General features: G+C 42.0%; 44 protein-coding genes, 1 tRNA gene, 1 other RNA gene and 1 pseudogene. 13 read left to right on the top strand and 34 right to left on the bottom strand.

What is annotated here, in order from left to right; translation table 11 throughout:
- The 16 genes and pseudogenes from ME1_RS08090 to ME1_RS02985 all read right to left on the bottom strand — a co-directional run.
- A pseudogene (locus ME1_RS08090) lies at positions 1–2,009 on the bottom strand (hypothetical protein); the annotation flags it as partial.
- A 335-nt stretch (positions 2,010–2,344) separates the two neighbouring features.
- The gene (locus ME1_RS03055; RefSeq protein ID WP_035009105.1) at positions 2,345–2,590 is read right to left on the bottom strand and encodes a hypothetical protein; all 246 of its coding nucleotides are present in this window, start codon (positions 2,588–2,590) and stop codon (positions 2,345–2,347) included.
- A 106-nt stretch (positions 2,591–2,696) separates the two neighbouring features.
- Positions 2,697–3,041, bottom strand: a complete 345-nt coding sequence (locus ME1_RS07935; RefSeq protein ID WP_126603839.1) for a hypothetical protein — start codon at positions 3,039–3,041, stop codon at positions 2,697–2,699.
- 77 nt (positions 3,042–3,118) lie between these two features.
- Positions 3,119–3,892 carry a DUF4167 domain-containing protein gene (locus ME1_RS03050; RefSeq protein ID WP_004863082.1) on the bottom strand — a complete coding sequence of 258 codons (774 nt, stop codon included), beginning with the start codon at positions 3,890–3,892 and terminating at the stop codon, positions 3,119–3,121.
- Positions 3,893–5,342: 1,450 nt separating this feature from the next.
- Entirely contained in the window at positions 5,343–5,786 is a 444-nt protein-coding gene (locus tag ME1_RS03045) for a hypothetical protein (RefSeq protein WP_004863079.1), read from the bottom strand.
- Positions 5,787–6,439: 653 nt separating this feature from the next.
- Positions 6,440–6,904 (bottom strand): hypothetical protein, encoded by a 465-nt coding sequence (locus tag ME1_RS03040; protein WP_004863076.1) that lies wholly within the window; start codon positions 6,902–6,904, stop codon positions 6,440–6,442.
- Between the two features lie 253 nt (positions 6,905–7,157).
- Positions 7,158–7,907: a phage tail protein gene (locus ME1_RS03035; RefSeq protein ID WP_004863071.1), complete on the bottom strand. Its 750-nt coding sequence runs from the start codon at positions 7,905–7,907 to the stop codon at positions 7,158–7,160.
- Positions 7,904–9,028 carry a tail fiber domain-containing protein gene (locus tag ME1_RS03030; RefSeq protein ID WP_004863069.1) on the bottom strand — a complete coding sequence of 375 codons (1,125 nt, stop codon included), beginning with the start codon at positions 9,026–9,028 and terminating at the stop codon, positions 7,904–7,906. The genes ME1_RS03035 and ME1_RS03030 overlap by 4 nt, the downstream gene beginning before the upstream one ends.
- Positions 9,025–9,483, bottom strand: coding sequence for a hypothetical protein (locus ME1_RS03025; protein ID WP_004863065.1), 459 nt, complete (start codon positions 9,481–9,483; stop codon positions 9,025–9,027). Before ME1_RS03025 ends, ME1_RS03030 begins: the two co-directional genes overlap by 4 nt.
- Positions 9,484–9,813: 330 nt before the next feature.
- Complete coding sequence (locus ME1_RS03020) at positions 9,814–11,280, bottom strand: hypothetical protein (RefSeq protein WP_004863062.1); 1,467 nt, start codon at positions 11,278–11,280, stop codon at positions 9,814–9,816.
- Between the two features lie 300 nt (positions 11,281–11,580).
- A complete protein-coding gene (locus ME1_RS03010) occupies positions 11,581–12,375 on the bottom strand; it encodes a hypothetical protein (protein WP_004863058.1) in 795 nt (264 codons plus the stop codon).
- Positions 12,376–12,499: 124 nt separating this feature from the next.
- Positions 12,500–13,618: a N4-gp56 family major capsid protein gene (locus ME1_RS03005; protein WP_004863055.1), complete on the bottom strand. Its 1,119-nt coding sequence runs from the start codon at positions 13,616–13,618 to the stop codon at positions 12,500–12,502.
- A gap of 258 nt (positions 13,619–13,876) precedes the next feature.
- Complete coding sequence (locus ME1_RS03000; RefSeq protein ID WP_004863049.1) at positions 13,877–14,722, bottom strand: hypothetical protein; 846 nt, start codon at positions 14,720–14,722, stop codon at positions 13,877–13,879.
- 94 nt (positions 14,723–14,816) lie between these two features.
- On the bottom strand, positions 14,817–16,670 hold the full coding sequence (locus ME1_RS02995; RefSeq protein ID WP_004863047.1) for a portal protein: 1,854 nt from the start codon (positions 16,668–16,670) through the stop codon (positions 14,817–14,819).
- Positions 16,670–17,995, bottom strand: a complete 1,326-nt coding sequence (locus ME1_RS02990; RefSeq protein WP_004863045.1) for a PBSX family phage terminase large subunit — start codon at positions 17,993–17,995, stop codon at positions 16,670–16,672. The genes ME1_RS02995 and ME1_RS02990 overlap by 1 nt, the downstream gene beginning before the upstream one ends.
- A 118-nt stretch (positions 17,996–18,113) precedes the next feature.
- Positions 18,114–18,428: a hypothetical protein gene (locus ME1_RS02985; RefSeq protein ID WP_196792799.1), complete on the bottom strand. Its 315-nt coding sequence runs from the start codon at positions 18,426–18,428 to the stop codon at positions 18,114–18,116.
- Positions 18,429–19,217: 789 nt separating this feature from the next.
- Here ME1_RS02985 and ME1_RS02975 point away from each other — a divergent pair.
- Complete coding sequence (locus ME1_RS02975; RefSeq protein WP_004863038.1) at positions 19,218–19,571, top strand: helix-turn-helix domain-containing protein; 354 nt, start codon at positions 19,218–19,220, stop codon at positions 19,569–19,571.
- A 499-nt stretch (positions 19,572–20,070) separates the two neighbouring features.
- Here ME1_RS02975 and clpB read toward each other — a convergent pair whose 3' ends face one another.
- From clpB to ME1_RS07930, 6 genes are all read right to left on the bottom strand, one after another.
- Positions 20,071–22,662, bottom strand: coding sequence for an ATP-dependent chaperone ClpB (gene clpB, locus ME1_RS02970; protein ID WP_004863035.1), 2,592 nt, complete (start codon positions 22,660–22,662; stop codon positions 20,071–20,073).
- A gap of 321 nt (positions 22,663–22,983) precedes the next feature.
- Positions 22,984–23,340 (bottom strand): DNA gyrase inhibitor YacG, encoded by a 357-nt coding sequence (gene yacG, locus ME1_RS02965; protein ID WP_004863032.1) that lies wholly within the window; start codon positions 23,338–23,340, stop codon positions 22,984–22,986.
- 21 nt (positions 23,341–23,361) lie between these two features.
- Positions 23,362–24,060, bottom strand: coding sequence for a Maf family nucleotide pyrophosphatase (locus tag ME1_RS02960; RefSeq protein WP_004863030.1), 699 nt, complete (start codon positions 24,058–24,060; stop codon positions 23,362–23,364).
- A 196-nt stretch (positions 24,061–24,256) separates the two neighbouring features.
- Positions 24,257–24,475 (bottom strand): translation initiation factor IF-1, encoded by a 219-nt coding sequence (gene infA, locus ME1_RS02955; protein ID WP_004857577.1) that lies wholly within the window; start codon positions 24,473–24,475, stop codon positions 24,257–24,259.
- 1,311 nt (positions 24,476–25,786) lie between these two features.
- Positions 25,787–26,368, bottom strand: a complete 582-nt coding sequence (locus tag ME1_RS02945) for a disulfide bond formation protein B (RefSeq protein WP_004863027.1) — start codon at positions 26,366–26,368, stop codon at positions 25,787–25,789.
- A gap of 10 nt (positions 26,369–26,378) precedes the next feature.
- Positions 26,379–26,531 carry a DUF5993 family protein gene (locus ME1_RS07930; protein ID WP_004863025.1) on the bottom strand — a complete coding sequence of 51 codons (153 nt, stop codon included), beginning with the start codon at positions 26,529–26,531 and terminating at the stop codon, positions 26,379–26,381.
- A 727-nt stretch (positions 26,532–27,258) separates the two neighbouring features.
- Here ME1_RS07930 and purE point away from each other — a divergent pair.
- Positions 27,259–27,756, top strand: coding sequence for a 5-(carboxyamino)imidazole ribonucleotide mutase (gene purE, locus ME1_RS02935; protein ID WP_004863023.1), 498 nt, complete (start codon positions 27,259–27,261; stop codon positions 27,754–27,756).
- A gap of 15 nt (positions 27,757–27,771) precedes the next feature.
- On the opposite strand, the gene ME1_RS08230 is transcribed toward purE, so the two are convergent.
- Positions 27,772–28,002 (bottom strand): hypothetical protein, encoded by a 231-nt coding sequence (locus ME1_RS08230; RefSeq protein ID WP_245256299.1) that lies wholly within the window; start codon positions 28,000–28,002, stop codon positions 27,772–27,774.
- Here ME1_RS08230 and ME1_RS02930 point away from each other — a divergent pair.
- The 7 genes from ME1_RS02930 (at position 27,992) to ME1_RS02905 (ending at position 33,279) form a co-directional block, all read left to right on the top strand.
- The gene (locus ME1_RS02930; RefSeq protein ID WP_245256298.1) at positions 27,992–29,056 is read left to right on the top strand and encodes a 5-(carboxyamino)imidazole ribonucleotide synthase; all 1,065 of its coding nucleotides are present in this window, start codon (positions 27,992–27,994) and stop codon (positions 29,054–29,056) included. The genes ME1_RS08230 and ME1_RS02930 overlap by 11 nt on opposite strands.
- An 814-nt stretch (positions 29,057–29,870) precedes the next feature.
- Positions 29,871–29,996: a type B 50S ribosomal protein L36 gene (gene ykgO / locus ME1_RS02925; RefSeq protein WP_004863016.1), complete on the top strand. Its 126-nt coding sequence runs from the start codon at positions 29,871–29,873 to the stop codon at positions 29,994–29,996.
- 88 nt (positions 29,997–30,084) lie between these two features.
- Positions 30,085–30,894 (top strand): tetratricopeptide repeat protein, encoded by an 810-nt coding sequence (locus ME1_RS02920; RefSeq protein WP_004863008.1) that lies wholly within the window; start codon positions 30,085–30,087, stop codon positions 30,892–30,894.
- Positions 30,895–31,069: 175 nt separating this feature from the next.
- A complete protein-coding gene (locus tag ME1_RS02915) occupies positions 31,070–31,225 on the top strand; it encodes a hypothetical protein (RefSeq protein WP_004863005.1) in 156 nt (51 codons plus the stop codon).
- Between the two features lie 120 nt (positions 31,226–31,345).
- Positions 31,346–31,506: non-coding RNA, 6S RNA (gene ssrS, locus ME1_RS07770), on the top strand.
- A gap of 321 nt (positions 31,507–31,827) precedes the next feature.
- On the top strand, positions 31,828–32,424 hold the full coding sequence (locus ME1_RS02910) for a 5-formyltetrahydrofolate cyclo-ligase (RefSeq protein ID WP_004863003.1): 597 nt from the start codon (positions 31,828–31,830) through the stop codon (positions 32,422–32,424).
- 3 nt (positions 32,425–32,427) lie between these two features.
- Positions 32,428–33,279: a TIGR00282 family metallophosphoesterase gene (locus ME1_RS02905; protein ID WP_004862999.1), complete on the top strand. Its 852-nt coding sequence runs from the start codon at positions 32,428–32,430 to the stop codon at positions 33,277–33,279.
- Between the two features lie 95 nt (positions 33,280–33,374).
- On the opposite strand, the gene ME1_RS07925 is transcribed toward ME1_RS02905, so the two are convergent.
- From ME1_RS07925 to ME1_RS08085, 4 genes are all read right to left on the bottom strand, one after another.
- Positions 33,375–33,614, bottom strand: a complete 240-nt coding sequence (locus ME1_RS07925; RefSeq protein ID WP_155815192.1) for a hypothetical protein — start codon at positions 33,612–33,614, stop codon at positions 33,375–33,377.
- 30 nt (positions 33,615–33,644) lie between these two features.
- On the bottom strand, positions 33,645–33,857 hold the full coding sequence (locus ME1_RS02900) for a hypothetical protein (protein ID WP_425338803.1): 213 nt from the start codon (positions 33,855–33,857) through the stop codon (positions 33,645–33,647).
- Between the two features lie 691 nt (positions 33,858–34,548).
- The gene (murA, locus tag ME1_RS02890; protein ID WP_004862996.1) at positions 34,549–35,844 is read right to left on the bottom strand and encodes a UDP-N-acetylglucosamine 1-carboxyvinyltransferase; all 1,296 of its coding nucleotides are present in this window, start codon (positions 35,842–35,844) and stop codon (positions 34,549–34,551) included.
- 160 nt (positions 35,845–36,004) lie between these two features.
- Positions 36,005–36,151, bottom strand: coding sequence for a hypothetical protein (locus ME1_RS08085; protein ID WP_004862994.1), 147 nt, complete (start codon positions 36,149–36,151; stop codon positions 36,005–36,007).
- Positions 36,152–36,316: 165 nt separating this feature from the next.
- Here ME1_RS08085 and ME1_RS02885 point away from each other — a divergent pair.
- Positions 36,317–36,391 (top strand) — tRNA-Thr (locus ME1_RS02885).
- 141 nt (positions 36,392–36,532) lie between these two features.
- Here the strand turns inward: ME1_RS02885 and ME1_RS08315 are convergent.
- From ME1_RS08315 to ME1_RS02870, 5 genes are all read right to left on the bottom strand, one after another.
- Positions 36,533–36,658 carry a hypothetical protein gene (locus tag ME1_RS08315; protein ID WP_280641465.1) on the bottom strand — a complete coding sequence of 42 codons (126 nt, stop codon included), beginning with the start codon at positions 36,656–36,658 and terminating at the stop codon, positions 36,533–36,535.
- Positions 36,659–36,708: 50 nt separating this feature from the next.
- Positions 36,709–37,389, bottom strand: a complete 681-nt coding sequence (locus tag ME1_RS02880; RefSeq protein ID WP_004862992.1) for a lambda exonuclease family protein — start codon at positions 37,387–37,389, stop codon at positions 36,709–36,711.
- A gap of 410 nt (positions 37,390–37,799) precedes the next feature.
- A complete protein-coding gene (locus ME1_RS08225) occupies positions 37,800–37,997 on the bottom strand; it encodes a hypothetical protein (protein WP_081485016.1) in 198 nt (65 codons plus the stop codon).
- A gap of 5 nt (positions 37,998–38,002) precedes the next feature.
- Complete coding sequence (locus ME1_RS02875; protein ID WP_004862991.1) at positions 38,003–38,392, bottom strand: hypothetical protein; 390 nt, start codon at positions 38,390–38,392, stop codon at positions 38,003–38,005.
- Between the two features lie 312 nt (positions 38,393–38,704).
- Positions 38,705–39,022, bottom strand: a complete 318-nt coding sequence (locus ME1_RS02870) for a helix-turn-helix domain-containing protein (protein ID WP_004862987.1) — start codon at positions 39,020–39,022, stop codon at positions 38,705–38,707.
- 480 nt (positions 39,023–39,502) lie between these two features.
- On the opposite strand from ME1_RS02870, the gene ME1_RS02865 reads away from it, so the two are divergent.
- Together ME1_RS02865 and ME1_RS02860 are read left to right on the top strand one after the other, a co-directional pair.
- Entirely contained in the window at positions 39,503–40,720 is a 1,218-nt protein-coding gene (locus tag ME1_RS02865; RefSeq protein WP_004862984.1) for a YdaU family protein, read from the top strand.
- Positions 40,721–41,090: 370 nt separating this feature from the next.
- Positions 41,091–43,151, top strand: a complete 2,061-nt coding sequence (locus ME1_RS02860; protein ID WP_004862979.1) for a bifunctional DNA primase/helicase — start codon at positions 41,091–41,093, stop codon at positions 43,149–43,151.
- A gap of 87 nt (positions 43,152–43,238) precedes the next feature.
- On the opposite strand, the gene ME1_RS08080 is transcribed toward ME1_RS02860, so the two are convergent.
- The gene (locus tag ME1_RS08080; RefSeq protein WP_196793134.1) at positions 43,239–43,511 is read right to left on the bottom strand and encodes a hypothetical protein; all 273 of its coding nucleotides are present in this window, start codon (positions 43,509–43,511) and stop codon (positions 43,239–43,241) included.
- Between the two features lie 239 nt (positions 43,512–43,750).
- The gene (locus ME1_RS02850) at positions 43,751–44,194 is read right to left on the bottom strand and encodes a hypothetical protein (RefSeq protein ID WP_004862974.1); all 444 of its coding nucleotides are present in this window, start codon (positions 44,192–44,194) and stop codon (positions 43,751–43,753) included.
- Between the two features lie 272 nt (positions 44,195–44,466).
- Here ME1_RS02850 and ME1_RS02845 point away from each other — a divergent pair, with 272 nt between their 5' ends.
- On the top strand, positions 44,467–45,105 hold the full coding sequence (locus ME1_RS02845) for a hypothetical protein (protein ID WP_004862973.1): 639 nt from the start codon (positions 44,467–44,469) through the stop codon (positions 45,103–45,105).
- The last annotated feature ends 1,123 nt before the right edge of the window (positions 45,106–46,228 follow it).

Below are 46,228 nucleotides of genomic sequence, written 5' to 3'. Positions count from 1 at the left end.
CCACCAGAACCTGAGCCACCAGAACCTGAGCCACCAGAACCTGAGCCACCAGAACCTGAGCCACCAGAACCTGAGCCACCAGAACCTGAGCCACCGGAGCCAGATTCAAGAAATGCCTTATGCAAACGGAAATCCCAGAAGTTTTTATCTTGTTCATCAAACAGGCTTTGTTCAATATCGGCTTTACCATGGGTTGAGGTTGGACCATAGGCGGTGAGTATGTATTTATAAGGCAGCCCTCCTAATGTGGTATAGCCATTTTCTAATTTGAAGGAATCTTCTCCTGCTTTTCCAGAGACTTGGATAAGGGAAATGCCTCCTGTATTTGAGGGATCAGTATTCGTTCCTTTTTTATCTCCTAAGTCGCTTTTGACATACACTGTTGTTGTGCCTGATACATCACCATGAATGAGCAGCCTGTCGGTTTTTTGATCAGCACTTGCATTGCCATCACTCCATGCCATGTTAAAGCCAATCTTGGCATCACCAGAGGCATTGTAAACCGCTGTGGTCTCAGGTTTACCAGATCCTATGTGCAAGGTATGATAACGTTCTTCTACTGGTCCTTGAAAAACAATGGAGCTGTTGTTGAGATTAAGCACAGAAACATCGGAACGTGATCTTGGAACAATATCAAGCGGATTGCCATCACTATCTTTTTCTTTTGTACTGGTTTTTACGAACCATTTTGTACCATTTTTAAGATCAAGAACGGTTTTTGCATCTCGTGAAACGTCTGCTCTCCCTTCCAGAAGAGAGTGATCCGCAGCCAATGTAAACATGTTAGGTTTTTTATAAACTGCTGAGAGCATTATTCCTTTTAATAAAACATCGGCGTGGATTTCTGAGTTATTGAGGTTAATTTTAGAGCCAACTGACCGATTTATATTAAGACCAATTCCATCTTCAACAAAAAGCTTTGTATTGGTTAAATTGGCACTGCTGTTGCATAATACGTTTTCTCCGAAAAAACAGTCGAGATTTATACCGATTTCTTTTGCTGTTGCAAAAACATCTGTTGCACTAATTATTGAAGATGGGGCTGTCACACTAAAAGCAGTGTTTGCAGTTACTTTCCCTCCTGTCATCTGGACATAATGATCACCGCCGTAAAGCCAAATTCCATCATCAATAGCATTAATTTCAACATACTCAAGAGAAATAGAGCCGCCATAAGCCTTTACTGCCTTTTCACTATCTTTAATTGAGCCACCTATCATTATTACTTGAGATTTTTCTCCGTCCACGTTTATACCGGAGCTCATGCCTTCAATAGTTGTATTCTTTAGAGTAACTCTAGCAGAGAAGACGTCTAATCCATAAGCACTTTTACCATGAGTTTTATCAGAATTTCCATAAATGTGCACGTTTTTCACGTTAATATTATTACCGCCTACGTCGCCTTCTTCATCGCCCTCTACAGTGATAATTGTAGCCACATTACAAACCTCAATGGAACCGCCGTTCATATTGAATGTAGCATCAGAGGATACGTTTATTACGCGCATTATGTCACGAGATCGGAGTGTAGATGCAGTTACAGTTATATCAACATTGTTCAGTTCAAGGGTACTATTGTTATCTACGCGTACTAAATCTATTTCAGCAAACTCATCTTTTTTATTGGATTCTTTATGAATCGATCCATCGGTTATTTTTATCTTTCCACCATTACTTGCCCAAATAAAGGGAATATCTTTCAAAGTAGGGAGAATTTCAGCTGTGTCTTTAATGGTTGTTTTATTCCCTGTTAATTCGATTATGCTGCCAGAGCCATTGCTTACTATTGAAGATTCATTTGCGGCACTTCTTTTCTCTAATGTTACATCCGTGCCATAGATTTTTCCACCATTTAGCGCGTGAAGCTGTTGATAGGTTGTTCCTGAAATTGGGGTTTTTACTTCTCCACGACCCGCTGTGAGGGTTTCAGTTGCTTGTACGTTGAGATGCGTACCAAACAGCACAATTGCTGCAACAGCTGTGCAGGATAAAAGGGTTTTTTTAGACATTATGCTTTCCTAACTTATAGCCCCCCACTGTTTTCCCCGCTTAAATAAATTAGTAGAAGAATAACAATGGATATTTGAAATATTAACTACAATTAATGAATTTATTTTAATTTGTCAAATTGAGTATTAATACTATATTATAAGAGTGGTATTTAATACATAAAATACATTAAGTATAAAATATATTAAATAAATATTATAATTTTATAAATACGTGTTTATAATTTGTTAGCTTTAAAAGGCTTTTTTTGTAATAATGAGAATGCATCTTCAGATAACATGGCATGACATAATACTTAAATTGTATTTAACTTTTCTTGCAATTTGATATTTTATCAAATTGAGGGATAGTGAGGGATAGAGAGTATCTTCAGCACTGTTGCTGGTGTTGTTGCGTTCTTTATCACAAGGTTCTCAAGTCTGTCTGGTTTTGCTCTTTTCAGGTGTTGAGGGGCAATAGAGCGCATCACGCTTGTTCTCCTATCGGTGATCTTTTCAATAGACCAACGTTTCCTCCGTTTTCCATAACTGCCTGTTTTCTGATAAGCGCTTGATATCTTGATGGCATTTGTTTGTTGCATCTAGAGAGAGGATAGGCTTCATAAAGAGGTAGTAGGGTTCATTTCCCTATGAAGAGGAGAGGAGCTCTTTGCAAGATAGGGGGCTTCTGAGGATAGATTGTCGCTTTTAGAGGAAGGCGCTGTTGTGAAAACAATGATCAATAAGATAATCATTCAAATATTTGCAGCTGTTTTTCTCAGGAAAGTGTTTTTGGGAAGAAAAAAAATAGGTTTTATGAATTAAAAGGCAGCGTATGGTGGGGCCAACTTGCACCTTGATAAATGTCAAGATGGTGGTGCTCAATGGCTTTACCGTTATACCATACATAGACGCCATCATTGAAATGTCGACACGATTTCTCTGTATTTCTTCCGTTAAAAGAGGAAAAGAGGCAACTTTTCCTTTCGACGCATCACCATTTTGAGAATTGTCCAGCGCTTCCCAGCAAAGTTTCAAAATCGGCAAGTGCAAGAGAGATTCCGTCTTGAACGACAGAACACCTTAAGGCAATAAGACCTTTCACAAACGCTTAAATAGCGTTCTTCGGTTTAAACATTTTCCTCTGCCGAAGATGCTGCTACCCGACGCCGGCGCGGTTTTCTCTGTATCTCTTCACCCAAGACAGGAAAAGAAACCGTTTTTTCTGTCGACGCATCACCATTTTGCGAAGCTTCCGATGCTGCCTTTGAAATTTCAAAACCAGGAAGTTCGAGAGAAACTTTTTCTTGAACACGCACAGAACGTCGACGTGAAGAGCGACGTGTTTTTTTGACAGGTTCAACACTTTCTTCAGCAGCACATTGCGCTTGATCACTTTCTTCATCTGGCAAAGCATGGGCCTCTAAGGACTCTCCATGCGCACGCCCATTTTTTGTCTTAGTATGTTGACCATGACCATTTTCTTGCACCTGTGTTTGTGATACGTCCGTATCGCAACTGACAGTGTCTTTTCTGTCACCTTCAGTGTTTATTTCACCGTATTCTTGCTCATTGTTTTCATCACGGCTCTCATCACGGCTCTCATCACGTCTGGCAGATTGGGCGTTTTGACCAACCGCTGCGAGAATAATACGCAAGTAATGCTCCGCATGTTGGAGATAATTTTCTGACATAACACGATCACCCGCCCCCTGAGCATCGCGCGCGAGACTTATGTATTTGTCGGCAATTTGCTGAGCATTTCCGCGAATCTTAACATCTGGACCGCTACTTTCGTAATTTCGAGACAACGGGTTAGGCCCACGACGATTATTATTATTATTGTTATTACCATTATTGTTATTATTACGACCGCGTACCCGTCTATTCTGTTGTGGCCTCATCTTTATCCCTTTTTTTGGAGTATGTGTGTCTTAATTGACTCTTCTTCATTGCATTATTTTCCGATAATGCTCGTCACGTTTACAATACGGTTATCAGACCATCCGCGTTTTATTTTACTTAAATGATACCTACTGATATTTGATAAAAACATATATTTTTTGAAATATCACAAAAACAGCAGGGAAGTCGTAAACTTAAGATTCCCTATTTCTCTGTTAACCAGCAAAAACCTAGTGATGTTCATCTAAAATGCCAAGTATTTTTTTTCAAATAGACCATATTTTATTAAAAAAATAACCATCTTGTGGAAAAACAAAAAACAAGAACATGCACATAATACCCCTGGCAAAAAAACAGATTCCATCAGAGAATAAAGAAAAGCTCTCTTTTCGCTCTAAAATGATCGATTGATTCTAAAAACGCCGATATTCCCTGCCCCACATCGCACTTAACTCACAAGCACTTACACCCCCACGAGTCATTGCATGAACGTATTTATTTCTTGAATATAGTCTTTCTTTTGCATTAAAGCAAGAGCTTTGTGAACGATATCCACTCTCTCTTCACAAATCTCTCATTTTTTATAAAGTGTTTAACAAAAAGCACACTGCAAATCTTTTGATTATCAGCAGAACGGTCTCTTGCCAAAGCGAGCCAATTACCCCGACAGCATTTTATTTAAAAGTTGTAAAATATAGAGCATTGCTGACAACGGAAATTATCACACACTCAAATTATCACACACTCAAAGGATGTCTTGGCTAACGACCACATCCCCACCACATTTTTTAGAAAAGGAGCTCCTTTTAAGGACAAAAATTCCAACAGCTCCTGAGCAGGAAGCATCAGATAATCCGCTTAGCTCACAACCAAACAGCTTAATGCCAAAAATCTTTCTAAAAACTCCATTTCCGGTAGCTGCAAAGGAAAGCTACCGGAAAGCCATGGAGTGGTAACATAGGATTAAAAAAAGATGGATTTTATCACAGAGAAATACAAAAAACCTTTGTTACCTAACACGCATCACAAAGCATGTTAGAATGGTCTTATTTATCAATAACAATACGTCTTTTTTATGGTTTATCTTGATAAAATTTCTCATATTAAACATGTACATACTCCATCATACAAAAAATCAATGATTTTTCTGCTTTGCGAAAACCAATGGTAAAAGTATGATTTTTGTCTTTGTTTTCTCTCTCAGACAAGACCTATAAAGACTACAAACAACGCTCAGTGTTTGTCTTTTTATTTTTGTGAACTTTGATAATATCTTCAAATTCTTAAGTAAGAAGAATCTTTTATCAAGCTTTCATTGTCATATCTGCTCTTTTCATAAAGCGTTCTTTTAAAACGGCATAACCATTACAAAATATGCTCTTCTTTGAAGCTTAACCTTTTGTATTTTTTTACAAAAGTTTGTGGAATGTTAAATTTTCTTGTAAAAACTTAAAAGTGATTACGCACTTTACTTTTTTCACGCTCTTTTTCGTTGAGAAGGCAATCCCGTAAGAGAAAATAATTTCCATCCCCCGGCCGCACTATTTTCACACATTGTTTCTTTGCAGTATCAGAAAGTGCATCCCACATTTCACGAATAGTAAAATAGGCTTCACTTTCCAAGTTAAGACAACGCTGATATATTTCCCTCTTCATATCAGGGATCACTGAGGCAGAAATTTCCTTGCAATAGACGCGCAGGTCAAAGACCGGAATAGTTAATGCAACAGGGGCTTGTTGTGTTAATTGTTTTTTAGAAGAAAAAGAACCAATCATTTTAACAACGCCAAAACACAACGCCAAAACACAAAAAAGTAACAGACAAACAAACATGATCTTGCGAGATAATTTTTTGAAATAAGCGTTTTGCCGCGCGCGGATTCTTTTTTCCATAAAGACTGTATCCTTTAGCGTCTCAAAATAAGCTTTTTACAGCAAAAGTGAGAGAAGCATCAATGCACAAAATCATACTCTAGCACCAAACGATCAATTTTTTATATCAAACACTTTTTCTCACCAAGCAATCCCTACCTCAAATGTTCCTTTATAAATTGATACTTTTATAGTGGTTTACGCAAAAAAAACAGAAATAACCGTATTTTTTCCTCTGTATAAATATGACTTATATCACTATCCTTAAGAACAATATATGTCACGACTCCTGTGAATAAAAAGGTATACACTTTGAATAAAGATCAACGCCCCGCTATATAAATTGCAAAAGACTTCTATCCTCGCATGACCGTGAGATTACTAAATTATGGTAAGAAGATACAAAAGCGACGAACTGTTTATTGATTAAAGCCCCGTCCTGCATCTGTTCAATCATTTTCTCAAATTGTGCCAAATTTCTTTATCGAAGGATTTCCACATTACTTTTGGTTCATCCCTTTCTGCATAATTGACATTTTCCTCCTCCACAAAAGAGGTTCCCTTTATGCGCTCGTAACCATAACCAATGACACACACACTAAGGCAATCTTATGAAGCTTGCCAACGAAAACCTTCTCACGAGTAAGCGCAAACTCTTTTAAAAAATCGTATTTTTAAAACTTAATATCCTTTCCAGACACTATAAAATCAGACCCGATGGGCTGCTTAGCAGCAAAACCTACAGATAATCCGGCATGTGAAGCTACAGATAAATTGGCAGATAAATCTAAAGATAATCCTGCAGATGCACTGACATGAGGGCTTTCCATATATCCATCGCTCTCTATTTTGAGATCTTCATGCTCACTGTCATTCTTTTCACCACTTTGTTTGGTATTTTTGTTGAGATTCTCAAGATCTTGCATCACTGTTTTCAATTGTTGTTCTAAAGAATCAATACGCTGCGACAGTTGCGTGATATTTTTGCTTTGTTTTTTATCAAAGCGCTCAATGTCTTGACAGTTTTGTTTCAACAATGCATTCAAAGGAGCATGCCCCATTCGTCCACTGGCATAAAGAACCACACGAATATGTTCAGGATCATCAATGTCAGAGATAGAAAAAGGAAAGAGTGCCATTATATGCCCTCCTATTGGTTACAGAATAAATGATGCATGCTAGCAGGGCATTTGGATGCACTGATACCGGCAGGTTTTATGCCATAGGGCATATTGGTAGATTTTTAAAAGTCTTTCTTGTTGATTATAAAAGAGAGAACAATGAAAGATTTTCTGGGGAAGGTTTTCCAGCAACACACGCAGTATCTTAAAGCATTTGATGAAACAACGCTTGGAGCTTTTTTAAAAAGCTATACAAAATAGAGTGTGTTTGTCATGTTTTCACAGCATAATAAATTGCAGCAATTTGAGGCATAAGAAGCTTAACTCTCGGCGGTTTTGGGTGCAGACTGGAATTAGGGGAATCTTGCAAATCGGGGACATTGAATGTTGTCTTCCCATCTCCCATTCCCCATATCATCCCCCTCTCAAGTGCATCAAAGAGATTTTTATATTTCTCTCGTGAATATTCTTTACCATTACATAAAAGCCAACCTTCAGGTATATTTTGCGTAGCAAAAGAGCCAATAAAACCTGTCGGAAAATTTTTAGAAAAGTTCATAGTAGGATTTGTTAAAAACCAACCATCGGCGTTTTTTCCCGCAACATCACAGGTATAGACCAACTCATAAAGCCCTCCCTTTTGGATCTCTCCCCCTTTTAAAGGGGCTATACCCTCTGAGGTTATCTTATAAACGGGTCGCACAGGTAATTTGTTTAAGGCAACAGTTGTGATTCCTTTATTGACCCCTTGTGCTTTAAAGCGCACAACAATCCCATTCATATAAGACTCAAAAGGAGATTTCGTGGTCAAACGAAGAGAGGTTCTTTTGGTATACTCATCAACGGTAAATTCTGTTTCAATTCCCCCCCCATTATCAAAGAGATATTCTTTGATACGTTGCATCATAGCGCGCGCACTATCATTGACCGAACTTGGAGGTTGTCCTTCTGCCCAGTTTATATCTTCATCGGCGGAAGCATTTTCCAATGCTAACAATGACCAATCATAAATCGAACTCATAGAACATATCCTTTTTGCAAAAAGCGAAGACGAGCAAAAAGCCAAGAAAAGAAAGCAGCGATTTTCTTTTGAGGCGTTGTGATTTTCTCCATATGAAAGCCAATTTTACCATAATCAACATGCAGAAGTTTTGTCTTTGCATTGATAAAAACAGCATCGGGGTTCAAACGCAGTACATCTTGGGCAAGAACGCCCCGATAACGTTGCGGATTTCCTTTATAATTAAAGAGATAAAGCGGATAGCCATTTTTCTCACCCACGGGGGTGATATTTTCTTTAGCTCTCACATCACAAAGCCCTAAGATTCCGCCCACCAATCCCAGCACTTGCTGAGCATCACGTAATGGATCTTTTGTAACGGAAGGCATAGTTGTTGAATTTCCTGATTTTGTTCCGTAATTTCCGGCGGCTTGCGTCCCCACACCCAACAATTGCGCCAACCGGTTCCAACCTTGATTATCTTGTTCGATCCATTTTTGCCGTTCTGCATCCAAAGCATTTTGACGGTTCATATCTTGAACCATTCCGCCCTTCAAAGCATTCGCTTGTGCATTGCTTTGCCCTTGATAGTAGCTGTTAGCGGCATCCACTTGGTCCCGCAAAGAGCGATCAATCATCTGATTGGCATTCATCATATTATTGACATCTTGATTATACTGTTGCGCAGTAGCATTTGTAGCCAAAGCACCGAGTTCATCGGCAAGCACTCCGGTATGTGCCCCAGAGCCATAGCGCCCTGCTCCAGACATCGATTGATTAATAGCATCAGAAGTTTTGCTCAAAGCATTTTGCAAGGCAGCATTAAATTTACTATTGCCTCCAATCCAGTCTCCCTTTGCCATATTGAAGAGATTGGTAGCGCTTTGCGTTGGAGCATTAAACCATTGTGTCAGAGCGGGATTGTTATATTGACGCGCAGCATCCTCTAAACCGGTAAGAGCATTTTTTGTCATATCACCCAAGCCAGCAGTGCGCTCTCCTTGATAGACATTGCTGCCTATGCCTTTATTATAAAGATCGAGCGCTTGCGCACTGGCTTTTTTAAAGATATCTGCTGCCCAAGCGGGTGGTGCATTTGTTTGTGTTGTTGTTTGCACTTGAGGTGTTGTTTTTTTTCTCATGGGACGAGAACCTTTCTATAATGAATAAGATCACGAGAATATCCGTGACGAGCGAGCATTTTAGCCCATCCAGTTCTTCCAAACAGATGCAATTCCTCCGCATGGATTGAGAGCGCCCACTGTTCGATCTTTTCAATCAATGGAACCAATTCCAGCCCTCCCTCTCCGGCAAGATCTGAAAGGACGACGCGTTTTTTACCCCTTTGGGTTTTTTCAATTTTAGTGAGTGCAAAGGCACTAAATTGAGTTTTATTTTTTAAGACAAGCCACAATTGTGCTTGCCCAGTAGCCAATTCTTTAGCAATTGTTGCCAAACAGACATCATCAGGAAAGCGTTGAGCATATTTATTGAGAGCCGCATTGAGTGCCTCTTTGTGAGGCGCTATTTTTTCCCATGACCATTGCTCTGTGAAATGAGCAGAATAAAGATTTTGACCATCCTTTTGCTCTGTCATGATTTTTTCTCCCCTTCTTGAAAAGAGCCCCCAATGATCCATGACCGAGGAAACCTTTTGGCTCACACACTGTTCTTATCATGTCATTTTGGAGTAAGAAGATCGCCTAATGCCAATTATATAATGCCAATTATATAATGTTTGCGGTGCAGCCCTCATATTCTCTCTTTAAAGAGGCATCTCAACAAGTATGCTTTTTCACGACAGATGCCAACACATGCTTCTTGAGCATACGTTCCTACACATTCCTTTATTAGAAGGCATGCTTTACCACATCCTCTTTCACTACAGACATGCGTTACCGCATTGCACCTTTATCATAGGCACGCGTTACCGCATGCCGGCAGGCTTCAATTCCACATCGAATCCTGTCACATGGGACCAATTCATCCCTTCTGGAATACGCAATTTAAAGCGATAAAATCGCGCCCTTGCACGAGAATGAATTTGCCCTGTATTGTGAGAAGGTTTTTTTTCGGGCAACCAAACCGTTTCCTCTTCCAGTGATTGACGCAACCGCATACCCACAGACAAAGAGAACTCAGCGCTATTGACCTGAGGCATAATATTTTTGACGCGTGTAATCATCCCATTTGTTTGCCCCATTTCTTGTGAAGTGACCACACACGCCATAGGGGAACCAGAAAACGAACCAAGCCTGCCCTGATGATCAAAAGCCCCAAGAATAGGCGCTTCATTTTTCCAAGCTTTACTGTCGAGAGAAAAGGATAAATCATCAATATTTTGTGAAATCCGATCCAGTGCTTCCAAAGTAGTTCCAGCGAGGAAAATGGGCAAAACCATTTTGAGGTCTACGGCGGCTTTGGTCCATTTTTGCAAACCCCAATCATAAATAAGCAAGATGTGTTTGTGGACAGTATCATCATCGGTATCGATCATCCAATAGACGCGATTATACACCCCATCGATAGCGGCAGAAAGCGTGTAGAGATTATTACTGCTTGATTTAGCCGTCATAGTTCGATCAACTTTTTCGAAGCCAATGGGTATAATCTGTCCCTCATTGGTCATCTGATAAAAACCGCCCTCATCAGCAAAGAAAGCAAGATCCCCTCGACAAACAATCGATTCAGCATTTTTTGCGCCGCGTTTATCGTGTATTTTTTGGAAACTGAAGATAATTTTAGAACCAGGGATAAAAGAACCAGCATAGATTGCAGAACGCATAAAGATGATGGGATTTGTTGTTTCTGTAGCCCCTTGGACGAATCCGCCATCGGGAAAATCTTGATAATCGCAGCTTTTTTTTCCAACAGTCCAACATTCGGCATCATTCAACCCCGACCAATGCACACGTCTTGGATATTCCGTTAATTTCATCAGACAAACGAAATCCCCCCACACGCGTACGATTCCGGCTCGTGGTGGATTTCCTCCTAAATTTCTAAATTTTTTGTCATGATTAATATCGATCACTTGTGGTTTATCATTGGCATTGACAGCAATGACATAATCACCAAACAAAGCAAAAGACCAAGGCGCGTCAACATTGGCACAATAGGGTTTTCCCTTTCGGCTCATATCTTGCCAGCGCATTGTTGTGTTGTTGAGCAGGTAGATTTTTTGTGCCGTTCCAACAAGAATAGACACCCCATTTTTTGTTTTAACAGCAAGAGCCCCTAAAATTCGATCAGGACAAGGCTCTGAAAGAGGTTGAAAGCTTGGCATAGGGATATAGGAACCATCGGCCGGCAACACATTGACCAGCTCATCCGTAAAGATGCCATTGATATCCGCAACATCAGGCCGATAATCAGCAATTGGAAAAAAAGCCATTTAAAATCTCATGAAAAGAATATTTGCAGAACCTTGGGGTTGATATTTCAAACCGCAAAGGCTTATTTAGTTTTAAGCAAAAGAGCCCCTCAAACGGGAAGCAGACTCTAAAAAAATGCAGAAGGCCCAAGCTTATAGAGAACAGAGAAAAGTACCTTCATTCATGAAGCAAGATTCTCAACTATCACCTTTCAACGCCCCCCAACAACGCCCCCCAACAACGCCCCCCAACAACGCCCCCCACCAACGCCCTCCCACCAACGCTTGTCCCAAATGGAAAATGGAGAAAAAAGAGCTCTTTTAAAATCGCATTGGCAGAATATTTGCCGCCCCTTTGCGTCGCGATGTTTCAAACCGCAAAGCTTGCAGCTGTTCTTGAAAATCACTGAAAGACACAGCAGCATATTCAGGATCTTTAAGGATATTTTTGTAGAGCTCATATTTTGCCCGTGCTTTAATAAGATCAAAGGCATGGGTAAACCAAGGATTATCTTCCTCACGCAGGCATTCCTCCCCAAAGGGGGCAGGCGCGTAAAAAACGCGTACGGTCTCCACCTGTATAGGTGTTGGAAAGAGCCCTATTTTTTGATCATGGTAGGTATAAAAAAGCGGTCTTCCCTGGGATGTTCCTTGGGGTCTTCCCTGTGGTACTCCTTGGGGTGTTTCTTGCGGTATTCTTTGAGGTATTTCCTGTGCAGGCAATTGTAGAAACTGCGCCCCATAGTGTTTTTGCAATACCTCTCTAGGTTTAAAGACCAATTGTGTTACCAAGGTTTTTTCTTGGGGTGTTTCATGGGTTCCTAACAGGACGGCTTCGACATCTCTTTCTGATTCAATAAAAATCCCCTCTTCCTGTCCATACCATGTTTTACCCCGTTGCGTTTTGAATGTGAGTGTTCTTTTTTCATTAAAAAAGAAAGGTTCTCGTTCACACAAACGCAAAGCAGTCAAAATGGAATCTTGAATTTGCGTAGAATATTCAGCCGTTGTATCATCAATTTCATCTTGAATAAGCGCAATCATGCGCAAAAAACTTTGAGAATGGTCCAAGGGTGAGAGATGAAGATCATTGGCATCAGTGGATAAAACTGTCATAAGCAATCATAATCCTTTGAGATGAGCAGCATGTATCCCCCCAACAAAAGAGTTTGTTGGGGGAAGATTTTGCAAATTTTGCATACTTTGCAAATTTTCAAATAAAGTCTTTAAGACCACGCTTTTAAGCGGGTGCTCCATAGGTTGGGATAACGATAGTACCGAAATCCTGCTTCCCTTGGGCGCTTCCTGGTAAATTGTAACAGGTTTTTTTCATTCCTATAATGGTTTTGGCTGCAACACCGAACTCACGTTCATAATCAAACAGCTCTTCAACCAATTTATAGCGTGTAGCACCACGGTCTTTACCAAAAGCAATGACAGCGCTTTGCGCTCCCAAGAGAACAGCGCGTCGTACATTTGGCACAGCTTTGTTTGTCGTACCAGATTCAACACCTTCGGTGACATGTTCGGCTTCACGCAAGACAACGCCATTATACATGCCAAGAGATCCATCATAGAGCGGATTTTTAAGCCGGCTTCCATTATAGATTGCCTTGGTAATATCGAGCCACTGCCCGGCATCTGTATTGGTACGCAATTGTGTTACTTGGGTAGGGTGCAGATAAAGCACATAGACACTTTCTCCATCAATGCGTACTGGTCTAATTTTGGGATTAGCCAGTTTAGCGCGTTCGACCGCTTTATCGATCAACTTGAGATCAAAGACATCATTTTCTTTCAAGTCTTCATCTTTTGTTTTTCCATTGGGGCGCACAATACGTTTATCGGTTGGTGCAGTTGGCGCATTAAACCCATAATGGACAGGTTTAAGAGCAATAGAGCGCCCTTCAAAGTTAATGGATTTTGCGGTATAGCCACACACTTGAATGAAGAACATCATACTGAGCCGATCAGCATACCAATCGACCAAGCCATTTTTGGCTTCGGTACGCAAATCATGGAGAATACGTTGCTGATCAATAGTTCCTTCATTTTTGACACGCACAGCATGAACAAGTTCATTAATAGCCAAACGGTCATTGAGAAATTGAAGCGCTTCTTCATTACCTTCCAGCGCTTGGCCTTCACTCACTCCATCACCAAGCAACTGTACGCGCAAGCCAAAGCTAATGGCATCACCACTTTCCTTATTGGTTTCATCTTTTAATTGCACGATACTGTTGGAATCTTTCCCAATCAATGGTGCAATAGGAATTGCTTTTGAAACTTCTTGGTTTAATAATTTAGACCATGTGCGTACTGCCATTGGGTCATTGATTCCGATATAAGTTACTGTCATTTTGTCCTCTAAAAGTTTATCGACATAAAAAAACCGGCAAAGCGCCGGCTGTTAAAACTCCACATTTCTCACGGTTGAGAGTGGTACATTCGTTGCATGTTTTGTATGATGATATTGCCTAGTAACGTCCCCTCCCCCTAGATCTTCTCCCCATGGGCTTGCGCATTCAAAGAGAACCTCATTCCCCCTTTGCTTATTCCCCCACAAAAGTCCGCTTCAAGAGCCCCCATACGCACCTGAGAAACCCTCTTTGGTTGTTTAAAGGTCTCCCCCACCCATTAAACGGTTAAAAGCGGCTTTGTTTTTGGGGTCAGAAACCCAAGTACTAAATTCTGCCTCTGTCATTTTATCCAGCATCTCCAAAGAGATGGGACCACTTGGAGTCAAACCGTTATAAGCCGCAAGTGTGCGTGCAGAATTTTGCCTTTCCTGTAAGTTCTCCCCCCCGTACTTCATCCCCTCCCTATAGTTTGTCCCCCCCATAGGATTGGAAACATTTGTGTAACCATTTTTTTGCGCAAGAGTGTAGAGCATTTCAGCGGGGTTTTGATTTTTTCGCGCACAATCGCGCAAGATCTGCTTCAACTCATTGCCAATCACTTCATCAATAGCTTTTGGATCAGCCATTTCGGGATAGAGCGAAGCAAAAGCAGCCAATTGTTTTGCCCGCGTCTCATAAATAAAATCGGCCGCCTGATCAAAATCATGATATTTTTGTTTCACGCTGGCAACAGATTGCTGGAAAAAATTCTGTAACTGTTCTGCTTCAGGAATGGTGGCTTGTTTGGCATGCAACAAGCCCTGTTGATGCAGTGTTTTTCCCAACCATTGCATATAGCCCATAAAATCTTTTTGCGGATCTGGAGGAGCATCCCCCTCTTGCGCTATTTGCACCCCCCCCTGCAGTTGTTGTGGTTGTTGTGGTTGCACACCATTTTGCTGTAATGACTGCTGTTGTTGATATTCACGACGCTCTTCAACTTGCCCCACACGGGTTTTGGTATATTCTTCTCCCCCAATTCCACTTTCTTCCTGTTCAGTTCCTGAAAGAAAATCCTGTTTCAATTGGTTTTGTTCTGCGGGCGTTAAGTGTTCTTGATCCATACTGTTAGCCTTCTTTTCGGATAATAATTTTTCGGGCAATAAAATGATGTTTTTTTTCAAATACAGCGGCTTATTCTTGCCTTTATACTTGTATCTATTCTGAGGTCTTTGCCATTTGCAAAAGAGTCTGGACCATGCGTTCTACATCAGCATTTCCACTTATCCCCTCTCCAGCATTCCCACTCAGCAAAGCAGCATCTTGCGCCGCCTCCTGCAGAGCATTTTGCCTTTGCGTTTTGAGTGCAATTTTATGGATAAGCGAAGCAGGCAAAGGTGAATAGCGCAACAGATCGAGCATAATATCTGGTGTTGCGAAATTTTGCATCAAAGGCAGCAATTGCATAATAAGAGCAAAGGTGCGCTCTTTTTCATTAAGGCTAGTAGGTGCATCATCGACGACAATATCATATTCCAAACAGGTGATCATTTCCCGTGTTAAGGGTACATATTGGGCATTTTCGTCACCAGCGATACGCACCAAGCGCCCATCGGAGAGATAATTTTGAATGAGATAGAGAATAATTTTTCCCTGTCGTTGCCGATATCGACGCAAACCATCAAAGAAGGAAGCCAACAGATTAAGTGATGATTGTCTGCGTTGTTCTTCAAGAATCCCCGGTTGGTTGACGGCGCGTGTTCCCACAAATTCAGAGGACAAACCAGTCACTTGTGTAATGGCATTTTTTGCTTCATTAAACAGTTGAAAAAAGCCTTGCGGAAATTGTGCCACGGGTTTTGGTTGGATTCTCCCCCCCGAAACCGCACCACTTTTCAACCACGTAATACTATCGGCTCGCGCCCAGCTTTCCACAGCTTGTCGATCATCATCGAAAGCGTCTCGTTCCGCCATAATCCCGCCTTTTGATTGGCTATTCAGCAAATGCATCACTTGACTAAAATATTTATTTGCCCAGCGTTGTGGATCTTTTGTTGGTTTTACAATACCATAAAATTGGCGGCTCAACTTGTCAAAATATCCGGTAATACATTCCCACCCCAATTGATGAGGTGGCACCAAGGGCTTATCCGGTGCTTCGAGTAATTTTTTCCCTAAAAAAGCACGTTTGACAATTTTTCTGGTTAATCTTGTTGCTTGAAGAGAAGGGAAATCTTTGCACAAAACTTGGAAATCTTGTTCCGAATAATCGGTATATTTACCACTTTGCGGATCAAGAACTTTATAAACGACTTCACGTTCGAACCACCGGCATTCCGCCAAGGTAACCATTTTAGGGCTCTGAAAATTGATCCCATCCTCTCCCTCTCCTTCATAATTTTTCCTGTCATCACTGTTTGTTTGATGCAAAAAGGCAGGCTGTTTCACCCAATCGGCATTCAGATCACTCCAATGGACATTGGGAAACATTTCCCTCGCGACATGCAGAGGTTTTTCATCAATATACCAGACGCGTTGCGCATCAATAAGGTTTGGTTTCACAGCACTTGCATCCCAGACCATTTTCATGGGATCTAAGCGTGCAATGACCGGTTTTCCTTGGGGATCTTCCTCATAATCAAGCCGTGTATCTGTCCATCCCATACCGCAAATGATAGCATCTTGGAAAGCATCGGAATCCTCATATTCACCATCGGCTTCATCACGAAACCATTCGGCTGCTCCGGTAAGGATTTGGTTGGCAAAAGCAGCGCCCTCTTGTCGTGGAATGAATTGCACTTGTCGTTTATTATTGCGCTCTGCACCAATGACAGCATTGACCAAAGGAGCAATACGGTTAAAAGTCATAACTGGTCTGTTTTGTTCGCGCAACACGGCGAGATCTTGTTCATTCCATTGGCGCCCATTATAAAAATCATAGTCTTCTTGGGCATTTTTTCGCCATTGCTCCACATGGGCAATATCATCATGATACCAGCCAACGAGTTTTTTAAAGAGCGCCTGATCTTCAAGCGTCTCTAAGGAATCAAAAGAATTGGTAGAAATATTCATTAAAAAGCCATCCATGAAGTTTGAGAATGGTGAAACGAGCGATAAGCATTTTTTTGCGGTCGATTATGTGGTTGTTCATAAGCCACACACATGAGTCCGAAACTATCGGCGCCATGGCTAGCCCAATCATGTTCAGCGCCCAAACCGATATTGCGCTGCTCATCACGTTTTTCATGATACCAAGCGAGTGCTTTTCGCCCCGCTTTTGTTGTTTCACGGTTAAACCATATGGCAGGAAACAAGCGTCGCACCGCTTCGATACGCATTTTGACAGCCCCCACCCCTTGATTAGGAACAATTTTTGTTTGAAAACCGGCTTGTTGGAGAGCACTTTCAAAACTAACATTATAAACACGGTCTTTTGTAGCGCCATCATGGGGCAAGACCATCAAAGCCTTTTCATATCCGCGTTGAAAGACCCAGCCAATATGCTCTGAAAGGGGCTGTCCTTGTGCTTCATAATAATCGAGCACACGGATTTCACGTCCCACGAATTGCGCCACCCATAAAGAGGTAGCATCCGCCTTTGCCCCTGTTCCTCCGATATCCCAAAAGATCTTAACCTGCATCAGCGGATCACGCGGAACAGTAGTAATACGCCCCTCCTGCTCAGCATCAAGAAGTTCTTTTTGATAATAAGCACCTTGAACAGCTTGGAGATAATCACCTTCCCAAATATGATTATACTGTTCGGGTCGTTGTTCTAAATCGGCTTTTCTATCTCGATTGAGTTTTTCAGGGAATTGAGGATTATCACGCCAATTGATTTCAGCACCTTTGATATTAGGATCATTGACATTTCGGAAACGTTTTTCCACGGGGGCATTTTCACGGCAAGGGTTCCACGTCACCCATAATTCGGCATTCCAATCTTTTCCCTCTTCACGCAGTGTTGGAATAAGAGTTTGCCATGCCGTTTCAGTAACGGGCTCTGCCTCATCAACCCAGCAGAGAAAAACCCTCCCCATGGATTTAATACTCGCGATATTACGATCAAGCCCAGCGAACACATAAACGATACGTCCATCTTTTGACTTAATAAATTTATCGCCGATTTCATAATAATCTTGGAGAAAAGGATATGTTTCAATTGCCCGTTTAATTTCCTCCAACGAGCTTTCATTGAGTGAATTTTGAAATTGTCGTGCACAAAGAATAATACCGCGTTCCCCCGCCTTTCCATGCCGATATCCGATCACAGCAGACATGAGAGCAAAGGAACGCGTTTTTCCAGATCCCCGTCCTCCCCAAGCAGCACGCACATCTGCTTTTCCAGCAAAAACCGGCAAGAGCTTTGGAATGAGAGCAATTTGCGCAGTTGTCATGAATTCTCAAAAACTCCCAGACATCACGTCCTCAAACATCCAGCCCCCAAATAGCATAAACCTCAGGGATCTGCCCTCCAAGTCCCCCACACCCTCACACAACATTCACACAGGCGCACTATGAATCTTCTTCACGCACCACACCTTTTGAAACCACCGGCACAATTTCGACACGTGAAACGGCTTTAACCTCGCCCCCAGCTTCTCCGGTAACTTGCAGAGGCAGAACCTTTGCAAGAAGCGAAAAAAAAGGCACAGGATTATTGAGAGCATGATATTGCAGATAAGAAACCAGCCCATCCTCACCATAGTGATATCCGGCTTGTTCAGCAGCTGTAAGAAGAGCCTCATTGAACCGCCTTGTTGTTTTATTCAAAGCCCCTTTTTTCCGCCCTCTTCGACGTAAGGGAAGACAATGTTCCTCTGCCATCATCATATTCCTTCCAATTAAAGAGAAACCCCAATTAAAGAGAAATCCAAGCCTCAGGCACAAAAAATGACATGAAAATCAGCAAGGAAATTTCGAGAGCAATCAGCCATTTAAAAAAATGGGACATAGCCTAAAAGATAAAAAACACGCACAAAGCACAAATCCTCCGCATTATTTTACAGATCAACGTTTTTACGCTTTTACGCCATTACAGAATAAAGCCAAACGCCCCCCATACCACCACCCCGCGCCGCTCTATCAACACTGGTCTGTCAATAATCATTCCTCTGCTGATTATTTCTACGGCTATCCTACACTTCAACGAATGGTGTTTCATAAAACACGCCAGGTAAGCTCTGATCTACAATTTGACTTCAAAAAGCAAATGTTCCTCTGCAAAATAAAGCTTCCACCCCGCACCGATTTTAAACTATAGTCCAACCTCTTACCCAGTAAATTCCCCTACTAACATCAGATTACCGCCCCTCAAACAACCCTATTTTACGGTATAACAGAGTAAGAAATATTTTAATTTTTCTTGCCAATCTCCTGAAACTACTCTATTGACGGGCTTGTGTTTTTGATCGTCCACGCAACGGTCAAATAGGGAGTTGAAGACCCGAACGCTCAGTACATGAATTTATCCCGCTTTGCGGGTATCCCGGGATTCCGGGAGTTTTTGCACTGTCCAGGTGCTTCTCAGCGCTAAAAGCAAAAAGCTGACTGAGCTCAGTATTTTCAACCTCCCGGAATACCAATGCGAGGGCGCTCGCAACCGGAGGGGGACTTTAAGTGCAAACCAAAAATCCACATTTTATCGATATGTTGATAGGTAAAAGAATCCGCCATAGACGCATTTCAATGGGGCTTTCTCAAAAGGAATTAGGAAGCCATTTGAGTGTCAGTTTCCAACAAATCCAAAAATACGAAAAAGGCTTCAATCGTGTAAGCGCAGGATGTTTACTAGAAATCGCTCAAAAACTAGAAGTTTCCATGAGCTTTTTTTATGCCGATATTGCTACAAAAGAAAATACCTCACACCATAATCAAGAAACCTACAGCGAAAAAGAACAGGCTCTTGTGAAAAACTTTAGAGAGCTCAAAGCGAAAAAACAAAAAGCAGTTCTGTGGTTGATTTCTGATTAGGCAAAAGAGCACTCATCAATATTATTTGCCAATATCTCCCCTCTGCCTAAAGCCTTGCCCGCCTGATACCACCACATCTCAAAAAACAGTTTACGGCACCGGTTTACGACATCATAGGACAACAAACACCAAAACCTTTGGCACCAAAACCTTTGGAAGACATCCCACCACTTTCACAGAATCTTATCAGAAGATCTCATCGGTCCATTTTTTCATCTCCCCCCATCCTTAATTTACAGCAGATGAAAAAAACGCACAATTCCGATTGTATCATTATGATACTCGTTTAGATTTACCTTGTCAACTTTTTCTTTCTACCCTGTCCTTATCCCTGTCTATCTTTATCCTTTTTGTTGCCCGCCCTTTTTCTTGACATTCACCATTCTCTAAAGAGCATCATTGTTTAAAGAGTGCCATTTTTAAAGGACCGCCCTTTTAAAACAGTCTTTGACGCAGCCTTTCCTTTTCATTCTTTACAAGTGCGTTCTTTTCAAGGCGCTTAGGTTTCTTCTTGTTTTCCAGACAAAAAGACCAACTGCTCTCCTTCTTTTGCAATTGTCACAGTTGTTTCATCATGAATTTTTCCAAACAAGATATTTTCTGCGAGGGGATCTTGAATTTCCTTTTGGATAATACGTTTGAGAGGACGCGCTCCATAGAGCGGATCATAGCCTTTATGGGCGAGGAATTCGCGCACTTCTGGTTTGATCTGCAAAGTTATTTTGCGTTCATTGAGCAAATTTTGCAAATGTTGTATCTGAATATCAACGATAGCTTCCATATCCTTGCGTTGCAATCTCTGAAAGAGAATAATCTCATCAATACGATTAAGGAATTCGGGACGGAAAGCGGCTTTTACGACATTCATAACATCATTTTTTGCCTGATCAGTTGTTTGTCCTTCAGGCAGAGCGGTCAAAAATTCAGCGCCAAGATTTGAAGTCATAATCAACAAGGTGTTGCGAAAATCGACCGTACGCCCTTGGCTATCGGTCAAGCGTCCCTCGTCGAGCACTTGGAGCAAGAGATTAAAAATATCAGGATGCGCTTTTTCAATTTCGTCGAACAGAATGACTTGATAAGGCCTTCTGCGCACAGCCTCGGTTAGCACCCCTCCTTCTTCATATCCGACATATCCAGGCGGCGCACCAATCAAGCGTGCTCCAGCGTGTTTTTCCATATATTCAGACATATCAATGCGCAACATTGCATTGGAATCTTGGAAAAGAAACGCTGCGAGTGCCTTTGTTAATTCGGTTTTTCCCACACCGGTAGGTCCCAAAAACATGAAAGAACCAATGGGGCGATTGGGATCTTGCAACCCTGCACGCGCACGCCGAACAGCCCGCGCAATAGCTTGAACAGCTTCGCCCTGTCCCACAACGCGAGTACTAATTTCGTCTTCCATACGCAGCAATGCTTCTCGTTCAGCTTCGAGCATCCGATCAACGGGAATACCTGTCCAGCGTGAAACAATGCGCGCGATATGTTCAGCAGTAACGGTTTCTTCCACCAAATGATTTTGCTGATCATCATTTTCAGCCATGCTCAATTGTTTTTCGAGTTCAGGAATGACACTATAAGCCAATTCTCCAGCCCGTTGAAATTTTCCATCACGCTGTGCAATAGCCAAAGCATTACGTGCTTCTTCTAGCTGTTTTTTTAAATCGGCAGCATGCCCTAATTTTTGCTTTTCGGCTTGCCAAGCTGTTGTCATTTCCGCAGACTGCTGTTCCAATGTTTTCAGTTCGTCTTGGACAGCTTGCAAGCGAGTTTTTGCTGTTGGATCCACTTCTGTTTTCAAAGCTTCACGCTCGATTTTCAACTGGAGAATTCGCCGATCAATGGCATCCAATTCTTCTGGTTTTGAATCGACTTGCATCCGCAAGCGCGCCGCCGCTTCATCAATGAGATCAATGGCTTTATCGGGCAAGAAACGATCGGTAATATAACGGTTTGAAAGCCGCGCTGCTGCAATCAAAGCGCTATCAGCCAAGCGTACTTTGTGATGTTGTTCATATTTTTCTTTAATACCGCGCAAAATAGAGATTGTATCATCCAAGGTTGGTTCAGGCACAAAGACAGGTTGGAAGCGCCGTGCAAGAGCGGCATCTTTTTCGACATATTTGCGATATTCATCCAAAGTGGTTGCCCCCACACAATGGAGTTCACCACGTGCTAGAGCAGGCTTTAATAAATTAGAAGCATCCATAGGACCATCGGATTTTCCAGCTCCCACGAGATTATGCAACTCATCAATAAACAAAATGATCTGTCCATTTTCGGCTTGCACCTCAGCGAGCACAGCCTTAAGGCGTTCTTCGAATTCGCCGCGATATTTTGCTCCAGCAATAAGAGCCCCCATATCAAGCGCATGGAGCTGCTTATCACGCAAAGTTTCTGGCACATCGCCATTAACAATGCGCAGCGCCAACCCTTCCACGATAGCGGTTTTTCCCACTCCAGGTTCACCAATGAGCACGGGATTATTTTTGGTCCGCCGTGAAAGCACCTGAATCGTGCGTCGAATTTCTTCTTCACGTCCAATGACAGGATCGAGTTTTCCTTCTCGTGCATCTTTTGTCAAATCGCGAGCATATTTTTGCAAAGCGTCATATTGGCTTTCAGCATGAGGACTTGTTGCGGTTTTTCCTTTACGCAGCGCATTAATCGCCTGATTAAGTGCTTGAGGGGTTAAACCTCCCTTTGTTAAAATATCGGCTGTTTTTGCAGTTTTTTCCATGAGAAGCGCTTGCAGCATACGTTCCACAGTTACAAACTGATCACCAGCTTTTTGCGCAAGATCTTCTGCCATGGCAAAAACCTTTGCCAATGGTTGTGACAAATAAAGTTGCCCATTTCCGCCTTGCACTTTTGGCAAAGTCTCGAGTGCCGCTTTAAGCGTTTTTTGAATGAGGGAGAGATCAGCACCGGCTCTTTGGATCAGTGAGGCTACCAATCCTTGAGAATCGTCTAACAAGACTTTAAGGAAATGCTCCGGCAAAAACTGCTGGTGATCAGAAGAAAGAGCATTATTTTGCGCTGTTTGAAGAAACCCCTGTAGGCGTTCACTATATTTTTCCAAGTTCATTTTTTTTCCTTTCTTGGAGCACCACCGCACTTATCTCCCAAAGCACCCTAGAAGGCTTCATCAAAGCACGCAAAACACAGCAAAAGAGACAGCATGAAAGAAGAGTCGTAGTGCTAAAATGAATATGGGTCTTAAGCAACGCCATAGCAAGAGGAAGCAGAGAACACGCTCTGATTTTTCAAAAAGACCAGTACTTTTATACACAAAATGCCCCCGAAGAATGCCCCTCTGAAAACCCCACCGCCAAAACTCCAGCATCAAACTTTCATCCACCACCCTTCCATCATGGGGAGCGCAGTTTTCGTATTTTTAATGCCTTATCTATTCTTCTTCATCACTGATTTGCGGTGGTGGTGGTAAAATATAAGCACCCGAAAGCCATCGATTGAGATCAATTGCGCGACATCGTGTTGAACAGAAAGGATAAGCATTTTGTTGCGCCTTTTGACCACAAATGGGACAAGGGTGCGGAGGACGCATTGGAGATGTCTTTGGTTGTGTTAAATTGGGCGTTTGTGTTACATTCGGCTCTATGAGCGTTTGGTGCGCTTCTTCCCATTGTTTTATTTTTTGTTCGCCCACCTTATTGCTTTTTTTCACTGTTTGTTTTTGTTCATTCTGCCGCTCCCCTTTTTGTGGCTTTTTATCCTGTTCCATTGGCTTTACCCATTCACGCATTCATCTAGTAAATTTCCCCATCTAGTAAATTTCCTTGGACCAGTTTGCAAGAATTGGATAGCGATAAGCCAACAAAAGATCCATTGTTTCAGCCAATGGCAAGCCCACCACATTAGAATAAGAGCCAACGATATGGACCACAAAAGCCCCTGCTTTTCCTTGAATAGCATAACCACCGGCTTTACCTTCCCATTCACCAGAAGCGATATAAGCCCTCATCACGGGAGCAGTTAAACGTTTAAAACGGACACGACTTTCGACCAATTTGACGCCTATTTTTCCGCTTTCATTGAGTGCACAAACAGCACTATACACTTTGTGACAACGTCCAGAAAGAAAACGCAAACATTCATAAGCTTCGTCTTCACCTTTTGGTTTAGGCAAAATAACGTTTCCCACCGCCACCACAGTATCAGCAGCTAAAATCACCGTTTTTTCCGCTGCTGCATCTCCTTTATTGTTTTTACTACACCACAGCAAAGTTTCTCGCGCTTTAAGTGCCTTTTCCTTTGCCAAACGTTTTGCAAGAGTTGCAGGATGTTCCCTTGACTTTGGTGTTTCATCCACATCGGTTGCGTGCACATAATGAGGATCAAGACCTATTTGCGCGAGAAGCGCCAAGCGACGCGGCGAAGCAGAAGCAAGTACCAACTGGATTTCTTCAGGAAGATCTTTTCCCAAATGCGTTTTTCCTAAGCAGGTTTCCTTTAAATTTTGCATTCTCTCCCCTCAAGATGATCTTAAGCCACCATCCCCTTCATTTTGGCACAACTGACACCTTTCATTTATTTCAGGTATTCTTTAGGATCATTTTCATTTGTTGCTTCTCCTTTTTTATTTTTCATTTTGGAACAAACATCAAAATGTTTTAGAAGCAAAAACGCTGCTTTTCCAGAAAGCAAAAAACAGCCATAACTTATTTATATCGATATGTAATACGTCCTTTTGTCAGATCATAAGGGGTCATTTCCACCATGATCTTGTCACCGGCTAACACACGAATACGATTTTTGCGCATCCTTCCAGCAGTATGGGCAATAATTTCGTGATCATTTTCCAGTTTTACACGAAACATTGCATTAGGGAGGAGTTCGGTCACGATACCAGAAAATTCCAAAACTTCTTCTTTTGACATAAACAAGTAATTCCTTTATATGCACATAATCCTTCAAGCTGTGCGTTATTTTTCAGTGTTCATACCTTATTTTCTTGGTTTTGTGAACAAAAATTCGACAAAAAGAACAAGGTTTTTCTTTTTAAAGGATACATCATAAGTGTTCTTTAATGAAATGAATTTCGTTTTCATAAAGAATTATATAATTATTTTAACATAATTATTATAACTTTCTCTTTTTATAAGGTATTAATAAGTATTTTCAATAAATTTTTATTATATAACCTTATTAATTCAAGTTTTACATTGAATATAAATGTCCTTATTATGTAAATATTTTTAATTTACTTATAAAACTCTTGAAAAGACCTTTCTTTTTTATAATTTTTCAAGATTTATGGAAAATTTAAAAAGTATAAAGAAAATTTATATTTGTTTTCTGATGCTTTCAAAAAGCTTTAACCGATATGTTAACGCCCTTTTATAAAAGTTCATGAAAGGCTGATAGCCTATTTTCTCTGGCCAGCTCCCCTTTTCCGCCACGCATCCAAACCATTCTCCAAGCCTGCACCTCCAGCCATTTTCTAGCCTCTTCTCACACGTCCAACCTCCTCTAACACGGCTCTGCATGTTTTATTTCCCCCTTTGCAACTCTTCACCGCTCTAGATACCCTTCCCCTGTAGGACATTCTCGTCACAAAAGCACGCACCCCATATCGCCACTCTGTTTTTTATTTCACACTTTCACTCTTTTACAGTTTTACAGTTTTACAGTTTTACAGTTTTACAGAAAACAATAAATCTGTAAAAAGACATTTACGACAGTGTTTTCAACAACTGTTTTGCAGCCCTCTATCACCTTTTAAACAACGCCTCTCTTTACTGTTGTCCTTGAAAATATTTACGCCTTTGAACTGTTGGCTTAAATCAACAAATATAAAAGTTGGCTTAGAGCAACACACATAAGGATTTTTGGCACAAGCCAATATACCAAAGAAAACCCCGTTGTCTTTAAAACTATTATGTCTCCATCGACACTACATCCCCATGATCAAGATTACCATAGAAGAGATCATTTAAAAGCTAGCATTTTTATTTTTTTTTGTTTTTGGCGCAATCTTTGTCACTTCACAAGACTCTCTGGCACAACGGATACAGAAGAGCAATCAGACGGAGCGAAAAAGTGCATTTCTGTAGAGGAGATGAAAAATCTGAATGGAACTCTCAAGAGTTTTTTGCAAAAAAGAGAGACGGAAATAGTGAACATTCCGTCTCTTTATAACTGTTAAGATGTTTATTCGGAAAATTAAAATAATTTATTTAAAAAACGCTTTAGGATGATGAAGAGGACCAATTTGACAGCAATTCATATCTTACAGGATCATCGGCACATTGGCCACTTCCACATTCAAGTATAGTAGAAATCAAGTTTGCTGCAATCAAAAAGACAAACAAGAAACTTGCCGTTCTATTGAAAATTGGTAAAGGAGAAAACACTTTAACTTTGTGTGCCAATTCACCTAAAATCATGGCGACAGACACTCCAAGAATACAAAGCAATGAAATAATGAGTGCCCAAGTATAAAAATGCAATCCAAAGAATGTTGAACCATATCCAAGATCATCTGGTGTAATGTGCAAAAGCACCTGCCGAACAGCAACAGCGCTGGTTACCATACAGCCCAGAATCACCATACCATAATGGGTATGTTTCACCTTATGGTGAATATTAAGCAAAAACCCGCAGCCTGCCAGCATCAAACCAACGCGTTGAAGAAGACAAAGAGGACAAGGTAATTCGAACTTTACCAACTGATAATAAAAAGCCACCAACAAGACAATAGATAATCCAATAAGCCCTAAGGTATTCATAAATATGACGAAATGAGGATTTTTTTGTTCAACATTTTCCATGATTATTCTCTCAAAAAGACAAATTTAAAGTAGATGTTGCGTGATGATTAAAAGTGAGAAGAATGACAACGAGCAAAATTGCCCATAAAGCATAACTTATATTTTTTTTCCCACACACTGTTGTTACGGCTGCACCTAAGGCAATTAAAAATGGAAGAAACATGGCTTTAAAGTCTCCTTTCTTATTATCGATGTGTAAGATATTACAAAATTGGGCAAAAAAGAGACCATGGACTTATTATTCACAATTCACCCTTCTCTTTTATTGTCTTTACAAGAGTAGAGAAAGCAAAGGGGTATGTAGAGCACTAAAAAGGAATATCAACACAAGTATTTGATTGTGTCTTTTCCTTTAACACTGAAGAATAAAGAAGCTCTTTTTTTTCTAAAGATGGAAGAATCATTGAAGCAACAAAGTAAGCATTCCAGACAAATGTCCCGCTTTTTATATCTCTGATTTTTTAGAAAGACTTAGTTTTTGTATTGAACGCAGTTTTGCCATAAAAAATTCTTTTTCATGATAAGCAAGAGTTTATATTACTATACTCTTACTCCTGCTCTTCCTTTTTTCCAACAAGCAATACAAGTATCACTAGCAGGCATCCTTTATTTTGAATAAAAAGTTTCCAAAGGAATAAACTGCAAGCCAAAACAGAAATGCCTTTCTCTTATCCATCATGAAAGATTTTCTGCAAAAGAGCACTGTTTAAGAAGATAAAGAACTATCTGTCATCTTTCTACCAAACTTCTGGAAACATTCTATTTATGAAATCTGTGACACACTAAAAAACTGTTGTTTTATCATTAATTGACTTTGCAAAGAAAATGTAAAACTCTTACAAGAAGAGAGAGTAAGAATCGCAGTAAATACCTAAGATAGGGGTTGGTGAATGACGAAAAAATCATGTGATGTAGCGATTTTAATGGGCAGCCAATCGGATTGGCAAACGATGCGTCATAGTGCGGATATATTAAGCTGTCTTGGTATTTCTCACATTTCGCAGATTGTCTCAGCCCACCGAACCCCTGAACGGCTTTATGAATTTGCGAAAGGAGCTAAAGCAGCAGGTTTTAAGATTTTAATTGCCGGCGCAGGAGGTGCAGCGCATCTTCCTGGTATGTTAGCAGCCCTCACGCCTCTTCCCGTTTTTGGTGTCCCCGTGCATTCACAGGCTTTATCGGGTCAAGATTCTTTGCTTTCGATTGTGCAAATGCCCGCCGGCATTCCCGTTGGCACATTAGCGATTGGCAAAGCCGGTGCAATTAATGCAGCGCTTTTGGCGGCAGCAGTTATGGCAGTTTATGATGATAACCTAGCACAACGGTTAGAAGATTGGCGTCAACAACAAACGGCTAATGTTGCACAAATTCCGGTCACTGAGGTTTAAAATGACACAATCTTCTCATCCATCCAGTACACCCGCCACCTCTAGCGCATCCGATACATCCGCCACACCCAATACACCCAGCGCATCAACTACACCCGATACATCCACCGCACCCAGCACAACCGCCACCCCTAGCGCATCCACAGCACCCAGCGCATCTAACACATCCTGTTCATCCACTCCATTGCCTCCGAAAAGCGTCATTGGCCTCATAGGTGGAGGACAATTAGCACGTATGTTAGCCATAGCAGCAGCGGAATTAGGATTTCGAACGGTTGTTTTTTGTCCTGAAGCGGATTGCCCAGCGGCACAAACAGCGAATGACCATATTGTTGCACCCTATGATGATATTTCGGCATTAGATCATTTTATTTCTCTGTGTGATGTTGTAACCTATGAGTTTGAAAATCTTTCGCTTCAAACGGTTCAATACGTAGAGAATGCCAAAAATGTTTATCCCTCTTCCAAGGCGTTGGAGATTACGCAAGATCGGCTTTTTGAGAAGCAATTTTTACATGAGCAAAACATCCGCACAGCATCGTGGTATGCTGTAGATGATGTCGCTTCTCTGCAATCAGGGCTTTCCGCATTAAAGGGGCGTGGTCTTTTAAAGACGCGTCGTTTTGGCTATGATGGAAAAAACCAGATAATGCTGGATCATCCAGATGAAAAGACTCTTGATAAGAGCTTCAAGGCTTTTAAAGAACAACCCTCGATTTTAGAAGAAATTGTCCCTTTTTTATCGGAAATTTCGGTCATCTCCGCGCGCACGAAACAGGGAGAGCATATTTTTTATGATTGTCCTGAAAATCAGCACAAAAATGGCATTCTTCATAAATCTTTTGTTCCATCGCGGATTCCGCTTAACGTACAAAATGCTGCGCAAGAAATAAGCGTCACAGTGATGGATGCATTGGATTATGTAGGCGTTCTTTGCATTGAGTTTTTTGTCCTGATAGATGGGGGTCTTTTAGTGAATGAATTGGCGCCTCGTGTTCATAATTCTGGTCATTGGACACAAAAAGCGTGTGTAACATCACAGTTTGAACAGCATATCCGTGCTATTTGTGGGCTTCCGCTAGGCAGCACCTACCGCCATAGTGATTGTCAAATGACAAATCTTCTTGGCAATAATCTGAATGAGATCAAATATTTTCTCAGGCAAGAACACACATCGCTCCATTTATATGGCAAAAGCTCTGTTCAACCGCTCCGCAAAATGGGGCATGTTATACAACTCACAGGACCATCCACCAAATCTTGCAATCAACCCCAAATTATGACAGAAGTGTCTCAATAAAAGGCTTCTATACAGAGTTTTCTTCTCGTGAAATGCCAATACTCTGTAAGCTATATCGCGGTCTTAATAAGCAATGAAAATGCGCAAGTATCTTCTCTTCACAACAACTCTTTTTGTCTTTTACAGGTAAACCAGCTCTCCCCTCTTTTTTATTCCTTTAGAATATCCTCCATGCCGATGGATGGATGCCCCCTATATTGCTTCTAGCACTAATTTAAGCAACGCCCCCCAAATGCATTAGACAATTTTTCACCCACTTGCCCACCTATCAACTTACCCACTTTAATTGTCGTCTGAATTTCAGCCCCACTAAAATATATAGTTGTAAAATATATACTCGATGTAAAACACATCCCCAGAGAATCTTTATCGCATTATCGCATTTGTTGCTCTCATTTTCCCTTTCATTTAACACGCCAGAGGGATACGCCAGAGGGATATGCACTTGACAAGGAGAAGAGCTTTTGTTAAGAGATCGGCAGATTTTTTTGCAATTTTCGCTTATTTGTTGTGTGCATAAAGTGTGTAAAAACGTCCTTTTTGAAGTGCGTTTTTCTTTTTGTGTTGCAGTAGAGAAGTGAAGGGTGCTGTAGCGTAATCACAAGAGGTTAACACAGTCAAGAAACGGATATCATGTTGCCAAGAAGCTGACGTCATATTGAATGGCAATAGGATGTTAAGGTTCTTATGTTGGAGAATTTGGGAAAGCTTGCTAAGTAAAGTTTTGCCAAATAAGGTGTTGGGGAAGTGATTTTGAAGTTATGGCATTCATGTGTGTTATGACATTTATATGTAGAGAGAGACGGTGAGTATAATGAAAATTAAGAATTCGCTTAAAGCATTGAAGGAGCGCCACCGTAACAATCGTTTGGTGCGTCGTAAAGGTCGTGTTTATATTCTCAATAAAACGAACCCTCGTTTTAGAGCACGTCAAGGTTAAGGTTTTTGTGCCTGCTTTTTTTGCGGGCATAAAGGTTTTTTGTCTCAAGAAGCTTTTTTTGAGCATTTATTTTTGGATTACAAATCCAATGTTTGGTATTTTTAGAGAAACTTTTTTTATGTGTTGTATTTTTTTAAAAGCTCTGCGATTGCGGAGCTTTTGTTTTTTTCAGCGCAGTTTTTTGTTTTCTTTTGCGTATTTGCTTTCTTTTTTCAGCAGTTTTTGTTTTATTTCTGTTGTGGTTGGGCAAAACCCTCCTTCTCTTCCTGAAGATCGTCCTTCTCCGCAATTGCTTTTGCCGCTAGATGAATTGATACCCAGCAAACCTCCATCAGCAAATTCTGATTCGTCTGCGACCATTCTTGAGGAATTTGACTTAAACGCCCCTCCCCAGAGCACCAGAGCGAAGCAGCGTAAAGAGGCAGAAATTTTACGTTTACTGAAAGAATTAAAATTTTGTGCGAATGTTCATGAAGCAAAAAAGATCAGCCAACAACTTCAAGGTTTATGGTCACAATCGGGCAGTGAGACGGTTGATCTTTTGATGTCATGGGCTGAGAACGCGATCAATACGGACAATTATGGTCTTGCCCTTGATTACATTGATAATGCCCTTGCGCTTGAGCCTAACTATGCTGAAGCATGGGTAAGGCGTGCATGGATTCACATTCAACTAAGTGATTTTAAACTTGCCATGCTAGACCTTCATCATGCTCTCACGCTTGAGCCCCGCAATTATCTTGCCTTTTTTGAACTTGGCGTGACCATGGAAGCAACACAACGTCCACAACTTGCCCTTAAAGCGTATCAACAAGCGCTTGAATATTATCCGCAAATGCAAAAGCTTCAAAAACGCGTTGAAGATCTTTTAGAGGAACAATCGCCACAAGCTCTTTAAATTTTCCCTTAATGAACATTGAAACGTCCTTGCCACACACATGGCAAAACCCAAGGAAAATGTGTATAGCTTCACATTCACTTAAGTGATTTTAAACTTTCCATGGAGAAACCTTCACCATGCTTTCACGCTTAAGCCCCGCAATTACCTTGCGTTTTTTGAGCTTGGAGTCACCATGGAAGCAACAAAGTCGCCACAACTTGCCTCTCTTGCCCTTGCCCACACACATGCGGCAGTGTGGAGAAAAAATGCGCATAGCTTCACATGCCACAGTGTCAGACTTGCCAACCATGCTCTCGAACATGAACTATGCGCGCCACAAGCTCTTTAAAAATTGAGAAACACCCGTAGAGAGATTGCAGCAAAAATTATTCCTCAAAAAATAATATAAAAATGAGAGCTTCCATTTTATCTCTAGCTGAAAATCACAAACTGCTTTATAGTGATAGAGGGTGTTCTGCGCTTCTCGACAGGAAATAACGTATTCCTGAGACCTTACTGATCTCCTAGGGAGCTGTCCCTGATAAAGCCCGTGGGCTTTTTCATATGGCGCCCACCTATTAATTTAGGTTCCCGGGGTCAACTTTTTCCATCGGCTGTTGTGGATCACCTTTTTCTGCGGAGTGATAAAGCAAATTGCACTGATATTTTTCAAGAAATGATATTTTTCAAGAAATTTGTGAGAAACTTTAAAAATTGAGGGGACCTTTATTTTGTTGCAACAACAACATACGACACGAGGAGAAAATGGGGAATTAACGGGACAGAGGCGCACAAAAGCCAGTCTCCTTCACCGACTCGCGCGCGTCTGCACAAAATTGGCTTATCGCAAGGTGCAGCCCTCACCGCATAAGAGTACCCTGTCTGCTCATACGACACCTGTTCACACTTGCAGCAATAGACCCAATAATTAATAATGGAATTGAGAAGACAATGGGCACCAAAGACCTTGCTTCACCAGATCGTGCACAACTCCGTAAAATTGGCTTATCGAAACGTGATGCCCTCACCGCACAGACGCGGGCTGTTTTTTCCCAGCGCGCTTGTACACATGTGATTCAACATTTTGAAGCAAAGGGGGAAGATTTTTCGCGCATAGTTCTGGCGGGCTATTGGCCGATTAAATCAGAAATTGATCCCCGTCCTTTATTTGATGCAATAACGTTCCGTGGTGGACATTTAGCCTTACCAGTCGTGCTTGATTCCACCACCATGGTTTTTCGTGCCTTTTCACAAAGCACACAGTTAGAGCCGATGCGCTTTGGCACCTTTGGTCCTAGTGCAGACAATGCAGTTGTTATACCCAATATTATTCTTGTTCCACTTTCCGCGTTTGACAAACACTGTCACCGTCTTGGCTATGGAGGGGGATATTATGATCGCGCAGTTGAAACTCTTGAAAAACAAGAAAATAAAGTCACTTTATTAGGTATGGGTTTTTCGTGTCAAGAAGTTGAATCCATTCCTCACGCAAAGCATGATCTTGTTGTGCAAGGAATTTTTACAGAAAAGGGTTTCTTAAAGCGTTAAAGTATGATTAAAACGCCTATGCGTTTTTTATTTTTAGGTGACATTGTTGGAATGACAGGTTGTAACGCTGTTTTTGAACAGCTTCCGCAACTGATAGAGAAATGGCAACTTGATTTTGTCGTGGTGAACGGTGAAAATGCCTCTCACGGTTTTGGTATCACGCAAGAGACTTATCAAGATTTTTTAATGGTGGGAGTTGACGTTGTAACGACGGGCAATCACGCTTTTTCGTGCAAAGAGACATTGCATTATGCGCATGAGAGCGATCGTTTTTTACGTCCCGCTAATTTTGCGCCAAGCAATTTTACGAAGGGGACTCCCGGCAAAGGTTCTGGAATTTTTACAGCCAAGAATGGTGCACGTGTGCTTGTTGCGAATCTTTTGGGGAGCGCTTTTATGCCGTGCAAAGTGACTGATCCCTTTGAAATGGCTGAAAAGATTGTCTGTGCATGCTCTTTGATGGAGCAAGCGGATGCAATTATTTTTGACTTTCACGCAGAAACGACGAGTGAGAAGCAATGTCTTGCACATTTTCTTGATGGTCGTGTGAGTGTTATTGTTGGAACGCATACGCATATTCCCACGGCTGATGCACAAATTTTAGAAGGTGGCAGTGCGTATTTAACGGATGCAGGGATGTGTGGAGATTATAATTCGTCTCTTGGCATGGATAAGGAAGAACCTTTGCATCGTTTTCTTTATAAGAAGAAGCAAGGTCGTTATGAACCAGCCAAAGGACCAGCGACACTTTGCGGTTTAGCGGTTGAAATTTCAGATCGCACAGGATTAGCGGAAAAAGTTTCGGCTGTACGGATTGGTCCTCATTTAAAGCCTGAGATTCCAGATTTCTGGTAACCTTTTTTCAGCGCCTCCTTTGCTCATCACTCTCGGCTGTTTCCTTTTGAACACTCTTCTTGGCAAAGAGGATTTCTCAAGCCTTCCAATTTGCCTCACACAAATGAAAAAGATGCGAACACAGCAGTACCAAGATTAGCGCCAGAAATAAACCGCACCAACGTCAAACCGCTCCCACCAGTAACAAACCGCCCTGCCTGCAAAACAGTCAATATGCCGTGCAAACTCTCATGAATGATGAAATTTTTTATGATTTTTAACATGGAGAGAAGGAGGCTACCACTAGGATATTTCTGCGGGGAAACATGAATAACCCCCTCCCTAAAAAGCTTCATACATAACAATTTACGATTGAGCAAGAGAGTTTAAAATTTTTTAGTGTCCTGAGGCCACAAAATAGCCTTTTGTTTTTGAGGTTTGAGCTCTTTAAAATTTTTCAAGAGCAGGTATCCCTTTTTGCTGGATATTGCATCATCACAATGGTATGGGGCATTTTCTTTTGTTGAGAGATCGGTATAAAAAAAGAAAATGGGAACATCGAGGATATCGGCAATTTCTTGCAAGCGTCCAGCACCTATACGATTTAATCCTTTTTCGTACTTTTGGATTTGTTGGAAGGTTATGCCTAACTGGTACTCTAATTGTTATTGAGACATTCCCAACATTTCTCTTCTGAAGCGAATTTTTCTGCCAATAGAAATGTCATGGCAATGCGGTTTATTGGATTTCACTGGTCAACTCTCCCACCGGATATGAACACCATTGCATTGGTATTCCGGGAGTTAAAAGCACCGAGCTCTAATCAGCCTTTTGCTTTTAGTGCTTATCACACCTGAACAGAGCAAAAGCCCTCAGAATCTGAGGAATATCTACAGAGTAGGTACATTTTTATGTGAAAATTGAAAGCTTCAATTCCCTCCTCTTGATCGCTTGTATAAACAAACAAAATCACAAAGCTTACTCATAAGGCAATTTCAAAAGATTGGCACTCAAAAGAGCCTTTGTTTGTTTTTTTATGAAAGAAATCTGCCTCTCAAACTCTTATGCCCCTCTTATGCCCGCTCTGAAAAATCACCACACCAGCCCCACCTTCCTTGAGAAGGCCAACAAAGCTTGACTCTAAAAGTCAAGCTCCCCCAAAAAAGAGAGCCCAGAAGATCCCCCCCCCCAACCGCCTTCATCAAACAGCAGAAAATCCCCCAAAGGGCCCACCCGCGAAGGAGGTTCCCCAAAGGCGGTTGCCCCGAAGAGAGTTCCCCTCGAACAGGGTTAAATTGTGACACGTTGAATGTCAGCTCCACAATGGGCTAATTTTTCTTCTAATCTTTCAAACCCGCGATCAAGATGATACACGCGATTGACGATCGTTTCGCCCTTTGCAGCCAGAGCAGCAATAACAAGAGAAACGGAAGCACGTAAATCCGTTGCCATCACAGGAGCCCCTTGCAGTTGTTCTGTTCCGTAGATGGTTGCTGTTTGCCCATCAAGCTTGATCTGAGCCCCCAAACGGATAAGTTCTTGAACATGCATGAAACGATTTTCGAAAATTGTTTCAGTGACATGGGAAATTCCCTGAGCCCGCGTCATCAGTGCCATGAATTGAGCTTGGAGATCAGTTGGAAAAGCGGGATAAGGTCCTGTTGTGATATCGACGGGCATGATTTTTGTTGTTAGTGGATTTCGTTTAACGTAAATTCCTTGAGGTTTTATTTCGATATCGAGTCCGGTTTTTTGCAACACCTTGAGCACTTGGGTCAGATGGTTAGGGTTTGCATCTTTGAGCAGCACCTCCCCCCCTGTCATAGCCACAGCCATAGCGTAGGTTCCAGCCTCGATTCGATCAGCAATGACACGGATTCGAGCAGCATGGAGTTTTTTCACGCCTTCGATGGTGAGTGTTGTTGTTCCTTCACCAACGATTTTTGCCCCCATGGCATTGAGGGTTCGGATAAGATTTGCCACTTCTGGTTCACAAGCTGCATTCTCGAGAACGGTTGTCCCCTTTGCCATTGTTGCGGCCATAAGCATGACATGTGTTCCCCCAACAGTGACTTTAGGAAAACTGTAGTGCGCACCCTTTAACCCCCTCGGGGCTTTCGCGTGAACATAGCCATTTTCGAGTGCAATATGCACCCCTAAAGTTTTGAGTCCCTCTAGGATAAAATCGACCGGTCTGGTTCCGATAGCGCATCCACCAGGCAAAGAGACATAAGCCTCTCCACATCGAGCAAGCAGGGGACCAATCACCCAAAAGCTTGCGCGCATTTTTTTCACCAATTCGTATGGAGCGCGTGTGGTGGCTATATTTTGAGCGGTAAAATGGATTGTTCTTGAATCCATATAATCGCCATTCATTTCTTGCCCATCGACAGCATATCCAACCCCATGGTTATTGAGAAGTCGAATAAGCAATTCGACATCCGCGAGATGAGGAATATTTTCTAAAGTGAGTGTTTCTTCGGTGAGCAATGACGCAATCATGAGAGGCAATGCAGCATTTTTTGCCCCTGAGATCGGGATAGTGCCTTTAAGTTTTTTCCCACCAACAATTTGAATAGAATCCATCGTGCTTTCTTTCCCTTTGATTTCCCCTCCAAAGGTTTTGCTCCCTTAAGAAGTTATCTGTTATAGTTTCCGAACGAACTCGCTGATTTTGAAACGAATTCTTCCTCTTAAAACAATCAGTGAGAGGTTTAGTTGCAAAGATGCCTTATACGGCATTTTTTTAAGTCTCTGTTTGCGCTCTTTTCCGACTTTGCTCTTTTCGACGTTTCAAATTTTGTCGCAATTGTTGAGCCAGTCTTTCTTGTCGGCGTTTTGCCTTTTCGTCTTGCTGATGAAGTTGTTTTTGTTTTTGATTCATTTCTGTCATTGCGCGACCTTTTGGGCAGTATTGAGCTTTTCTAAAGCAACTCACGGGCTTTTTATAAGAAATATTTTGTCATGACACAAAAGGTGTTTTCTTTCAAGAAGACACAAATGTTCTCTTGCCTATTTTATGACAATATGGCACAAGACAGCGCAAAGATTGAAAAGGGCTGCGGTAGCTCAGTGGTAGAGCACTCCCTTGGTAAGGGAGAGGTCGAGAGTTCAATCCTCTCTCGCAGCACCATTTGTTGCAGCATTTTTTTAAATCTCTGTTACTTTCTCCGTGCTAGCATTTTCAATTCCTTAAGTGACATCAAGGGGATGTCACAACACTTCAACATTGGGATTCAACATCAAACTGATCCGCCTCTTCTTTTTTCCTAGTTTATTCTGATTCTTCTCCAAAATCCCCTTCTTGTACTTCTCTCCAACACCCCCCAACACGCTCCCCCACCAACGCACCTCCACCTCTTGACTCCACGTTTTCCCCAAAAACCTCCAGCACACTCACCCAACACAGACACCTACACTCAAAAATCCCCACTCTTAGCCATAAGCCCGTCAGCTTGTGCGTTCCTCTCTTATATGCTTTTGCCTTTTTCTCCCCTCTACGATATTTTCCATTCTCACACCAACAGACTTAATTTGCTGTACCATCCTCTCCAAAGCGTCATTAAAGCGGTTCATTTCACTTTCCAGCTTGCGAATATAAACCTCATCACGATAAGCGCGCTTAATGAGAACCGGCATATCCGGCCAATAAAGCATTAAATCTATCCATTCACGTTGGGCGATCCATAACCCTCCCTGACATTGCGCTTTATGCTCTTCTGGAAAACCTTTTTGTGTGAAGTGCGGAATCAGGATTTCGGGTTTTTTGGTTTTAATTTCCAGCACACCCTCTTTTCCAATAAAAGCATCGGGAGAAAAACCTTTCATACGGTCATCTGCCAGAACGAATCCTATCGATTCAGGCTGCGTGTGCGTGAGAGTCCCATAAAGCTGTCGTGCCTGTGGTTCCAATTCTGTTCCGCGTCGCATAGCAAACGTTGTCCCCTCATCGACGATTTTCCCAGTGATTCTTTCTCCAGCGAGTTTCATCATCACGGCATGATATTTTGAGGTTTTTTGCCCCTGTTTTTTTTGTGCCATCACCATTTCAAATAAAGAAGCAGTGATCAAACCTTTACGCGCCTGCTGCCATTCCTCTGTTCCCTGAATACAATCGACAATAATTGGCATAACCTTTTACCCCCAATCTCTATTGCATTTTTTGCTTGCACATTCTCTTTTTGTAACATCGGCTCTTTTTGCGTTACGTCTTTTGCGCTACACGCCTGAAACATCATGAAACATCAACCTCCTCCCCCAATCTCCCCACATATATCCCCCAGAAAACCAACGCTTTGCCCTGCCAAAACAGCCAACATACAGCAGCTGAAGCAGAATAACTTTAAGCATCTGGATTTGAAAATTGCTCATGGAAACTTTCCAGCTCCCATGAACATTCTAAAAACCTTAAAGCAGATTACATTCCCCCCCCACATTTATTGATTCAAAGTCTCTTTCCAATCATACTGTTGCACAATCTTCACTTGTACCAAAGCACAATGTCTAATCGTACTCTGTCTAATCGTACTCTGGCACAATGTTTATTGGTGCTCTAGCACAAGGGAAAAATCATTTCGGAGATAGTGTTCCGCCAAATTTTTCGCGACACACTCCGCAGCCTGCTGCGATATGAAGAAGACAGCGTTGTGTTTTTGTGGATCGAGTCTGATTGTGTTTTTGGTGTTTCCAGCATAGTAAAGTGGAATTCCTTGATAAAAAGTCCTGAGATACCCCCCCATGCTTTTCACCACCAGTAATCGTTCAAGACATCACATGGACGCAAACGGTGCTGTTTTTCGTAAGACCCATAGCGATTATCTTCATAATCCCGCGCGACTTTTTCCTCTAAACACATATGGTAAGCATCACTATTGAGAATGAATGGCTGAAGGTGTGTATTTTCTTCGTCGATTTCATGATTTGCGACATAAACATCCGCGAGTTCTTCAGTGACATCCTCTGCATGAAGAGTGGTGAGATCAAGACGCAAGAGTCTTTGAACCGTTTCATACTCTTCAATAATTTCGAGCACTTCTTCGATTTGCTCGAGAGGCCCCTCATAGGCATCACTTTTTTCATCTTCACAAAGGATGATGATAATTTCATCCTCTTTAACGAATGGAACATTTTTCATGATTTCCCCCCATTTCGATAGTTGATAAAGCACAGCTTTGTCTTGACAAGGCTGAATATAGCGTTACCCTTATATCCTCTATGGGAGAGATGTCAATTATTTTATCCTTAATAAAAGATATATTTTTAGTCTTTGCGAAGTTCAAAGGACCTATATGAACAGAAACTTGTTCTCTTTTTTTGCCCGGTGTCCTTGTATTGTTCTCTATTTGTTCTTACCCACCACAACCCCACACAGACAGGAGAGCTAAAATGAGTGATTTAAAATTGATAGAATACTGGAGCACTCTTGATTTAAAAACACAGAAAGAACTTATTTTGAAGCTTCGACTGATGGTCTCCGCAAAAGAGTCAAAACAGCCTGTCTCTCTTCAGGAGAGAGCTTTGAAATAAGCTCGATAAATTCTTTATCTTCAGGGCTCGCCCCCTGACCATAGAGGATATAATTCATACTGATATTAATTTCGTGACAAATGCGCGAAAGGGATTCGATTGTAGGTTCTTTTCCTTCAGTGAGGATAGAATGGAGGTACCCAGCCCCTTTACCAGCTGCGAGGGAAACAGATCTTTTTGAGCGTCCACTTTTTTCAAGTGCAGCATTTAATCTTTCACGCCAACCATCGATATTCATAGTTTCACCATATAGCGCGTCTTTTTAAAAAAACACGTCCTTTTTGTAAAACGGGCTTGCATTATCCTCTAAAAAGGATAAAATGAAGTAAACAAATTTTATTTTTAGGGGGGATAAAAGTTCATTTTCGGGTCAAAAGAACAGCGTACCACCCTAAAGGATACAAACAGGCGTTCCCCCTGAAAAGCCCCCCAAAAGCCCATGCATTCAGAAATTTTATTCTATTTTTTCCCATGTTCTATTTGTCATCTACGCATTCTCAAACTGTAAAATTGCATGCATTTTGGCATAGCCAATCATTTGTTAGACTTCATAAAGAAACACCTCAAGAATCATCATTAACAGAACGAATCGCAACAAAAGCGCAACACTTTTTCTAAAAGCATAAAACCTTTCATGGAATGTCAATCATTACACAAAACCGCTGTTCCTGATTTTATTGCGAATGGAAATATATAAAAGAAGAAAGTGAATTGAAGTATGAAACACGCCAATCACCAAGAAACTCCTCACTATGAATCGTCTAGACTTCCTTATGTTTGTTGGTATCAGAATGATTTTCTAGGAGGAGTACGTGGAATGCGTGCCCATGAAATTGGGATTTATACGATTCTCCTCAATGAAATGTATGCCCGCGGACGTCCTCTAGAGTTATCGGTAGAACGTTTAGCGCGTCTTTGTGGTTGTGACAAGCGAACTTTTGTTAATGTTTTAGAAATGCTGATAGAAGAGGGAAAAATTTTAAATTTAGCCAATGGCTTATGGAATAAGCGTTGTGAAATGATCTTTCAAGAGCGAGCAAAATTGCTTGAACAGAAATCCTTTGCGGGACATTCTTCGGCAAAAAAACGCAAAGAAATCAATGCGGAGATTCAACACCTGCTAAACGCGCGTACAAGAGATGATGAACAAAACTCAAAAGCTCAGAAGGGAGAAGAAAAAGAAACACCTAATGGTGTTTCAAAAAAGGAATTTTTTTTGACTGAGCCAGAGGAGGAGCAAACGGCAACGAGTCTCCATTCTGCCCCCACATCCAGTAAGTCTTCGAAGAAATTTTTACCAGAGACATCTCATAAACAAGCTCTCACATCTCTCCCACCAACCTCTGGTGAAACAGCGCTCCATGGTTCAGTTCTCCATGAACCAATCTCTGAGGGAAAGGCAAAGCACATCACCATTGCGAAGGGATCTTCTCCCTTGCTCTCCCCTCACGTGGCGCCAAAAAACCCAGAAGAAAACACAGCAGAAACCCCAGCAAAAACCTTGCCCTGCTTAGAGACAACCACAAAAAATGCATCTGATTCGAGCAGCCAAGCCAAGAGCCGCCCAATCATATCCCCAATCCTCTCCAAAGCCACATCCAAAGAAGCCCCCTCCAAAAGAGCAAACCCTAGGGGACACCGTCTTCCAACCGATTGGAAAGCGGACATGAATGCGGCAATTTCAGAAGGTTTGAGTGAAGAGCAAGCGCGTTGGCAAGAAAAGAAATTCCGTGACTATTGGCATGCCAAAAGCGGCAAAGACGCTCTGAAAGTCGATTGGCAAGCCACATGGCGTAACTGGTTTCGCCGAGAAATTGAACGCATAAAAGAACAACAGGAGAGACTTGCCATTTTTAGTCGTCACGCCATTCTCACAGCACACAGCAGCAACAATGATGCGCTTTATGCCAGTCTTATCAACTACCACACGGAGTAATCAGAATAGACTTTCCTGCTCCTCTCCCCCTCCGCACAGCACACACCAGCAACGAGGACGCCCAGAATCTTCTCAACGACAAAATGGATGAACATACGCACAATTTTTGAGATCAAACATCAAAGTATCTCACAGCCAAGTGCAAAAGCAAAAATGTTTTTTCCAAAAGGACACAGAGGCAGCAATAATGGAGATGGAGCGGGAATAACTGGATTGTAGGCAACACGCACGGTAAAGTAGGTCAAAGCTTATCGGTCTCTTTAAGCGAATAAAAAAGCCTCAACAAAGTCCTTCTTCTCTCCCCCCTCCCTCACAGTACACGGCAGCAACGAGGACGCCCAAAATCTTCTCAACGACAAAACGGATGAACATGAGCACAATTTTTGAGATCAAACAGCACCTACTCTCACAGTCGAGCACAATCGCAGAAATGCTTTTGCCAAAAGGGCACAAACGCGGGAATAACTGGATTGTAGGCAACACGCGCGGTGAAGCGGGTCAAAGTTTATCGCTCTGTTTAAGCGGTGATAAAGCGGGGCTTTGGTATGATTTTGCCGAAGGTAGAGGGGGTGACCTTTTAGACCTTTGGTGTGAAGTCAAAGGGATTAATCTTTCTCAAGCCCTCGAAGAAGCCCGCGCTTTTCTCAATCTTACACGCCCCAAACCCTTTATGGCACCACATCGTTCCTATCATCGTCCACCCAATCCCATAGGGGGCACACCACAAAATTTAGTGAAAACTTACCTCACCAAAGAGCGCTGCATTCCTCTTGAAATTTTAAAACGCTACCGCATAGGAGAAGAAGGCGAAAAAATCATTTTCCCTTTTTATAAACCCGATGGCACGCTTGCTTTGGTGAAAGAACGGCGCGCACAAGCGGGAGCAAAACCAAAACCAACAGCGGCACAGTGTGAACCGATTTTGTTTGGCTGGCAAGCTTTCTTCTCCACAAACCACAGCCCCGCATCCACAAACCACACCTCCACAGCCACAAACCACACACCCGCAATCGCAAACCACCCCCCCGCATCCACAGACCACCCCCCCGCATCCACAAACCACACCCCCACAGCCACAAACCACCCCCCCGCATCCACAGACCGCCCCCCCGCATCCACAGACCACATCCCCTTAACCCAAGATTTTTCTTCGACAAAGCGCACAATTGTCATCACTGAAGGAGAAATTGATGCGCTTTCTTTAGCAGCCTACGGATATCCAGCAGTTTCCGTACCATTTGGAGGCGGGAGTGGAGGCAAACACAACTGGATTGAAAATGAATTTGATCATTTAGAATCTTTTGAGACCATTTTTTTAGCCACCGATATGGACAAGCCTGGAGAAGAAGCGGCACGTGAAATTGCCAACAGGCTTGGTCGCCATCGCTGTTACCGTGTACGTTTACCCCGCAAGGACGCAAATGACTGTTTAACCGCTGGTATTGACGCAGCCACCATAAAAGCAGCCTTTTCCTCAGCAAAAAGCTTTGCACCAGAAGGATTACACCACGCCTCAGACTATAGAGACAAAATCATAGGGCTCTTTTGGCCAACGCCCGAGCAACATCTTGGCTACACGGTTCCCTATCCTAAACTCAACGGCAAGCTCTATTTTCGTCCAGCGGAGTTAACACTATGGAGCGGAGCAAGTGGTGCAGGAAAGAGTCAATTGTTATCAGACTGTATTCCCCATTGGATTTCTCAAAAGAGTCGTCTTTGCTTAGCCTCACTGGAAATGAAAGGAGAACAATCCCTGCGCCGTCTCACAAAACAAACGGGAGGCATAGAACAACCAACAAGAGAGATGATTGAACGGATTCTCTCCTTTTTAGATGACGGACTGCTTCTTTACGAACATGTTGGGAAATCCAGCGTCGACAGATTGCTGGATGTGTTTGACTATTGCCGTGCGCGCTATGGCTGTGATCAATTTATCATCGACAGTCTCATGCGGCTTGGCATTTGTTCAGATGACTATGCGGGACAAGAACAAGCGGTTTATAAAATGGTTGATTGGGCTGTTTTAAACGCGGTACATATTCATCTTGTTGCCCATGCACGCAAAGGGGGTTTAGACAAAGACATCCCCGGCACTGAAGATATTAAAGGGGCCTCAGAAATTGGTGCCAATGCTTTTAACATCATTACCATCTGGCGCAATCGGTCATTAGAAGACAAAATCTTTGCCGCCCCCAGACTAGAAGAAAAAGCAGAATTAGGAAAACGCCCTAGTGTTATTATGAACATTGCCAAACAACGTTCAGGTGATTTTGAAGGCAAAATTGGTCTCTGGTTTGACCAAAAAACCTACCGCTACCGCTGTTCACAAGAACACCCCCTCCCTCCAAGACGTTATCTTGAAGACCCCAGCAAAAATCCCTTCTCCAAAAACCAATCCCATAGCACACCAACACACCTTGCTCCCTCATAAATAAAAGGCAAGGTAAATCCAAAAAGGAGATAAAACCCAAAATCATTCGAACACCAAAGCCAGCTCACTCCCATATGCTTTGCACCCTCACGCATAAAAAACAAAAACCCTCCAACAATGGAGCAAAACACCACCCACTTCAAAATCAACAAACACCGCAACACCACCCCATCCTGGCGCCCCCCCCTGTCGCCCCCCTTTGTCAGCCAAACCAAGAACAGCTCTAACAATGCAAGAAATCCGCCCCCCATCAAAAACATCGCCCACGAAACACCCAAACGCCTTACCCCCACACCAGCAAAAACAAGAGCAATTCCAACAACAAGGCAAAACAACAGCGCTTTTAAAAACACGCCCCACGTCACAGCCGTGCTCTTTACCCCTACACAGCCAATAACAAAAACAGCTCCAAGAAAGCAAGAAAACACGAACACCCGCAAGAACAGCTCTCGCATATCAACCACACCCCCCGCTCCTTTATACGAAAACCCAAAGAAAATGCCTACAATACAGCAAAACACCACTGCTCTTAAAAACATGCCCCGCGTCACAACCATACACCCCGCTCCTTTATATGCAAAACCAATGCGCACCATGCCTCAAAACCCCACCGCATTCAAGAACCAATTCCATAGAACACCAACACACCTTACGCCCTCACCAATAAAAGGAACGGTACCTCCCAAAATGCCCGCACACACAACATCCCTCGAGAACCAACGCCTACGCACCGCCTTACTCTTCGCTCCATTATAGGCAAATCCCACAAAACCTCCGTTACAGGCAAAACCAAGGACAATTCCTATCATGCAAGGCAACGTTACCCACTTCAAGAACAACAAAGCACGCAATATCTGCCCATCCTGCTCCCTGATAAGCCAAACCAACGACACTTCCAGCAATGCCAAAAGCGCCACCCCAATCAAAAGCTCCCACCAAGTAAGCCCCATACGTTTTGCTCCCTTATGTGCAAAAAACAGGACATCTCCAGCAATGCAACAAAACACCACTGCTTTTAACAACACGCCCCACGTCACAGCCATACACCCCGCTCCTTTATAAAAAAACGCCCCTTTAAAAAACAATGCGCACAATGCAACAAAACATCATCCTCGGCAAGCGGAACACATCACACGCCCTCTTTGCCCTATTGCCAATCCTCCACACTCAAGCTCCATTCAGGCTCCATTCACCCCTCATGCAGACTCCAATCAAAGAGAAACGTCCCCCAGCAAAGCTTTCCCCACCGAACACCCAGACCAACTGACATTCTCTTTTTTTGAATAGAGAACCGATAATTTTTGAGGAGATGAAGATGAATCATCAAAAGAAAAAAGAACAGCAACATGAACAAAAAACACAAACATCTGTTCTTGCGCATCAAGGGAACGAACAACAACATATTGGCCATTTAAAAACGCAAGAAATTTTTGTTGAAACGAGCAATCCTTATTTTCAACCCACCCATCCAGAAAGCTCCAGCAACCCGCGCACTATTAAAGCCATTGCCAATGCACAAAGCCGTCCCATTGCGCTTTTATATGCAAAAGGGCATATCAGCAAAGCACAATATAAAGCGGCAGAACGTTTTTATGTTTATTGGCGTCAAAGCCAAGCAGATCTCCACATGAGTCCTGACTACACGCGGGAAAAGGTTGAAGGTAGCCAAGGGTACACTCACCCCATTGAACGTCAAATAGAGGCATCCAATCATTTAAAAGCGATCAAGATCATCCTTGGTATTCTTGGCTATTCACTTGTAGAAAAAGTTGTTGGTTATGATCAAGCCATCAAAGAGTTAAGCACCTCAAAACGCAAACAAAACTCCCTTGCTGATCATTTACGAGATTGTTTAGACTTATTGGCATTTCAGTGGGGATATGCAAACCATAAGAGCGCTGAATTCTTCCCCGCTTCAAACAAGACCCGCTCCAAACAACAAGAGAGCATATGAGAACTTCATCCTCTCACAACATCAGTCCCCCCATAAAACGAATAAAAACCCTATAAAAGATTAAACAAAACAAAAAAAACATATAGGGCAAGAGTGCGAAAACCAGAAACGAATCAAAAGAATGGCAAAAACACCAAAAACTCATTTCATTAGGAACCAATTTCCTTTAAACCCCATATCATTGGGAAGCAATTTTATTGTATTCCTTCTACCCGCCACTCAATTCTTCCAACAACCACCACACCGAAAAAACACTCTCACCCAATCGCTCCATCACAGACCTCTACTCTGCAAAACACGTTCATAATTCTTCCACTCTTACAAAAATTTATAATCTTTTCAGGCTGGTTGACACGATGTGTCTATTCAGGTTTTTACCCATCAACTAGTCGAGCATCACTTTCAGCATTTTACTTACACAGAAGCAAATTTACAGATTTATTCTTTCCATAAAAATTACATTTTGTTAAAAGTGTGCCTTTTATAACAATAATATATTACCTATATCATTCTAAAATAATTTAGACAGAGTACATTTTGAATAAAAATAATATCTAATATAGACATATTCTCTACATAATTTTAAGACAGAATGGTCACTATAACTCTTTTTTAGAGTGTTTCATTATGTTTATTTTACAAGGTAAAAACTTTATAGTCACAGTCCTTATGAAGCTTTTGCAAACAAAATAAAACAAAAAAACAACAGAATAAAAATATTCAAATGACTATAGATTTTTCAATTTCTTCTGCTATGAAACAAACCTTACAAATTTTATCATACAATCATCTCAAATATTAAGGATATAAGCTCGGTATTTATAGTAAAGATAACATCAATATTTAAAACAAACTGTTTATCTCTCCTTTTCTCACAGAGATCTATTAGCTTTCATGGGATGCACCCCAAACCCTCAATAGGATGCATCCCACCCCTCACAGGATGTGTCCGACCCTCATAGAACACATCCTAATCTCATGGGATGCACCCCAAACCCTCAACAGGATGCATCCCACCCCTCACAGGATGTGTCCAACCCTCATAGAACACACCCTAATCTTATGGGATGCACCCCAAACCCTCAATAGGATGCATCCCACCCCTCACAGGGTGTGTCCAACC

The sequence above is a fragment of the Bartonella vinsonii subsp. arupensis OK-94-513 genome, assembly GCF_000278235.1.
GTDB classification, from domain to species: Bacteria; Pseudomonadota; Alphaproteobacteria; order Rhizobiales; family Rhizobiaceae; genus Bartonella; species Bartonella arupensis.
Note: the sequence above shows the minus strand (reverse complement) of the source record. Positions and strands in the feature narration are given on the sequence as shown.

What these genes read in the sequence shown, in the direction of transcription:
- ME1_RS03055 (WP_035009105.1), bottom strand. Translation starts at nt 2,590, where the DNA reads ATGCAACAAACAAATGCCATCAAGATATCAAGCGCTTATCAGAAAACA.
- ME1_RS03050 (WP_004863082.1), bottom strand. Translation starts at nt 3,892, where the DNA reads ATGAGGCCACAACAGAATAGACGGGTACGCGGTCGTAATAATAACAAT.
- ME1_RS03045 (WP_004863079.1), bottom strand. Translation starts at nt 5,786, where the DNA reads ATGGAAAAAAGAATCCGCGCGCGGCAAAACGCTTATTTCAAAAAATTA.
- ME1_RS03040 (WP_004863076.1), bottom strand. Translation starts at nt 6,904, where the DNA reads ATGGCACTCTTTCCTTTTTCTATCTCTGACATTGATGATCCTGAACAT.
- ME1_RS03035 (WP_004863071.1), bottom strand. Translation starts at nt 7,907, where the DNA reads ATGAGTTCGATTTATGATTGGTCATTGTTAGCATTGGAAAATGCTTCC.
- ME1_RS03030 (WP_004863069.1), bottom strand. Translation starts at nt 9,028, where the DNA reads ATGAGAAAAAAAACAACACCTCAAGTGCAAACAACAACACAAACAAAT.
- ME1_RS03025 (WP_004863065.1), bottom strand. Translation starts at nt 9,483, where the DNA reads ATGACAGAGCAAAAGGATGGTCAAAATCTTTATTCTGCTCATTTCACA.
- ME1_RS03020 (WP_004863062.1), bottom strand. Translation starts at nt 11,280, where the DNA reads ATGGCTTTTTTTCCAATTGCTGATTATCGGCCTGATGTTGCGGATATC.
- ME1_RS03010 (WP_004863058.1), bottom strand. Translation starts at nt 12,375, where the DNA reads ATGACAGTTTTATCCACTGATGCCAATGATCTTCATCTCTCACCCTTG.
- ME1_RS03005 (WP_004863055.1), bottom strand. Translation starts at nt 13,618, where the DNA reads ATGACAGTAACTTATATCGGAATCAATGACCCAATGGCAGTACGCACA.
- ME1_RS03000 (WP_004863049.1), bottom strand. Translation starts at nt 14,722, where the DNA reads ATGGATCAAGAACACTTAACGCCCGCAGAACAAAACCAATTGAAACAG.
- ME1_RS02995 (WP_004863047.1), bottom strand. Translation starts at nt 16,670, where the DNA reads ATGAATATTTCTACCAATTCTTTTGATTCCTTAGAGACGCTTGAAGAT.
- ME1_RS02990 (WP_004863045.1), bottom strand. Translation starts at nt 17,995, where the DNA reads ATGACAACTGCGCAAATTGCTCTCATTCCAAAGCTCTTGCCGGTTTTT.
- ME1_RS02985 (WP_196792799.1), bottom strand. Translation starts at nt 18,428, where the DNA reads ATGATGGCAGAGGAACATTGTCTTCCCTTACGTCGAAGAGGGCGGAAA.
- clpB (WP_004863035.1), bottom strand. Translation starts at nt 22,662, where the DNA reads ATGAACTTGGAAAAATATAGTGAACGCCTACAGGGGTTTCTTCAAACA.
- yacG (WP_004863032.1), bottom strand. Translation starts at nt 23,340, where the DNA reads ATGCGTGAATGGGTAAAGCCAATGGAACAGGATAAAAAGCCACAAAAA.
- ME1_RS02960 (WP_004863030.1), bottom strand. Translation starts at nt 24,060, where the DNA reads ATGCAAAATTTAAAGGAAACCTGCTTAGGAAAAACGCATTTGGGAAAA.
- infA (WP_004857577.1), bottom strand. Translation starts at nt 24,475, where the DNA reads ATGTCAAAAGAAGAAGTTTTGGAATTTTCTGGTATCGTGACCGAACTC.
- ME1_RS02945 (WP_004863027.1), bottom strand. Translation starts at nt 26,368, where the DNA reads ATGGAAAATGTTGAACAAAAAAATCCTCATTTCGTCATATTTATGAAT.
- ME1_RS07930 (WP_004863025.1), bottom strand. Translation starts at nt 26,531, where the DNA reads ATGTTTCTTCCATTTTTAATTGCCTTAGGTGCAGCCGTAACAACAGTG.
- purE (WP_004863023.1), top strand. Translation starts at nt 27,259, where the DNA reads ATGACGAAAAAATCATGTGATGTAGCGATTTTAATGGGCAGCCAATCG.
- ME1_RS02930 (WP_245256298.1), top strand. Translation starts at nt 27,992, where the DNA reads ATGTTAGCCATAGCAGCAGCGGAATTAGGATTTCGAACGGTTGTTTTT.
- ME1_RS08230 (WP_245256299.1), bottom strand. Translation starts at nt 28,002, where the DNA reads ATGGCTAACATACGTGCTAATTGTCCTCCACCTATGAGGCCAATGACG.
- ykgO (WP_004863016.1), top strand. Translation starts at nt 29,871, where the DNA reads ATGAAAATTAAGAATTCGCTTAAAGCATTGAAGGAGCGCCACCGTAAC.
- ME1_RS02920 (WP_004863008.1), top strand. Translation starts at nt 30,085, where the DNA reads ATGTTTGGTATTTTTAGAGAAACTTTTTTTATGTGTTGTATTTTTTTA.
- ME1_RS02915 (WP_004863005.1), top strand. Translation starts at nt 31,070, where the DNA reads ATGGAAGCAACAAAGTCGCCACAACTTGCCTCTCTTGCCCTTGCCCAC.
- ME1_RS02910 (WP_004863003.1), top strand. Translation starts at nt 31,828, where the DNA reads ATGGGCACCAAAGACCTTGCTTCACCAGATCGTGCACAACTCCGTAAA.
- ME1_RS02905 (WP_004862999.1), top strand. Translation starts at nt 32,428, where the DNA reads ATGATTAAAACGCCTATGCGTTTTTTATTTTTAGGTGACATTGTTGGA.
- ME1_RS07925 (WP_155815192.1), bottom strand. Translation starts at nt 33,614, where the DNA reads ATGAAGCTTTTTAGGGAGGGGGTTATTCATGTTTCCCCGCAGAAATAT.
- murA (WP_004862996.1), bottom strand. Translation starts at nt 35,844, where the DNA reads ATGGATTCTATTCAAATTGTTGGTGGGAAAAAACTTAAAGGCACTATC.
- ME1_RS08085 (WP_004862994.1), bottom strand. Translation starts at nt 36,151, where the DNA reads ATGACAGAAATGAATCAAAAACAAAAACAACTTCATCAGCAAGACGAA.
- ME1_RS02880 (WP_004862992.1), bottom strand. Translation starts at nt 37,389, where the DNA reads ATGCCAATTATTGTCGATTGTATTCAGGGAACAGAGGAATGGCAGCAG.
- ME1_RS08225 (WP_081485016.1), bottom strand. Translation starts at nt 37,997, where the DNA reads ATGGGGGGGTATCTCAGGACTTTTTATCAAGGAATTCCACTTTACTAT.
- ME1_RS02875 (WP_004862991.1), bottom strand. Translation starts at nt 38,392, where the DNA reads ATGAAAAATGTTCCATTCGTTAAAGAGGATGAAATTATCATCATCCTT.
- ME1_RS02870 (WP_004862987.1), bottom strand. Translation starts at nt 39,022, where the DNA reads ATGAATATCGATGGTTGGCGTGAAAGATTAAATGCTGCACTTGAAAAA.
- ME1_RS02865 (WP_004862984.1), top strand. Translation starts at nt 39,503, where the DNA reads ATGAAACACGCCAATCACCAAGAAACTCCTCACTATGAATCGTCTAGA.
- ME1_RS02860 (WP_004862979.1), top strand. Translation starts at nt 41,091, where the DNA reads ATGAGCACAATTTTTGAGATCAAACAGCACCTACTCTCACAGTCGAGC.
- ME1_RS02850 (WP_004862974.1), bottom strand. Translation starts at nt 44,194, where the DNA reads ATGGCTGTGACGTGGGGCGTGTTGTTAAAAGCAGTGGTGTTTTGTTGC.
- ME1_RS02845 (WP_004862973.1), top strand. Translation starts at nt 44,467, where the DNA reads ATGAATCATCAAAAGAAAAAAGAACAGCAACATGAACAAAAAACACAA.